The sequence below is a fragment of the Desulfovibrio sp. genome (assembly GCA_016208105.1).
In the GTDB taxonomy this organism is placed as follows: Bacteria; Desulfobacterota; Desulfovibrionia; order Desulfovibrionales; family Desulfovibrionaceae; genus Fundidesulfovibrio.
In genome coordinates, this window is sequence record JACQYS010000027.1 from 113,922 (window position 1) to 154,504 (window position 40,583).

General features: G+C 55.1%; 43 protein-coding genes and 2 tRNA genes (1 of these 45 only partly in view). 26 read left to right on the forward strand and 19 right to left on the reverse strand.

Features of this window, described 5'->3' with window-relative positions:
- From gyrB to HY795_17100, 4 genes are all read left to right on the forward strand, one after another.
- A protein-coding gene (gene gyrB, locus HY795_17085) for a DNA topoisomerase (ATP-hydrolyzing) subunit B (GenBank protein MBI4806934.1) crosses the window boundary here: on the forward strand, positions 1–758 show its end. Its footprint begins 1,636 nt before the window's first position; the window shows 758 of its 2,394 coding nt (coding positions 1,637–2,394); its start codon lies off the left edge, out of view; its stop codon occupies positions 756–758.
- Positions 759–953: 195 nt separating this feature from the next.
- Positions 954–3,392 carry a DNA gyrase subunit A gene (gene gyrA, locus HY795_17090; GenBank protein MBI4806935.1) on the forward strand — a complete coding sequence of 813 codons (2,439 nt, stop codon included), beginning with the start codon at positions 954–956 and terminating at the stop codon, positions 3,390–3,392.
- Between the two features lie 40 nt (positions 3,393–3,432).
- Complete coding sequence (locus HY795_17095) at positions 3,433–3,810, forward strand: CrcB family protein (GenBank protein MBI4806936.1); 378 nt, start codon at positions 3,433–3,435, stop codon at positions 3,808–3,810.
- 1 nt (position 3,811) lies between these two features.
- On the forward strand, positions 3,812–4,138 hold the full coding sequence (locus tag HY795_17100) for a DUF190 domain-containing protein (protein ID MBI4806937.1): 327 nt from the start codon (positions 3,812–3,814) through the stop codon (positions 4,136–4,138).
- A 22-nt stretch (positions 4,139–4,160) separates the two neighbouring features.
- Here HY795_17100 and HY795_17105 read toward each other — a convergent pair whose 3' ends face one another.
- Positions 4,161–4,439 carry a SemiSWEET transporter gene (locus tag HY795_17105; protein MBI4806938.1) on the reverse strand — a complete coding sequence of 93 codons (279 nt, stop codon included), beginning with the start codon at positions 4,437–4,439 and terminating at the stop codon, positions 4,161–4,163.
- Between the two features lie 53 nt (positions 4,440–4,492).
- On the opposite strand from HY795_17105, the gene coaBC reads away from it, so the two are divergent.
- From coaBC to HY795_17130, 5 genes are all read left to right on the forward strand, one after another.
- Positions 4,493–5,719, forward strand: coding sequence for a bifunctional phosphopantothenoylcysteine decarboxylase/phosphopantothenate--cysteine ligase CoaBC (coaBC, locus tag HY795_17110; GenBank protein ID MBI4806939.1), 1,227 nt, complete (start codon positions 4,493–4,495; stop codon positions 5,717–5,719).
- On the forward strand, positions 5,695–6,246 hold the full coding sequence (locus tag HY795_17115) for a hypothetical protein (protein ID MBI4806940.1): 552 nt from the start codon (positions 5,695–5,697) through the stop codon (positions 6,244–6,246). Before coaBC ends, HY795_17115 begins: the two co-directional genes overlap by 25 nt.
- Positions 6,247–6,352: 106 nt before the next feature.
- Positions 6,353–7,360: an NAD-dependent epimerase gene (locus HY795_17120; protein ID MBI4806941.1), complete on the forward strand. Its 1,008-nt coding sequence runs from the start codon at positions 6,353–6,355 to the stop codon at positions 7,358–7,360.
- Positions 7,361–7,440: 80 nt separating this feature from the next.
- A complete protein-coding gene (locus HY795_17125) occupies positions 7,441–7,731 on the forward strand; it encodes a GAK system XXXCH domain-containing protein (GenBank protein ID MBI4806942.1) in 291 nt (96 codons plus the stop codon).
- A gap of 46 nt (positions 7,732–7,777) precedes the next feature.
- Positions 7,778–8,545, forward strand: a complete 768-nt coding sequence (locus HY795_17130; GenBank protein MBI4806943.1) for a ParA family protein — start codon at positions 7,778–7,780, stop codon at positions 8,543–8,545.
- Positions 8,546–8,596: 51 nt separating this feature from the next.
- On the opposite strand, the gene HY795_17135 is transcribed toward HY795_17130, so the two are convergent.
- Positions 8,597–9,010, reverse strand: a complete 414-nt coding sequence (locus HY795_17135) for a hypothetical protein (protein ID MBI4806944.1) — start codon at positions 9,008–9,010, stop codon at positions 8,597–8,599.
- 125 nt (positions 9,011–9,135) lie between these two features.
- Here HY795_17135 and HY795_17140 point away from each other — a divergent pair, with 125 nt between their 5' ends.
- From HY795_17140 to HY795_17185, 10 genes are all read left to right on the forward strand, one after another.
- Positions 9,136–10,038 (forward strand): ParB/RepB/Spo0J family partition protein, encoded by a 903-nt coding sequence (locus HY795_17140; protein ID MBI4806945.1) that lies wholly within the window; start codon positions 9,136–9,138, stop codon positions 10,036–10,038.
- Positions 10,028–11,062, forward strand: a complete 1,035-nt coding sequence (gene rfaE1, locus HY795_17145; GenBank protein MBI4806946.1) for a D-glycero-beta-D-manno-heptose-7-phosphate kinase — start codon at positions 10,028–10,030, stop codon at positions 11,060–11,062. Before HY795_17140 ends, rfaE1 begins: the two co-directional genes overlap by 11 nt.
- A gap of 11 nt (positions 11,063–11,073) precedes the next feature.
- The gene (locus HY795_17150; protein MBI4806947.1) at positions 11,074–11,391 is read left to right on the forward strand and encodes an STAS domain-containing protein; all 318 of its coding nucleotides are present in this window, start codon (positions 11,074–11,076) and stop codon (positions 11,389–11,391) included.
- A gap of 93 nt (positions 11,392–11,484) precedes the next feature.
- A complete protein-coding gene (locus HY795_17155) occupies positions 11,485–12,150 on the forward strand; it encodes an ABC transporter permease (protein ID MBI4806948.1) in 666 nt (221 codons plus the stop codon).
- A gap of 4 nt (positions 12,151–12,154) precedes the next feature.
- Complete coding sequence (locus HY795_17160; protein MBI4806949.1) at positions 12,155–12,934, forward strand: ABC transporter ATP-binding protein; 780 nt, start codon at positions 12,155–12,157, stop codon at positions 12,932–12,934.
- A 33-nt stretch (positions 12,935–12,967) separates the two neighbouring features.
- On the forward strand, positions 12,968–13,879 hold the full coding sequence (locus HY795_17165; GenBank protein ID MBI4806950.1) for an MCE family protein: 912 nt from the start codon (positions 12,968–12,970) through the stop codon (positions 13,877–13,879).
- Positions 13,876–14,490, forward strand: coding sequence for a membrane integrity-associated transporter subunit PqiC (locus tag HY795_17170; GenBank protein ID MBI4806951.1), 615 nt, complete (start codon positions 13,876–13,878; stop codon positions 14,488–14,490). The genes HY795_17165 and HY795_17170 overlap by 4 nt, the downstream gene beginning before the upstream one ends.
- Positions 14,487–14,882: a DUF1992 domain-containing protein gene (locus tag HY795_17175; GenBank protein MBI4806952.1), complete on the forward strand. Its 396-nt coding sequence runs from the start codon at positions 14,487–14,489 to the stop codon at positions 14,880–14,882. The genes HY795_17170 and HY795_17175 overlap by 4 nt, the downstream gene beginning before the upstream one ends.
- Positions 14,879–15,109 (forward strand): hypothetical protein, encoded by a 231-nt coding sequence (locus tag HY795_17180; protein ID MBI4806953.1) that lies wholly within the window; start codon positions 14,879–14,881, stop codon positions 15,107–15,109. Before HY795_17175 ends, HY795_17180 begins: the two co-directional genes overlap by 4 nt.
- The gene (locus HY795_17185) at positions 15,102–15,467 is read left to right on the forward strand and encodes a DUF1311 domain-containing protein (protein MBI4806954.1); all 366 of its coding nucleotides are present in this window, start codon (positions 15,102–15,104) and stop codon (positions 15,465–15,467) included. Before HY795_17180 ends, HY795_17185 begins: the two co-directional genes overlap by 8 nt.
- A 32-nt stretch (positions 15,468–15,499) precedes the next feature.
- Here HY795_17185 and HY795_17190 read toward each other — a convergent pair whose 3' ends face one another.
- From HY795_17190 to HY795_17230, 9 genes are all read right to left on the reverse strand, one after another.
- Positions 15,500–16,744 (reverse strand): Fmu (Sun) domain-containing protein, encoded by a 1,245-nt coding sequence (locus HY795_17190; GenBank protein MBI4806955.1) that lies wholly within the window; start codon positions 16,742–16,744, stop codon positions 15,500–15,502.
- A 68-nt stretch (positions 16,745–16,812) separates the two neighbouring features.
- Positions 16,813–17,631: a DUF116 domain-containing protein gene (locus HY795_17195; protein MBI4806956.1), complete on the reverse strand. Its 819-nt coding sequence runs from the start codon at positions 17,629–17,631 to the stop codon at positions 16,813–16,815.
- Between the two features lie 59 nt (positions 17,632–17,690).
- Positions 17,691–18,665, reverse strand: coding sequence for a methionyl-tRNA formyltransferase (locus HY795_17200; GenBank protein ID MBI4806957.1), 975 nt, complete (start codon positions 18,663–18,665; stop codon positions 17,691–17,693).
- Positions 18,666–18,676: 11 nt separating this feature from the next.
- Positions 18,677–19,192 carry a peptide deformylase gene (def, locus tag HY795_17205; GenBank protein ID MBI4806958.1) on the reverse strand — a complete coding sequence of 172 codons (516 nt, stop codon included), beginning with the start codon at positions 19,190–19,192 and terminating at the stop codon, positions 18,677–18,679.
- Between the two features lie 3 nt (positions 19,193–19,195).
- Positions 19,196–21,019, reverse strand: coding sequence for an aspartate--tRNA ligase (gene aspS / locus HY795_17210; protein ID MBI4806959.1), 1,824 nt, complete (start codon positions 21,017–21,019; stop codon positions 19,196–19,198).
- Between the two features lie 19 nt (positions 21,020–21,038).
- The gene (locus HY795_17215) at positions 21,039–22,283 is read right to left on the reverse strand and encodes a histidine--tRNA ligase (protein MBI4806960.1); all 1,245 of its coding nucleotides are present in this window, start codon (positions 22,281–22,283) and stop codon (positions 21,039–21,041) included.
- A 63-nt stretch (positions 22,284–22,346) separates the two neighbouring features.
- Complete coding sequence (locus HY795_17220; GenBank protein ID MBI4806961.1) at positions 22,347–23,072, reverse strand: methyltransferase domain-containing protein; 726 nt, start codon at positions 23,070–23,072, stop codon at positions 22,347–22,349.
- Positions 23,073–23,193: 121 nt separating this feature from the next.
- Positions 23,194–24,882 carry a glutamine--tRNA ligase/YqeY domain fusion protein gene (locus tag HY795_17225; GenBank protein MBI4806962.1) on the reverse strand — a complete coding sequence of 563 codons (1,689 nt, stop codon included), beginning with the start codon at positions 24,880–24,882 and terminating at the stop codon, positions 23,194–23,196.
- Positions 24,883–25,024: 142 nt separating this feature from the next.
- On the reverse strand, positions 25,025–25,231 hold the full coding sequence (locus tag HY795_17230; protein MBI4806963.1) for a Nif11-like leader peptide family natural product precursor: 207 nt from the start codon (positions 25,229–25,231) through the stop codon (positions 25,025–25,027).
- 122 nt (positions 25,232–25,353) lie between these two features.
- On the opposite strand from HY795_17230, the gene HY795_17235 reads away from it, so the two are divergent.
- Positions 25,354–25,956 (forward strand): methyltransferase domain-containing protein, encoded by a 603-nt coding sequence (locus tag HY795_17235; GenBank protein MBI4806964.1) that lies wholly within the window; start codon positions 25,354–25,356, stop codon positions 25,954–25,956.
- Between the two features lie 216 nt (positions 25,957–26,172).
- Here HY795_17235 and rlmN read toward each other — a convergent pair whose 3' ends face one another.
- From rlmN to HY795_17265, 6 genes are all read right to left on the reverse strand, one after another.
- The gene (gene rlmN / locus HY795_17240) at positions 26,173–27,285 is read right to left on the reverse strand and encodes a 23S rRNA (adenine(2503)-C(2))-methyltransferase RlmN (protein MBI4806965.1); all 1,113 of its coding nucleotides are present in this window, start codon (positions 27,283–27,285) and stop codon (positions 26,173–26,175) included.
- A complete protein-coding gene (locus tag HY795_17245) occupies positions 27,282–28,607 on the reverse strand; it encodes an HD domain-containing protein (GenBank protein MBI4806966.1) in 1,326 nt (441 codons plus the stop codon). The genes rlmN and HY795_17245 overlap by 4 nt, the downstream gene beginning before the upstream one ends.
- Positions 28,604–29,902, reverse strand: coding sequence for a dihydroorotase (locus HY795_17250; protein ID MBI4806967.1), 1,299 nt, complete (start codon positions 29,900–29,902; stop codon positions 28,604–28,606). Before HY795_17250 ends, HY795_17245 begins: the two co-directional genes overlap by 4 nt.
- A 3-nt stretch (positions 29,903–29,905) precedes the next feature.
- On the reverse strand, positions 29,906–30,838 hold the full coding sequence (locus HY795_17255) for an aspartate carbamoyltransferase catalytic subunit (protein ID MBI4806968.1): 933 nt from the start codon (positions 30,836–30,838) through the stop codon (positions 29,906–29,908).
- A 69-nt stretch (positions 30,839–30,907) separates the two neighbouring features.
- Positions 30,908–32,032, reverse strand: coding sequence for an amidohydrolase family protein (locus HY795_17260; protein MBI4806969.1), 1,125 nt, complete (start codon positions 32,030–32,032; stop codon positions 30,908–30,910).
- The gene (locus HY795_17265; protein ID MBI4806970.1) at positions 32,025–33,044 is read right to left on the reverse strand and encodes a radical SAM protein; all 1,020 of its coding nucleotides are present in this window, start codon (positions 33,042–33,044) and stop codon (positions 32,025–32,027) included. Before HY795_17265 ends, HY795_17260 begins: the two co-directional genes overlap by 8 nt.
- Positions 33,045–33,158: 114 nt before the next feature.
- Here HY795_17265 and HY795_17270 point away from each other — a divergent pair, with 114 nt between their 5' ends.
- Positions 33,159–33,578, forward strand: a complete 420-nt coding sequence (locus HY795_17270; GenBank protein ID MBI4806971.1) for an HIT family protein — start codon at positions 33,159–33,161, stop codon at positions 33,576–33,578.
- A 25-nt stretch (positions 33,579–33,603) separates the two neighbouring features.
- Positions 33,604–33,906, forward strand: coding sequence for an integration host factor subunit alpha (locus HY795_17275; protein MBI4806972.1), 303 nt, complete (start codon positions 33,604–33,606; stop codon positions 33,904–33,906).
- Between the two features lie 78 nt (positions 33,907–33,984).
- Here HY795_17275 and HY795_17280 read toward each other — a convergent pair whose 3' ends face one another.
- Positions 33,985–34,686, reverse strand: a complete 702-nt coding sequence (locus HY795_17280; protein MBI4806973.1) for a septal ring lytic transglycosylase RlpA family protein — start codon at positions 34,684–34,686, stop codon at positions 33,985–33,987.
- An 85-nt stretch (positions 34,687–34,771) separates the two neighbouring features.
- Between HY795_17280 and HY795_17285 the strand changes: the two genes are divergently transcribed.
- Positions 34,772–34,845 (forward strand) — tRNA-Gln (locus HY795_17285).
- A gap of 19 nt (positions 34,846–34,864) precedes the next feature.
- A tRNA-Glu gene (locus HY795_17290) sits at positions 34,865–34,942 on the forward strand.
- Between the two features lie 107 nt (positions 34,943–35,049).
- Here the strand turns inward: HY795_17290 and HY795_17295 are convergent.
- Positions 35,050–36,168 (reverse strand): site-specific integrase, encoded by a 1,119-nt coding sequence (locus tag HY795_17295; protein ID MBI4806974.1) that lies wholly within the window; start codon positions 36,166–36,168, stop codon positions 35,050–35,052.
- 273 nt (positions 36,169–36,441) lie between these two features.
- Between HY795_17295 and HY795_17300 the strand changes: the two genes are divergently transcribed.
- Together HY795_17300 and HY795_17305 are read left to right on the forward strand one after the other, a co-directional pair.
- Positions 36,442–37,266, forward strand: a complete 825-nt coding sequence (locus HY795_17300) for a hypothetical protein (protein MBI4806975.1) — start codon at positions 36,442–36,444, stop codon at positions 37,264–37,266.
- 119 nt (positions 37,267–37,385) lie between these two features.
- On the forward strand, positions 37,386–40,508 hold the full coding sequence (locus tag HY795_17305) for a hypothetical protein (GenBank protein ID MBI4806976.1): 3,123 nt from the start codon (positions 37,386–37,388) through the stop codon (positions 40,506–40,508).
- Positions 40,509–40,583: the final 75 nt, after the last annotated feature.

Genomic DNA, 40,583 nt, shown 5'->3' on the forward strand with positions numbered 1-40,583 from the left:
GTTTCATCAAGGACGAAAAGGAACTTTCCGAATTTCTACTCTCTCGGGTGACGGAAGATCTTTCGGCCACAGGCGAAAACGGCGTTACGTTCGACAACGGCCCGCTGCGCGAGATGCTCACCAAAATTCAAACTCTTCAGGGGCGGTTCATCGATGCCCAGGGCTATGGCATACCCGAGCCCTTGCTCTGGTGCTTCCTCAATGCGCCGACGCGCATCACTCCGGCTGATTTCCAGGACGACGGCCTTGCCGGCGTTCAGGAAGTGCTAAAGGCCAACGAGTACACTTTCATCCTGGATCAGGAAGAGGATGAGACCGAAAGCCGCGTGTACTGCGTGTTCATCAACAAGAACGGGGTGAAAACCCGGCTTGGTCTCGAATTCTTCACCTCCCGGGTGTACCGTCAGTGCTGGACCGCTTTGGACGAACTGCGCAAGGCATTTGGCGGTGATCGCATTAATTTGGTTCGCAAGGACGTTCAGACCGAGGTCACTGGTTTCTTCGAGCTGCTGAAATCCGTCCTGGAAGAAGCCCACAAAGGAATCAACATCCAGCGCTACAAGGGTTTGGGCGAGATGAACCCCGTTCAGCTCTGGGAGACCACCATGAACCCGGAGAAACGCACGTTTCTCAAGGTGTCCATCGAGGACGTGAGCGCTGCCGACGTTCATTTTTCCGATCTCATGGGTGACAACGTCATAAAACGGCGCGAATTCATTGAACGCAATGCTCTGACCGTAAAAGAGCTCGACATTTAAGGTGAACACATACTCGGCCTTACGCGCGGCCATGAGGAGAGAACTCTCTTCCTGTTTCTAGTGTGGCTCAAACGCGCATTGAGTCGAATTTGTTCAAGGCATTGTTTTGATTCAATACTGCCGGAAACCAGAGCTTGCTCCTGGTACCGTGACGGGTAAACCGGCGCATAGTAACGCTGAACTGCGAGGCATCACGTGCTCGACCAGATAACCATCGAAGAAGAACTTCAAAAGTCTTACCTGGAATATTCTCTTTCCGTCATCGTGGGCCGGGCCATACCCGACGTTCGCGATGGTTTGAAACCAGTGCACAGGCGCGTTCTCTTCGCCATGCACGAGCTCTCCAACTCGTTCAACAGGCCCTATAAGAAGTCCGCTCGCATCGTCGGTGACGTCATCGGTAAATACCACCCCCATGGTGACCAGTCCGTGTACGATGCCCTGGTTCGCATGGCCCAGGAATTTTCCATGCGCGACCCTCTGGTTGATGGCCAGGGCAACTTCGGTTCTATCGACGGCGATGCTGCTGCAGCCATGCGTTACACCGAAGTTCGCATGTCGCGTCTTACCAGCGAGTTTCTGGCTGATATCGACAAGGAGACAGTCGATTTTCGGGCGAACTACGACAACTCCCTGGAAGAACCCTCTGTACTCCCGACCAAGGTTCCCAACCTCTTGCTTAACGGCAGCTCAGGCATTGCGGTTGGCATGGCCACCAACATTCCTCCACATAATCTTGGGGAACTGTGCGACGCCCTGCTGACCATACTTGATAATCACGAGTGCTCAATTGATGAGGTTATCGCTTGTGTTCCTGGTCCAGACTTTCCGACTTACGGCGCGATCTTTGGCGGTCAGGGCCTCATCGACGCCTACCGGACCGGCCGTGGCTCTATCAAGATGCGCGGCAGAGTGGAAATCGAGGAACACAAGAAGAACCAGGAATTGGTCGTCATCCGCGAGATTCCCTACGCGGTGAACAAATCCACCCTGGTGGAGAAAATCGCCCAGCTTATAATTGAAAAGAAAATCGACGGTGTATCCGATCTTCGTGACGAATCCGACCGCAAGGGCATCCGCATCGTGCTTGAACTCAAGCGCGGCACTATTCCGGATATTGTCATCAACAGCCTGTATAAATTCACTCCTCTCGAGACCTCTTTTGGCATCAACATGCTCGTTGTTGCCGGAAACAGGCCAGCGCTTCTCAACCTGAAGCAGATACTCGAATTCTTCTTGGACCACCGCAAAGAAGTGATTCTTAGGCGCTCCCGCTTTGATCTACGCAAATCCGAGGAACGTGCGCATATTCTTGAAGGGCTGCGAATTGCCCTGGACAACATCGACGAAGTGGTCAGTTTGATTCGCGCATCCAAGAATGCCCTCGAGGCCAAGGAACGGCTCATGGAGCGTTTCAGCCTTTCCGAGCGTCAATCCCAAGCTATCTTGGATATGCGGCTCCAGCGCCTGACCAATCTGGAACGGGAGAAGCTGCTTGAAGAATATGCCGAGCTTATTAAATTCATCGAGTACCTCCGCTCCATTTTGGAAAACGACGAGGTCTTGCGTGGCGTCATCCGCGACGAACTCAAGGAACTGAAAGAGAAGTTCGCCACTCCCAGGCGTACGCAGATTCTTGAGAGTCTAGAAGGCATAGACATCGAGGATCTTATTCCTGACGAGAACGTTGTCATCACGCTTTCCCGTCGCGGTTACATCAAGCGCACTCCTCTTGATACCTACCAGCAACAGCGGCGCGGCGGAAAAGGCATAGCTGGCGTTCACACCTCAGCGGAAGACTTTATCCAGAGCTTCTGCACTACCACCAACCACCAGCATCTGTTGCTCTTCACGAACCTCGGCAAGATGCACCAGCTCAAGGTTCATCAGATCCCAGAAGGGTCTCGAACAGCCAAGGGCATGCATATCGCCAACCTCCTGCCCATGGACAAGGAGGAGTTCATCGCTACTGCCCTTACCATCCGAGAGTTCACTCCCGACAGGTATTTCCTGTTCGTCACCCGTAAGGGCATGGTGAAGCGCACTGCCATCGACCTTTATAAAAATGTCCGCGTGGGCGGCATTCGGGCTGTGAACTTAAATGACGGTGACGAACTCCTGGACGTGAAGGAAGTTCCCATTAATGCCGAGATCCTCCTTGCCACTGAATACGGACAGAGCATTCGCTTCAGTGTGAGCGATGTCCGCCCCATGGGTCGCAGCGCGGCTGGGGTGAAAGGCATCGCCCTTGTTGGCAAAGATCGTGTTTCGTCTGGTGTCGTTTTTGGCGATCCTGAACGGACTCAGGTGCTGACCGTGTCCGCCAATGGATTTGGCAAGCGTACCGATGTAGACCACTACCGGTTGCAAACCCGTGGTGGAAAAGGCGTCATCAACATGAAGGTGACCCAAAAGACCGGTCACGTTATTGGGGCCACTTCAGTTTGCGAAACAGACGACATTTTGCTTCTCACCTCTGCCAACAAGATTATCCGAACCCCTGTTGCCCAAGTCAGAAATGTCGGTCGTGCAGCCCAGGGTGTAACGTTGGTCGACATGGCGGACGGGGTGTTGGTCATGGGCTTCGATGTTGTGGAAAGCGGTCTTTCAGAACCATCTGGAGACGAGTCTTAAAAACGTCCGTTCTGCGCTCTTCTGATAAGGAAGACGGCCCATGGCATGGAAAATCCTTCTTCTTTCTTTAGCAGGCGCGCTAGGCACTTTGGCGCGGTACTGGCTTTCTGGAGCGGTACAGAGGACGTTAGGAATCGATTTTCCCTGGGGTACCTGGGCGGTTAACGTCTTCGGTTGTCTTCTCTTTGGTCTTGTCTGGGTTTTTAGTGAAGAACGGTTTCTCTTATCAGGTCAAACCCGGCTCATAATCCTAGTTGGTTTCATGGGCGCCTTTACTACTTTCTCCACGTACATTTTCGAGTCGTCCCAATTGGCTCTTGATGGTCAGTGGCTTTATGTTGCTGCGAATCTCATTGGTCAAAACATTGCCGGGTTTGCTGCCCTTTTCTTAGGCATTCTCATTGGGAGGACTATTTGACATGAATTGGTGCACTTTAGACCGATTACGTATTTATACCGGCGAGTTTGATCGCTTTGAGCGATCACCTGTTTTTGAGCACATAGTCAAGGCCGCCCATGATCATGGCCTAGCCGGGGCTACGGTTTTACGGGGCATGATGGGGTTTGGCGGGCACAGCGAAATCCATACTGCTAAAATTCTCCGACTTTCCGAAGACTTACCCATAATCATTGAAATCATTGATACCGCAGCAAAGATTGATCTTTTCATTCCAGCAATACAGCACGTACTTTCCCAAGGCCTTATGACTCGCGAATCCGTTTCAGCTTTGTCTTTCAACAAGTAAGTTAGAATTCTTTTTAGCTTTGTTATCCCCTTGGTGAATGATTATGGAAAACGATCTTCATGCCAAGAATAGAGGCCGTCAGGGTTAGGCTTGCGATGTTTGCAGCTATTACTGCGATTGATCCGATTAAGAAACCATACACGATCCAAAGCGTTATTCCAGTGCACAAGAAAACGTACATCCGCAGTGAAATGTCTTTCACGGATCTGGTTCTATACGTTTTAACCACTTGAGGGATGAAAGCGCTGGTGGTCATGCATCCAGCGATCAGGCCGAGGCTCTCGATGCTTAACCAATTCATTTTATATTTTCCCACCCTTTGACAGCAGCGCTTACCTCGCGCATGATTGACCCATGCTGCCATCACATTTGAAGTTTCCCATACACCACGGCTCCCGCGTTCAATTGGGAGTAACCGGGAGCATTGCGGCTTACAAGGCTCTTGAGCTCTTACGGATTTTTCATGAGCTTGAGTTGGTTGTTGGAGTCACCCTAACCAAAGCCGCTACCCAGTTTGTTACCCCCCTTTCGTTCGAAGCTCTCGGGGCTGAACACGTGTATGCAAACATGTGGGGCGGTGCGGACAGTGCTTTTGGACATCTCGAACCTGCTCAGGAAGCCCGATGTCTGGTTATTGCTCCTGCAACGGCCAACATTATGGCTAAATTAGCCCATGGTATCGCTGATGAGATTCTGTCTACTCAAGCCTTGGCTTTTTCTGGGCCAGTGCTTTTAGCGCCTGCCATGAACCCGCGCTTATGGGACGCAAAAGCGACCCAATCCAATGTAGATACTCTTCGCTCACATGACTTGACCGTGCTCGAACCTGCCAGCGGCATGATGGCTTGTGGCGAAATAGGGAAGGGGAGGCTGGCTTCGCTTCCTGATATAACTGCCCACGTTTTGCGGTTGCTTACTGCACAGGATATGGCTGGCACCAAAGTCTTGGTTAGTCTTGGCCCTACTCGTGAATATTTCGACCCTGCGCGGTATTGGTCCAACCCATCCACCGGCATCATGGGAGCTGCCTTGGCAATTGCCGCCTGGCTTCGAGGCGCCAATGTCACAGTTGTTCACGGCCCGGTGAATCTCTGGTTTCCTGATTCTATTCGTTTGATACCTGTTCAGACTGCTCGGGAGATGTTTAGCGCCTGTGTCGACCTCTGGAGCTCCCAAGACATCGCTCTTATGACCGCCGCAGTATCTGATTTTTCTCCGGTGTATCAAGGCAATGAAAAGTTTAAAAAATCTTCTCTTAAACAAAATAACTTTCAGATAGATTTCACAGCAAATCCCGACATCCTTCGCACTCTTGGTGAATCCAAGACAGTTCATCAAAAACTTTTAGGCTTTTGTGCTGAAACTTCTGATCTCGCTTCCTATGCCGCGCAGAAGCTTAAAGATAAAAATTGCGATGTCATGGTTGCTAACTCTATTGTTTCAAGCGGTAGCGGTTTCGGATCGCACACAAATCAAGTTTTTGTTGTCGACTCTTTTGGCCGTTCTGAACAATGGCCCACATTATCAAAATGCGAAGTGGCTTGGAGACTTCTTGAGTGGATGACCCATCTTTTGGTCTGAGCGAACATCTGCGTGTTCTTTATCACGCCGGTATCAGATCTGTACTTTCATCTGTTCCAGAACTTCCTCGTGATACTCTTCTTTCTGTATCTCCGTGGTTCGATTTTCTTTCTAAACTTCCTATTACAGCTCGATCCATTTGGTCCTACAGTGATCTAATTTTTGATCTTACAGGTAATGCCAGCCGTGCCCGCGGCGATCTTTGGCGTTCCATGATCCGCTATATGGATCTCCCCAAAGGTTTTATCGGTTTTTTCCCTTATACCTTGCCTGCTGAAAACAATCTAACTACCCATGTCGAACATTTTTTTGAGCTTATATTATCGCATGTTCCCACCTCCCTTATTATTTTCGGAGACGATTGTTTTGCTGAAAAGATACGTGCTTTAGTCCACTCTTCAGCAAAGGATCTTTCCCATGTTCGCGTTGTAGCTGCTCCATCACCCGAAACATTATGCAGTTTTTCTTCAGACGACCTGGAATCATTTTCTCTCAATCTGCGGCCTTCCTTACTAAACGCAACGTGATCTACCTCAGCTTGACAAAGACTATGGACTCTACTTATTTTTTATCCACATTCTTCAGGTTTTCCTTCTTTTTAATCTCGCATAAGGCTCATTTCAGAGGCGCTTCATGAAATTTCTTGTAACCGGTGCTGCCGGTTTTATTGGGTTTCACCTGTGCAAAAAACTTCTTGAGAAGGGATACACAGTAATCGGCATCGACAATTTAAACGATTATTACTCTGTAGCCTTAAAAAAAGACCGTCTTCGCCTTCTCCAGAAATTTGATCATTTTACTTTTGTAAAAATTGATCTTTCTGATCGTGATTCTCTGGAATCTCTTTTCGCAAACAACGACTTCACTCATGTTATAAACATGGCTGCTCAGGCTGGAGTACGCTACAGTCTCGAAAACCCGAATGCGTATATTCAGTCCAACATCGTAGGGTTTGCTAATCTTCTTGAATGCTGCAGGCAGAATAAAATCCAGCATTTGGTCTATGCCTCTTCAAGTTCCGTTTATGGTTTAAACACTGACATGCCTTTCTCTATTCATTCGAATGTCGATCATCCCATCAGCCTTTATGCCGCTTCAAAAAAGTCTAACGAACTGATGGCGCATGCCTATAGCCATTTATATGCTCTTCCTACCACCGGGCTACGTTTTTTTACCGTGTATGGACCATGGGGACGGCCTGACATGGCTTTATTTTTGTTCACTAAGGCTATACTTGAAAACCGCCCCATCCAGGTTTTCAACCATGGGAAAATGCGCCGAGACTTCACGTATATTGATGATATTGCTGAAGGCGTTTTTCGCGCCTCTCTCAAGATTCCTGAGCCCAACCATGACTGGTCAGGCCATTCTCCTGATCCAGGCACCAGCCTCTGCCCGTACCGGTTGTATAATATTGGGAACAATAAGTCGGTAGAACTGACCACGTATATCGAAGCGTTAGAAAATGCTTTAGGAAAGAAAGCGCACAAGATTATGTTGCCCATGCAACCAGGTGACGTGCCAGCTACTTATGCAGACATTGATGACCTTGTACGTGATGTTGGTTTTCAGCCATCAATGCCTATTGAAATTGGCATCAAGAACTTTGTTTCCTGGTATAAAGAATATTACAATGCCTGATACCCTTGACACCAGGTCGAGGCTTCCTTACTAAAGCCAGTAAATTTCTCACATCATTAATCCCACGTAGGTACCTGGAGATGGATTTCCTCGCCTTAAAACGCGCTCTTGATGATTCTTTCAAGGTGATTCTTGAAGCTGCTCAAGACGGACAAATTCCTGATGAGAAACTTGTTAATCAATTTGCCCGCCTTTCTACACAGCTCCACGTTCAGGCCGATGATGTCTGGGCTGGCGAGGCCGAAGACTTCGCTCATTTGGCAAATCAGCTTTTGCAAACCGTTAAAAAGGGCAAGCTCGAGGATGCCATTCGCCTGATCGACTCTTTGCAAGACGCCCAGGACTATTGCCATCGCACCTACAAATCTTAAGATTGTTTCACGTGAAACAATCCCGAAACCCGGAGGGTCTGCTTCTATGGCCCGATGCATCGTTATTGCCAACCAGAAAGGGGGGGTGGGTAAAACCACAACGGCAGTGAATCTGGCCGCCTCCTTGGCTGTGATGGAAAAAAAAACTCTTCTGATTGATTGCGATCCGCAAGCCAATGCTTCAAGCGGCGTTGGCATCTACCCCGAAAAGGTCCTGGAAAATCTCTACTCCGTTTTGTATGAGCCGCAGAAAGCATGGGATGCGGTGTATGAGACGTCTTTTCCGTATCTACACGTATTGCCCTCTACGTCAGATCTGGTGGCGGCGGACATCGAGCTTGTTGATAAGCAGGGGCGGGAGAGCTTTTTAAAAGACGTAGTTGGTGTGCTTGGTGAAAAATATGATTTTATTCTCTTGGATTGCCCCCCATCTCTCGGCCTAGTTACTCTCAATGCCCTGTGCGCAGCTACCGAGCTGTTGGTGCCTCTCCAGTGCGAGTATTATGCCCTTGAAGGTGTCGCACAGCTTCTCAAGACGTTTGAGCTGGTCCGGCGGCGGTTCAATGGGCGGCTGCATCTTTTGGGTGTCGTCATGACCATGTACGATGGGCGGAACAAGCTGAACAGGCATGTGAAGCGTGAGATTCGAAAGTGTTTCCCTAAGCATCACTTCGAGACCATCATCCCGAGAAATGTGAGGGTCTCTGAAGCTCCGAGCCACGGGTTGTCTGTGATAGCCTATGATGTAAAGTCGAAGGGGGCAGAGGCATATCTCGGATTGGCCAGAGAGGTCGTTTGCCGCGTGCCAGCTTAGTTAGGGTTATGATTCATTAATTGGAAGGCAGGAGCTGTTGGCTCCTGCCTTTTATTTTTTGATGAAAGGACGACACTCAACATCAACATGTTTCTTAAAGTGCTTTTTCAATATTCGGGCGTTGCAGGTTTGGCATTCAAAGTTCACCAAACCTCCGATAGTAGCCGAGCGAAGTTTGAATTTTCTGGGTGTGTCCTGCATCCAGTCTGGTGTTTCGTTTCCGCACTGGTCGCAAGAGACATCTTTGGGCAAGGGATATTGAAAGTCCCAGAATTGAGCGAGAGCTTCCCAATCATTCATTGGTTCTGCGGATTCTTTCTTAAGTGAAGGATCGAGCTCCTCAAGCGCTCTGTCAATTGCTGGAGAAATGATTGGTTCGGCCTTTGCCCACAGGGCAGGGCTTAGGAAAACGCCAATGAATCTTTTTTCCTGGTCGTACAAGGGAAGAAAATGATCGGTAAACACGGTGGCTAAAACCTCCTAATGAACAGGTGAGCCAAATGCTGGCGGTTGCTTTCTTGCGGTGCTAGAGGGTAAGGAGTTCAAGACTGATGTCAAGCTGCGACTGGAGCGGCCAGGAGGATTTAGGTATGGCTGGAGCGAAAGGTTTAGGGCGAGGGCTGGATGTCCTGCTCAAAGGCATATCTGTTGGCAGTGAAAACCCTGAGGTTCTCCTCGTGCAACTGGAGAATGTTCACCCGAATCCTAGGCAGCCACGTCTCGAATTCGATCCGCAGGCATTGGCAGACCTTGCCAGCTCAATCAAAGAGCAGGGCGTGCTGCAGCCAATTCTGGTGCGGGAGAGTTCGACTGGACGTGGACAGTATGAGCTCGTAGCAGGAGAAAGGCGGCTTCGGGCGAGCAAATTGGCTGGCTTGAGCGAAATTCCAGCGATTTTACGCGATGTTACCGACGAACAAAGCCTTGCGCTCGCTCTCATTGAAAATTTGCAAAGAGAGAATTTGAATGCGTTGGAAGAGGCCAAGGGTCTTGATCAACTGTCCAATGTGTTTGGCATGAATCAGGAAGCCCTCGCACAAAAAGTTGGGAAAAGCAGATCATCTGTGGCGAATAGTCTGCGCCTCCTACAGTTACCTGAGCACATCCAGCAGAGCCTCTTTAAGGACGAAATCTCGGCTGGCCATGCCCGGGCTCTGCTTTCCATCGCGGATGAAGGTATCCAAGACAAATTGTGGAAGAGGGTGGTGGATTTGGGTCTGTCAGTACGAGAGGTCGAGGACATGGCCAGCCACTGGAAAGAGCATGGAGATCTCCCGCACGGAAATTTGCAGGCCCATAGCCCGAAACCTGGTAAGAGAACTAAAACTCCTCTGCCAACAGAAATGACTCATTTGATGAGTAAATTGCGTGAGAAATTCAAAACCAACGTCAAAATTGGCGGAGATGAGTCTCGCGGCAAGGTCACATTTTCATATGCAACCTCAGAGGAATTAAAGGCGCTTGTGGAGGCATGGGGCGTTGATGATGCCTAAGGCGCTGGATAAATCTCTTTTATCCGCGATGATAGATCGCCTCGCAAACGTTCCTGTTTTAGTGATCGGGGACGTAATGCTTGACCATTATCTTTCAGGGGATGCCGAACGAATCTCTCCTGAGGCTCCGGTTCCTGTAGTGCGCGTAGACAAGGAAAGGCACTTGCTTGGCGGTGCGGGTAACGTGGCCCGAAACATTGCGGCATTGGGTGGAGACCCGGAAATCATAAGCGTTATTGGTGCGGATGATCCAGGGAAGGTTTTGCAGGATCTTTTGGCCAAGGAGGGGTTGCGCGGTAATCTCGTAGTCGAAAAGAGCAGGATGACTACCATCAAAACCAGGATTATCGCACGCAATCAACAGATGATCAGGGTTGATCGGGAAGAGGTCCGGCAACTGCAGGGGCAAAGCCTCGAAGCTCTTGAAAGCATCGTTCGAAAAGTGTCACGCCAGCACACCGTCATAGTATTGTCTGATTACGGCAAAGGTGTTGTCTGCAAGGCTTTGCTGGATACAATCCACGAATTGAAAACCTCTTCAGACAAGCCCATAGTAGTTCTTGTGGACCCAAAGGTAATCAATGCCGGTTTGTACGCCGGAATGGACGTCCTCACGCCCAATGCCAAGGAGGCGGGCGAAATTACCGGAATTCAAGCCAAGGGGAAGGATGCGGTAATCAAGGCGGGCCATGCCCTGTTCAAGCAGCTGCGTTGCAGCCATGTGTGCATTACCTTGGGAGCAGATGGGATGGCGGTCTTCGAAAAACCTGGAAAAGTGTATCACGTGCCGACTGTGGCCCAGAGCGTGTTTGATGTTACAGGAGCTGGAGATACGGTTATTTCAGTTCTTGCACTCGCTCTGGGAGCAGGGCTCAGCTTGGTGGAAGCGAGTGTTCTGGCAAACTATGCCGCTGGAATTGTAGTTGGTCAGGTAGGTACAGCCGCAGCTACGCCGGAAAGTCTTCAAGAAGCTGTTCGAAAAATCTCGCTCCCGAAAATTGAAAGTTGGCTCAACATTGAATGAGGTAACTGTATATGGCGGATGAGCAAAGCACAGCCTGGACAGCAAAAGGCAGCCCGGAAACAGGCTTGGCAACTCTCCAGGGTGAAGTCGATTTTACCAACTCCCAGGATGTTCGTCAGTGGCTTAGAGAGTTTTCAAGTTCGTTCGCAGGCGATATGCAGCTCGATCTTTCAAATCTATCCTACATAGACAGCTCAGGTCTTGCCGTGCTCATCGAAGTTCGTAAATATCTGAAAAATTTCAATAGAAACATACGCATAGTGGCTGTGTCAGCACAAGTGAACAAGCTTTTCACCTTGACTCAGATCGGCGAATTATTCGGGATTTAAGGATTCACAGTGGCCAGCGAATTCGATCAATTCATCTGGCTGGTCAACCGTCTTCTCGGCTGTTTACGCCGACCATTTTCCAAAAAACCATACATGAGCTGGCAAACCTGGCGGCATTTCGCCTGGGTAGGCGCAGATTCACTGCCCATAGTCAGCACCATTGCAGCCTGCACAGGGGTGATTCTGGCACTCCAGGCCGCAGCGCAACTCGAGAAAGTTGGCGCGCTTTCATATGTTGCCAATCTTGTTGGAATCAGTATCGTCGCTGAACTGGGCCCTTTGCTTACAGCATTGATTCTCTCCGGTAGAGCAGGCGCTGCCTTCACTGCTGAAATTGCGACTATGAAAATTTCAGAAGAGATTGACGCGTTGGAGGTCATGGGGCTTGACTCGGTTCGTTATCTTGTCTGGCCCAAATGTCTGGCCATGGTTCTTATGGCACCCATGCTTACTCTTTGGGCAGATTTCACCGGGGTGTTGTCTGGAGGGATATTTTCAGTAATGGCGCTCGGGATAACGGCCCAAACCTATTACGAACAAACCGCAAGTTTCATAACGTTGCGTATTCTCTTTTCAGGATTGATAAAGAGCCTGGCCTTCGGCTTGGCCATAACCCTCATAGGGTGCTGGCAGGGATATCTGGCGCGGGAGGGAGCGTTGGACGTTGGACATAGAACGACCCGGTCTGTGGTTCAATCCATCTTCCTCATCGTGCTTCTCGATCTTTTTTTCACTGCACTGACCTACATTTCCAGATAATACGATGACTCTTAGCTGGACCAAAACACACCAGGCTCCAGATATACGCCTTGAGAACATATCGCTTGGGTATGCCACCTTGGCCGTATTGCAAAATATAACAGCCACGCTGCCTGCAGGAAAAATCAGCGTTATTTTGGGGGGGTCAGGGGGGGGGAAGTCAACTTTACTGAAGACCATCCTCGGGCTTCTCACTCCAACTTCGGGTAGAATTTGGCTTGGTGATTCAGATCTGTATGCCCTTAAAGGTGATGACTTAAGGGAAATCCGAAAGCGAATGGGCGTTCTGTTCCAGGATGGTGCGCTGTTGGGTTCATTACCCCTGTGTGAGAACATCGCTCTGCCGCTTCGAGAGCATACGAGCTTGGATGAGGAAATAATTGAGACGGTTGTGCGGCTGAAGTTGTCTCTGGTTGGGCTTGAACCATTCATGGATTTCTTCCCAAATCAACTGTCGGGGGGGATGCGTAAGAGAGCGGGGTTGGCCCGAGCTCTGGCTCTTGATCCGAGAATTCTTCTCTGTGACGAACCGACATCTGGACTAGACCCGATAACGGCCGCAGATCTCGATCAGTTAATCCTCGAGCTAAAAGAAGCGTTTGAAATGACGATAATTGTTGTATCGCACGATCTTCAAAGTGTATTCACGATAGCTGATCATGTGGTGGTTTTGAATAAGGGAAAGGCGGTTTTTCAAGGAAAGCCTGAAGATTTGAAAGAGACCGAGGATGACTTTCTGAAGCAATTCCTCAATCGTCGTCCTTCACGGGCAATACACATATAAAACGTATTACATATCGTAATTAATGAGGTCCAGGTGTTCTCCAAAAACGCACACGTAAAAGACACGATCAAAGCCAGTGTTGCTCTGGCTGTCTGTCTGGCCGTACTGGGGACGTTTGTGGTTGTCCTGGGGGGGTATCGCTTCTGGGAAAACCTGACCTATTACAATATTCGCTTTAAAAGCGTGAAGGATCTGTCTGCTGGCCGCCCGGTGAAATACGGCGGACTGGATGTCGGGCGGATAATCTCCATCGGAGTAGATGAGGATGATCCAAGAATGATCAGAGTGGTGGTTGGCCTGAACAACACAGTTGAAATCCGCCAAGGAGTTATGGCCCGGATTGCCCAGAAGGGGCTCGTGGGTGATTATTACGTTTTTCTCGACCCGCAGGGTGATTTGGGCGATCCGTTGCCTCCTAATAGTTACATTGCGTCCATTGAGACAGTGGACATTTCTCAATTAGCAGGACTCGCCGGAGAGATCCTTGTGGACTTGAGGCCCAGGTTGGAGCGTATTGCGGCAAGCCTGGAGCAGGTGCTGACCGGTGAGAATTCAGCGAAAATTGGAGAACTCCTTTCGAAAGCTCCAGCAATGGTGGAAGATTTAAGAAAAACCGCTAGCCAAATCAGAGCGGATTTTACCGGTCTAGCAATAAGTGGCAAGGAGGCTGCGGAAACCGCCTCGCGCACTTTGAGAGGAATGGAGCAAGCGGTTGATGTTGTTAAAAAGGAGCTGGAGACGACTTTGAGCGATATACGCAGTGAGGTGAAGCAGGTGGGAGTCCTGACAGATACGGTCCACAAGGCCGTCAGGTATGACCAAGCCCAGTTGGAGGACATTCTAGCCAATGTGGAACATCTGAGTTCGGATCTGAAACATCTGGCCGCAAGGCTTCGAGAACGGCCCTGGGAAGTTATCAGCCAACCGCGGGAGCGCAAGCCATGAAGTTAATACTGGCCCTGGGTCTTTCTTTAGTCGCGCTAGGGGGGTGCCTGGGCAAACCGGGCCCGGTTGAAGAATATCTCAAAGTGAGCAGCGGAGGAGACTGCGGGGGAGTGATCAGTCCGAGCAAGACCGCCACCGTCGTGGCGGTACGGCCGTTCAAATCCGCAGACGCATTGGACAGGCAGGCGGTGATGCTGGCGAGGGGGCGGGTGTCAAACCCGAGCCTGCGTTGGTATTGGGAGGCAACACCCGCAAAGATGTTCGAGCAATCGATGGCGAGTGCCCTTAATTGCACGCCTATGCTGGCTGCGGCGTGGCCAACTCGTTCCACCACCGAGGCGGCATACAGTTTGACAGGAACGGTATCTGCTTTTGAAGTGCAAGAACAGAATTTGACGATGAACGTCTCAATAAATTGCCAGCTCTGGGATGGAAAAAATGTGAGCTTGGTAGGAGCAAGAGAGTTTGCCAGCAAGCAGCAGATAAATAAATTGGACGCACAGTCCATTGCCGAAGCATGCGCCAATGCCCTCTCGGGTATTAGCGCGGAAGTGGGTGCGTGGGTTATGGCGGTGGCAGGCGAAGCAGGTCAGGCGAGAAATTTAAAGTGATAGAAGCCATTACCCTGATAGCGGAACAACGAATCCGCGAAGCCATGAAACAAGGGGTTTTTGACGACCTTCCATGCAAAGGGAAACCGCTTGATGTGTATGCAGAAGCGAACATCCCGCCGGACCTCAGAATGGCATATACGCTTCTGAAAAATGGAGGGTACCTGGACGATGGGTCTAATGCCATCGATCCGGAAAAAATCACGTCATTGGAAAACATGCTGGCGCACAACCCGGAAGAACGTAAAAATGTGAGGAAGATGCTCAAACTCACAGTAATCGAGTTCAGAATGAGTCGCAATGGGAAAAGGCAATTGGAACTAGAACAAAAAGGCTATTATGAGAAAGTAGTCGAGAAGATAAGAATTAAAAAGCAGGAGGACATAATATGAGCCCGTGCAGGACGAAAGGAAAGGGCTGCTGCTCGGACGACAGTATATCAGAACAATTTCAGTACGTGCGCAGGGGGCCAAACGGCGAATATATCATCCCTGAAGAGAAAATTGAGGATTTCGTTCGAAGGTACATGGAGTTGGCTGATAACAACGACCACCTTGAGAGGCTCAGGGCATATCTGAATACTGGAATGCGAAACAAGCCAGGTGAGCTTGATGATTAGAATGGTGTTTGCGGCAGCGGTTCTGAACCTCATGATGCTCAGCAGTCCCGCAACCGCACAAAATTGCGATCGTCCGGGAACGGTGCAGGAAATGAACGAGTGCGCTACGTTACGATTGCGCGCAGCTGAGCGTGAGATTGCCGAGGTATATGGAGCGTTGCTTGATTCCGAGGACAAAGAATTCGTAAAGATATTAAAGGAAGCGCAGGACGCCTGGATGCGCTGGCGGGAAGCTGAAGGCAAGCTGGCCATGAAGACCGTTACGGATCAGACGCTTGCACCGTATGCGCTAAAGGTCCAGGAAGCTCAGATGACGGAAGACAGGATCAAAGACTTGCGAAGTATCTCAGGACATTGATTTCAAAAGAGACATCAAACCGTATTACGAACCTATTTAGCCCAAACACCTCCCCAGAAAAACTCTCGCAGCCTCACTCCTGATTGAGGTTTGGCGATCTCTACGCATGTAAGACCCAAAGATTGAAGAAAAGCGTCCTGCTGTTCATTCTCCTGTGGGGTCATGGTGCACGTCATGTAGACGAGACGACCACCAGGTCTGAGAAGGGCGGCGCAAGAGGAGAGCAGGCCTCTTTGAATCACTACCAAATTCTCGATATCTTTCCTGGTACGTTTCCATTTGGCGTCGGGTCGGCGTGAAAGGACGCCGAGTCCTGAGCAAGGAGCATCTAAGAGAATAGTGCCCTGATATGAGCTCAATGGAGGGCGAGAGGCATCAGCAGCAAAAAAGGAAGGTCGAGTTAACCCAAGCCGAGCCGATTCCGTTGCAAGCCCTTTCAGGCGACGCCTGTTGGGATCAGAAGCAAGCACACGTGAAGCATTGCGTTCCAACAAGGCCATAGTTTTGCCACCCCTGCCGCAGCAGGCATCCCAGATGGGACCAGGCCAGGTCTGATAGCCAAGGTGATGAAGGATGTCGCCTACTGCAGGGGATTGGCGACTGAGCACTCCTTCACTTTCCAGCCTGACTACGTCGACCAGCAGAGGGTTCGTGTCTCCTGGGGCAAAACCAGCCCAGGGATACTGATCAAAGATGGTATTCCTGCCAAATGTGAAGGTCTCAAAAAAGGTTTGGGACTCAGGGTGAGCCGAATTGAACCGGACGCCGTTGATGGGGGGCAAGAGCTGGGTCCCCATGAGTTCTATTGCTTCCTGCTCTCCATATTCGTTTGCCCAGAGTTCATACAGCCACACTGGGCATGAATACCAGGCGCAAATTGCCTGCAATTTGGAGTGTGAGGAGGACTCGAAAAATGACTGCTGCGAAGCTTCTACACCAAGTGCCTGAATACGGCGAAGAACGGCGTTCGCCACATTAGCCTGCGTCTGCCCGAAGCGGCTTTTTACCGCATCAACAGCCCAAGAAAGACTGGCGAAAGAAGGAATGCCGGTAAGAACGGTAAGTTCATAAGCAGCAAGTGCGAGAATACGAACGATGAGAGGGTTGGTCTTTTCAGGCTTATCCAGATGAGCACGAACAAGGTGCTCCATTCGACCCTTAAGACGAAAATAACCGTAGGCAAGCTCGGTCGCGAGTCCTTTGTCGCGAGGATCAGCAAGAGAGCGAAGAGCGTTGTCCAAAGCCCCCTGTAGATCCTGACCAGGCTTACCGTTCACAGGAAGAGTGTTTTCGATCGCCGTCAGGGCTGCCGCGCGCGAGGGCGGTATGGGAAAGGGTGAAGAGGTCACTTAAGGAGTTGGACTGTAGAGTTCAGCCGGGGAAGAATTACCACAGGTGCGGCTTCAACCTGCAAAAAATGGCGCAAGGCATGCTCAAGCTGTTCAAGAGGAACATGTGTGTCCAGGCATGGGCCATGCGGCCGGTCGTTCAGAACACCGAAGACGGGAAGAGGATAGGTGTCCTGGATGCCGCTGGAGAGGTCTCTTTCGCAGGCAACCGCGAGTATGAGTTTAGGCCGCTTCTGGACCACGATTCTGCGGGCAATGGTACCGCCAGTGGCGATTGCCATATGAACGCCATAGGCTTCGGACAGTGCCAGCAACCCGGTTACCGGGCAGAGGCCGCATCGCTTGCAGTTATTGATATCGTACGTGAGTCGAACGGAGCATCTGCTGGACTGCAGGCAGTGAGGCAAGAGCAAAAGGATTTCGTGCGGCCTGAAATTCTGACCTTCGCCAAGCACGAGTTCATTGTTCACCTTGATGAAGGAGTTGCGAACCCGTTCCTTGGAAATACCGAAGATGCGGGCAAGTATGATCATCAGGGGAAGGAAGAGCTTGATGGTAACGCCGCGCAGACGTTTGGTAAGAGGCAAAGTGCGCCCAGCTGCTACCGAAAGAGCAAGCCCAAGGCTGGCCCAGCCCACAAGAATCATGATGGCAGCGACAATTGCTCCCCAAAGGGTGGAGGCCAAGGGATGGATGTTCTCGAGGCCGATGGTCGGGACTACCCAAAGCAAAGTGAGAGCAGCGCAGACCACCAGCGAAGAGGCTGCGATGAGGCCTATAAATAGACGTTTTCTGGAGGACTCGACGATTTCCATTCTATGTTCAACCTAATCGGTTTGCGATGAAAAGCAACCTGAGGGCTTGGGACAAAAAATTATGAACTGATAAGATCATCAGGTGGCGGGCAGACGAGAGGTGCCCCAGGGTCGAGCTTGCTCAAATACCCGCAAGAGAATGCCGATGCATCCATGAAATTTTTACCGGACGGCTTTATCGAAGAGAGTCTATAGACCCCATCGACGCAGGCTATGCAAAGAGCCCCGCCAGAAAGCCCCAGGATTGTCCCTGGAGGCGTGTCAGAGGGAAGGCCATGCGAATAGACTCCAGGAAGCGTCTGGAGCCGAATATGGAGATTTCCGCCAGGAATGGACATGGTAAAGAAGGCGCCTGGTTTAGGGGACATGGCGCGTATCCGATTATGGACTTCCAAGACGGTCTGGTCCCATCGGATCAAGGTATCATCCTTTGTCAGTTTGGCGGCGTAAGTTGCCTGAGAGTCGACCTGAGGTTCAGGGGTAACCGGTCCATGCTCCAAAAGCGAGAGCGCCTCCAAGGCGAGTTGGCCGCCAAGTTCTGATAGGCGGTCGTGAACAGACCCAGCGGTTTCATCAGGACCGATGGAAATGGAACGCTTAAGAAGCATCGGCCCTGTATCCAGGCCGGTTTCCATGCGCATAATGGTGATGCCGGTTTCTAAAGCACCGTCGAGTATTGCCCTCTGTATGGGCGCAGCACCCCGATATTTGGGAAGAAGAGAAGCATGCACGTTCCAGGGGCCAAGCTTCGGAATATCGAGAACAGAGCTGGGCAGAATGAGCCCATAAGCAGCAACGAGAAGAACGTCGGGCTTAAGATCCTCTAGTTCGGCAACAGCGGCCGGATCCTTGAAGTTGAGCGGTTGGAACACCGACAGCCCGTGTTCCAAGGCAAGAACCTTAACCGGCGACGGGGTGCACTTGTGGCCGCGCCCGCAAGGCCGGTCCGGCTGGGAGTATACCCCCACGATTTCGTGGGACTTGGAAGCCAGAACTCTCGCCAGCGTGGTTGCGGCGAAGTCCGGGGTACCCATGAAGACGATTCTCAACCGTCAGCCTTCCTGGCCTTGAGCCATTTCTTGACCTTGTTGTCGTAGAGGGCGCGCTTCAAGCGGCTGATCCGGTCGATAAAGAGAACGCCATCCAGGTGGTCGATCTCGTGCTGAAGGCATACAGCCATGACATCGTCAGCGGCGATCTCGACCGGATTGCCGTCAAGATCCTTGGCCTTGACAACGACCTTCTCTGAGCGCTTCACCTTGGCCCGGAACTGAGCCACGGAAAGGCAGCCTTCTTCATCCTCGACTTCTCCCTCGCGGGAAACAATGACGGGATTGACCAGAAACCTGAGGTCTGTGCGCTCGTCAGGTCCGGACACATCCACAGCGATCAGGCGGCAACATTCACCGACCTGGGGCGCTGCCAAACCAATGCCGCGTTTCTCATACATGGCCTCGGCCATATCAAGGGCAAGCTGCTTGATCTCTGGGGTGATCTCCCCAATCTCAAGAGCCTTTTGGGAAAGAATGGGGTTAGGGTATTTAAGTATTTCGCGAGGCATAGACTAAGATTCATCCTTGACCGCGTTTTCCCTGAGCTTGATGCTCAGTTCGCGCAGCTGCTTGGTGGCCACGAAGCTGGGGGCTTCGGTCATAAGGCATGTGGCCTTCTGGGTTTTGGGGAATGCGATAACGTCGCGAATGGACTTGGCTCCTGCCATAAGCATGACCAGGCGGTCCAATCCGAAGGCGATGCCGCCATGCGGCGGGGCGCCAAACTGGAGGGCATTCAGGAGGAAGCTGAACTTGTCCTCGGCCTCTTTGGCGTCGATGCCAAGAGCCTCAAACATGGCGGACTGCTTGTCCAGGGTATGGTTCCTGATGGAGCCGCCCCCGATCTCGCTACCGTTGAGAACAAGGTCATAGGCGCGGGCCAAGGCTTTGGCGGGATCTGATTTAAGAACCTCCAGGTGGCCGTCCTTGGGCGAGGTGAAGGGGTGGTGCTTGGCAACCCAGCGCTTCTCTTCTGGATCGTATTCGAGCAAGGGAAAATCAGTGACCCAAAGGGGCTTGAAGACCTTGTCGTCAATGAGGCCAAGGCGTTCGCCCAGCTGAACGCGCAGGTTGCCCAGCGCGGCATTGACCATATCCGCGGCACCGGCCTGGAAGAAAACTATGTCGCCCACCTTGAGACCAAGGCGCTCTGCCAGGGCATTACGCTCTTCATCGGAGAAAAACTTGGCGATGGGGGACTGCCACTCGTTCTCGCGGATTTTAATCCAGGCCAAGCCCTGAGCTCCGTAAATCTTCACGAACTCGGTAAGATCGTCGATCTCCTTGCGAGACATGCTCTCGCCGCCTTCAACCTTGAGCCCTTTTACGAGCTCGGCCTTGGCGAACACCCTGAGCTCGCAGCCCCGGACGATGTCGGTCACGTCGGTGAGTTTCAAGCCGAAGCGGAGGTCAGGCTTGTCCAAGCCATAGTCACGTATTGCTTCGTCATACGTTATTCGCGGGAACGGGTTGGGAAGGGCGATGTCCAGGCATTCCTGGAACAAGGTGCGGACCATACCCTCGGCCATGTCCATGACCTGTTCCTCGTCCACGAAGCTCATTTCGATGTCGATCTGGGTGAATTCAGGCTGACGGTCAGCGCGAAGGTCCTCGTCGCGGAAACACTTGACGATCTGGTAGTAGCGCTCCATCCCGGCCACCATGAGCAGCTGCTTGAAAAGCTGCGGGGACTGGGGCAGGGCGAAGAACTGCCCCTGGTTCACCCGGCTTGGAACCAGGAAGTCGCGCGCCCCCTCTGGCGTGGACTTGGTGAGCATGGGGGTTTCCACTTCCAGAAAGCCGAGGCGGTCCAGATAGCGGCGCACGCTTTGGGCTGCCTTGGAGCGCAAGATGAAATTCTGGGCCAGCTTGGGGCGGCGAAGGTCCAGATAGCGGTATTTCAGGCGAAGGGCTTCGCCCGCGTCGATGCGGTCTTCTATTGTGAAGGGCGGAGTCTTGGAGGTGTTCAAAAGCTTCCAGTCGTTTACAACAACCTCAATTTCCCCGGTAACCATGTTGGGGTTGGCCATCCCCTCGGGACGCGGGCGTACGGTGCCCTTGATTGCCAGCACATACTCGGAGCGCACCACGTGGGCACGCTCGTGGGCTTCAGGTGCGTGGTCCGGGCTGAATACCACCTGGGTCAAGCCCTCCCGGTCGCGAAGGTCCACGAAGATGAGCCCTCCATGGTCGCGGCGAAATTGCACCCAGCCCATGAGGCAAATGTCTGCGCCTATGTCCTTGGCCGTCAGCTGGCAGCAATTGTGGGTCCGGCGCCAATCTCCAAGAGGGTCTGTGGCGCGGGAGGTCTCGTCGGGGGTCATAGTCTGGTCCATGAGGCGTGTGCTCCGATGGTTACTTGCGAAGATGTTCGATCAATGATGCCTGGGAAACAGTATCCTGGCTCCCGGCGCTCATGTTTTTGGCAACAACTGTTCCGGCTTCAAGCTCGGACTCACCGAGAATGAGGCAATAGCGGGCTCCGCTTTTTCCTGCCTGGCGCATCTGGCTTTTGGCGGACTTGGCAGCAAGAGCGCACTCTCCGGTATACCCAGCTGCGCGCAGGGTCTGGGCCAGAAGAAGTCCGGCATCAAGGGCCTTTTCACCGAGAACAGCCAGGTAAAAATCCAGAGGCACTGGGGCCTGTTCACCCAAGAGCAAAGCCAGGCGCTCCATGCCGCAGGCAAAGCCAACTCCAGGAAGGTCAGGGCCCCCCAAGTTGCGCACCAGGCCGTCATATCGCCCGCCCCCGGCCACGGCGGACTGCGAGCCGATCTTTCCGGAAGTCACCTCGAAGGTGGTGCGCACGTAGTAATCCAGGCCGCGTACAAGGCGGGGATTCAGAGTGTAGCCAAGTCCGCCGGCATCGAGTAGCCCGGTCACCGTAGCAAAATGATCCTTGCAGTCAGCGCATTGGAAATCCGAAATGAGCGGAGCGGAGCGGGTCAGCTCCTTGCATGCGGGCACCTTGCAGTCCAGCACGCGCAGGGGGTTGGTCAGCTTGCGGCGCATGCAGTCTTCACAGAGCTGGCCCGCGTCGAATCCCCGGAAGTAATCGTTGAGCGCCGCGTGATATGCCGGGCGGCACTCCGGACACCCCAGTGAGTTAAGTTCGAAATTGAGATCGGCAATGCCCAGGTCCGTAAGGAAATGGGCCAGCATAAAGAGCATTTCAGCATCAAGGTGGGCTGAAGCCGACCCCAGTGCCTCAACGTCGATCTGGTGGAACTGGCGCATCCGTCCCTTCTGGGGCCGCTCGTAGCGGAACATCGGCCCGGCGCACCAGAGCTTGGTCATCTCCTCCTGGGCATGCAGGCCGTTCTCCACATAGGCGCGAACCATCCCGGCCGTGGCCTCGGGACGCATGGTCAGCGAACGCCCCTTGCGGTCCGGGAAGGTGTACATTTCCTTGGAAACCACGTCGGTTTCCTCGCCGATGGAGCGTGAGAACAGTTCCGTACGTTCGAGCACAGGAAGGCGGGCCTCCCTGTAGCCATAGCGAGTGAAAACAGACCTGGCGGTGCGTTCAAGGTGTTCGAACGCCAGGGCCTGAGCGGGCAGAAGGTCCGCGAATCCTTTGATTTTCTGGATTTTTTCCATGAGAGATCCTTGGGCCGCAAGCGCCCGGCAAAAGAGGCCTGTTAGTCTCAACACCTTGACTTGTCAAAAGCTCTTTGTGGGCTGGGCTCCGGCGAAGGCCGCAATGGGGGTGAGCGGCGGTTCGGCGGTAAGATCAGCAGTAAAAGCGCAATAGGCCCCGATGGGTACGGGTAGCACCAGGCGCCCCAAACCCCAGAGAGGAAATCCTGTTCTCCAAGTCCAGTATGGACCGGGCAGGACGGAGCCTTCATGGATGGGGAGCAGACCCATGGCCGACCTGGCAAGGGAGCGCATGGACCAGGGCATGAACCAACGGGCTTGGCTCAGGAGTTTGTGATGCTTGGCCGAGAGACGGTAGAGGGAAAACCGGTTCACATAGCCTACGAGGATCCCTTTCCGGGCTACCCGGGCCGCTTCCATGAGCACTTGCCGAGGGTTCTCGACGAATTCGAGCAAGGTGAGCAGGGTGACGTAGTCGTAGCTGTCTGTATCGTAGGGCAGATGGTGGGCGTCGCCGAGGTTGAAATCCGCCTTGCCGCCAAGCCTTTCCCGAGCCGCTTCGAGCATCACAGGAGACTTGTCGAAGCCGGTGACGTCGAAACCGCCTCGGTGGAAGAATTCAAGGAAAAACCCCGGCCCGCAGCCGATCTCCAAAAGTGTACGCCCGCGTCTGGGCCAAGCCGATGTGAGCCATTCAAAGAGCCGGCACTCCTGCGCAAGAGCGTAAGCCCCAGGCGGCGAAGCCAGCCAGCGCTCGTAACGGTCCAGGTCGTGGCGGTCCCAAAGCATGATGCCTCCAGGGAGGATCGGTTGGAACGGTTTGGGCGTATGTTTATCCGGGGATCGCCTCCGGCGGCCAAAGGGCTTTGCCCTCTGGACACCCTCTACCGCTTCGCGTCCGTGCCAGGATCTAGGCCTTCTTCTCCTGCTTGGCCCAGGAATCCCGCAGACCAACGCTTCTATTGAACACCAGCCGATCCGGCCCGTGGTCGCGCCGGTCAGCCACGAAGTATCCCAGCCGTTCAAACTGGATGAACTGCTCGGGCTTGGCGGCCGTTAGGCTCGGTTCCACCGGGCAATTACGGATCACCTCCAGAGAGTGGGGATTGACGTAGTCCTTGAAATCCTTGCCGTCTTCCACGTCCATGGGGTCGGGCTTGGTGAAGAGCCGGTCGTAGAGGCGCACCTCGGCCCAGGCCGCGTGCATAGCGCTCACCCAGTGGATGGTTCCCTTGATCTTGCGCCCGTCCTGGGACCAGCCTCCCTTAGTGGCCGGGTCGTAGGTGCAGCGGATCTCCGTCACCTCACCCGTGGCCGGGTCCTTCACCACGTCCGTGCAGGTGATGTAATAGGCGTGGCGCAGCCGAACCTCTTTGCCGGGCGAAAGCCTGTGGTAGCCCTTGGGGGGCACTTCGCGGAAGTCGTCCTGCTCTATGTAGAGTTCGCGGCTGAAGGGGATGCGGCGTGTGCCCAATTCAGGCTTTTCGGGATGGTTGGGGCACTCGAAGATTTCCTCCTGGCCCTCGGGATAGTTGGTTATGACCACCTTAACCGGGCGCAGAACAGCCAGTGCTCTCGGGGCGCGATCGTTCAAATCCTCGCGCAGGCAGGCCTCCAGCATTTCGATTTCCACGGTGTTGGCCGCGCGGGCAACGCCAATGCGATCGGCAAACATGCGGATGGATTCCGGAGTGAACCCCCTTCGGCGCAATCCCTGGATGGTGGGCATGCGCGGGTCGTCCCAGCCAGTCACGTGGCCTTCGCTCACCAGTTGAATCAAGCGGCGTTTGCTGACTACCACGTAGGTCAGGTTCAAGCGGGCGAACTCGTACTGGCGCGGGCGGCTGGGTACGGGGAGGTTGTCCAGCACCCAGTCGTAGAGTTCCCGATTGTTCTCGAACTCCAGGGTGCAGATGGAGTGCGTGATGTGCTCCAGGGAGTCCGAAATGCAGTGGGTGAAGTCGTACATGGGGTAGATGCACCACTCGTCACCGGTGCGGTGGTGGTGGGCGTGGCGGATGCGGTAAAGGGTCGGGTCGCGCATGACCATGTTGGGCGAGGCCATGTCGATCTTGGCTCTCAGAACGCGCGAGCCGTCGGGAAATTCACCAGCTTTCATGCGCCGGAAGAGGTGCAGATTCTCATCAACCGTGCGGTCGCGGTAAGGGCTGTTGCTGCCCGGTTCGGTAAGGGTGCCACGGGTCTCGCGGATCTGCTCGGCGGTCTGGTCGTCCACGTAGGCCAGACCCTTCTGGATCAGCACCTCGGCGAATTCATAAAGTTTCCCGAAATAGTCCGAAGCGAAGTACATGCCGTCGCCCCACGAGAATCCAAGCCAAGTGACGTCGGCCTGGATGGAGTCCACGTACTCCTGTTCCTCTCTGGTGGGGTTCGTGTCGTCGAAACGGAGGTTGCAGGAACCGCCGAATTCCCCCGCGATGCCGAAATTAAGACAAATGGACTTGGCATGGCCCACATGGAGATAGCCATTTGGCTCGGGGGGGAAGCGGGTGTGCGGAACAGCGTGTTTCCCGCTTTGGATGTCCTCGGCCACGATGCTGCGTATGAAGTCCAGGTGTTCCTTGCCGGTATCACTCATGGCGGGGTCCTTTTTCACGTATTGGTCAAGCACCTAAAAATAGGGAAAAAGGAGAGCCCGGTCAAACCGGGGCGGTTTGACCTCCTGGTCATGATTCGCGCTGCCAGGCAGAACAAGACTTAAGCTGACCGGCAGGCAGGCTTCACTCCTTCTTGGGGAGTTGGTCGGTTCCGTGTTCTTCGTAAACCTCCTTCTGCGCCTCTTTGAATTCCTGTACGGTAAATTCGAATCCCATTTCCTTCAGATAGGCCCAGTTGGCGGCCGGATCGTCGCATTCATTCACGCGGCGGCGAAACTCGGGATCTTCTCGCATCCGCTTCATATATGCCTTGGCTGAGTCAATACTCATGTTTCACCTCTGTGTTCCGTGTCGGTAAGGCTAAGGTGTTTCGGAAAAAAGGCAACCTGGTCAGGCTATTTTGTCATATCAAGAAACTTGATTGGTCGATGCCTATACGATAGAGCACCCCTATGGATATAACACGTGAGCAGCGGGCGCAAATCACAGGCGCAATACGCGAAAAATACGAGAAAGTGGCGGCAGGCCTACCTGGGCAGTTCAACTACCCGACCGGTGTGAGCGGGTTGGCAGGATTAGGGTATGACAACTCCTGGTATGCCCACCTGCCGAAGCAGGTGCAGGAGTGTTTCTGCGGAGTGGGCAATCCCTTCGCCATGGGGATTCCCGGCCCTGGTTTCCGGGTGATAGATGTCGGGTGCGGGTGCGGGGTGGACACACTTATTGCCGCGAGCTTGGTTGGCCCCGGGGGGCAGGCTGTGGGGGTGGAGAGTTCCTCGGCCATGCTGGCCAAAGCCCAGGACAATGCCCGCTTGGCGGGAGTCGACAATGCGATTTTCCTGGATGGAAACGCGGAAACCCTGCCCCTCGAAGATTCCTCGTACGATCTGGTCATCTCAAGTGGCGTCTACAATCTGGTGATCGATAAGGCCAAGGCTCTGGCTGAAGCCCTCCGGGTGCTCAGACCCGGCGGGCGACTCCAGATAGCTGATCAGATGCTCATTGGGGCGGCGCCCATGTCAGCCGAAGACATGGTGGCCTCCTGGTTCACCTGAAAGGGCGGAGCCATTCCGGGAACGGCGTTCCTGGACATGCTTGGAAAGGCTGGGTTTTCCCAATCCAAGTGCCACGGAGAAAGCGGGTTCAAGAGTTCCCCCGTGACCATGGGAATGCTTTTTAGTGCTGTAAAACCTCTCTGATACGATTGCTGCCTACGGGGCGCAAAGAGGATCGAGAGTTGCCTTCCCGTCTCTCTTTGCGGGTACGGGGAATCAGCCTAAAGCCGGGCCCAGGGGAGAGCCTTGGCCGCCTGAGCCTCGATTCTCTCCATCAAGCTCATGTGCTGCCAGCAATTGGCCGCAGGCAGCGTAAATGTCTCGTCCCTTGCTCTTGCGCAGGGTGACGGTGATCCCCTTGTCCCACAGAATTTTCTGAAACGCTTCCACGTCGGCAGGGGCTGGTGTTTTGTACGGCAGTCCAGGCGACTCGTTGTAGGCTATCAGGTTGACCTTGCCCTTGATGTGAGAGAGCAGTCGGACAAGTTCCCTGGCCTGCTGGGGTGAGTCGTTCACACCTCCCAGCAACACGTATTCAAAGGTGATGGTCTCCCGGGGCTTGAGAGGAATCCGCTTGAGCAGTTCCAAAAGCTTGGGAAGTGGGAGGGCCTTGGCGGCCTTGGGCATGATCATTTCGCGCAGCTCCTGGGTGGGGGCGTGTAGGGACACGGCCAGCGCGGCTAGTCCTGAACGCCCGAATTCCAGTATCCCTGGGGATATGCCCACAGTGGACACGGTTATGCGGCGCGAAGAGAAATCCAGGCCTTGGGGATGGAGCAGAGATTCGATGGCCTGCAGAAGATTGTTGTAGTTTAGCAGGGGTTCGCCCATGCCCATGAACACGAGGTTGCGCAGGGAAAGCTTCGCCCCGGCCTCTGCCAGGTATGCCTTGGCCACCAGCACCTGGCTCAGAATCTCACCAGGGGTGAGGTTGCGCTGAAGGCCCATCTGCCCGGTGCGGCAGAAAGTGCATGCCATGGCGCATCCGGCCTGGGTGGACAGGCATTGGGTGAAGTGGGTCTTTTCGGGAATGAGAACCGTCTCGATGCTGGCCCCGCCTGGGAGATCGAGAAGAAATTTTACCGTGCCGTCCGAACTCACCAGCCGGGTGGATACCTGGGGCAGGTTGATGGAAGACGCCTCGGCCAGCCGGGCGCGGAGCGTCTTGGACAGGTTGGTCATCTCTGAAGGAGAGGCCGCCCCCTTCTGCCAAATCCATTGCCAGACCTGGCGAGCCCTGAAAGGGGGCTCGCCAAGGCCGACAACCAAATCTTCCAACTGATGAAAACTGAGATCAAGCAGGTTGGGCTTTGGACCGCCCTGGTTCATCCGGACAGCTGCTCCCTGGCGGAGTACTTTTTGACAAAATCAACAGCCTGCTCGACTCCCTGGACGTCGCCAGCGATCTGGGCCTGAAGCAGGGCGTCGCGAATAACACCCACGGCCGGACCGGGAGGAATGCCCAGGATGGTCATGATCTCCTTGCCGTTAAGAAGGGGTTCGAGCTCTTCCTCACGCACCTCGGTGCGGTCGAGCATCTTCATGTTGTGGTTGAATTCCTTGTAGTTGCCTCCGCGCGCCTTGATGTCCGCCCGGGCGTGTTCGATAAGCCTTGGGTATTCGTCCAAACTCTTGAAGCGGCGGATGCCCTTGTCCGTGAGCATGAAGTGGAAGCGCATATGGTGGCGCACCAGGTGACAGACTAGATCTATTTCGTCGTGGGCCATGCGCAATCCGCCCAGGAGACGGCGGGTCACCTTGGCACCTACCCGGTGGTGCTGGTGGAAGTTCCACTGCCCGTTGACAATCTCGGCGGTGTGCAGCTTTCCCACATCGTGGAAAAGGCAGGAGAGGGTTCCAAACCAGTCGTACGGCAGCTCTTCAGGGTAGTGCCGCATGACTGCCAGTGTGTGCTGGAAAACGGATTCCTCTTCAACATCATTCTTCTTCTGCTTTATGCGGGCCAGGGCCGCGATCTCAGGCAAGAGCCCGTGCAGGATCATGGCTTCATAGAGAAGCCGGACGAACACATGCATGTTCTCAGCTTCCACCTTGCGCCATTCGTCCATGATGTCCGAGACCGGAACATAGTCCAGCACCCGTTGCCCGGCGCGCAGGATGGCCATCCAGGAGTTCGGGCCGATGGGCAGGCCGAAGTTTGCGGAGAAGCGCATGGCTCGGATGGCCCGGAGATAGTCCTGGCGCAGGGTCTGGTCCTGGATGCCCTTGAAGCGGATGACACCTGAGGAGAAATCCGCGAAGCCGTCCTGAGGGTCCTCGGTGCGAGGCAGATAAGGGCAAGCCAGGTTGGGAGGCAGCTCTTCCGTTTCGGTGAGCTTCTTGGCCAGGCGAGTGGTCAGGCGGACAAGACATTCTTCAGGGTGGGAGGCCTCGGCGGTATCGGTGTGGTAGAAGTGCAGAAGAGATTCGCCTTCCTTCAATTGGGCGAAGGCTTCGCCACGTTCCGGGCCCACGGTGGGGAAAAGCTTCTGAAGCTCTTCGAAATCGGCATCCGTGCAGATATCGACTTCCTGGAGGGTGCCTCTTTCCATGAAGGTCTGCTGGAGCCTGGCGTTTATCACATAGGCGTCGTAGCCGTTGCGTATGATGGCCTTGCAAATGCCAACCGCGTCTTTGAAAGACTGGTTCATGAACTCTCCCGAGTAAGCAGCGTGTTTTTCCCGGCCACGTAGACGGATTTGACCAGACCGGTCAGCTCCCGTCCGAGAAGGGGGGTATTCTTGCCCTTGGATACCAGCGACTGGGCGGTGACGGTCCACCTGGCCGCAGGGTCGAAAAGGATGAAATCAGCAGGGTCGCCTTCCTGGAAACGGTTGAGGGGCAGGGCGAATATCTCGGCCGGGCGCACGCACCAGGCCGAAACCAGTGCTTTGGCTGAAAGCTCACCGCGAGCCACCAGTCCCCAGGTCACTGACAGGGCTGTTTCCAGGCCTGAAATGCCGTTTGGCGCCTCATCGAAAGGAGTCTCCTTCTCGTGGGCGGCATGGGGAGCGTGGTCTGTGGCCAGGGCGTCGATGGTTCCATCCTCCAGCGCGGCCAGCAGGGCTCGCTGGTCTTCGCGCGTGCGCAACGGAGGGTTGACCTTGGCGTTGGTGTCGTAGGTCTCGCAGGCTTCGTCCGTTAATATCAGGTAATGAGGGCAGGTTTCAGCTGTAACTGGGGCACCCTTGGCCTTGGCCTGGCGGATAACGTCCACGCTCATTTTGCTGGAGATATGCGCAAGATGGATGGGCACGCCCAAGTATTCGGCCAGGAGGCAGTCCCGGGCAACCTGTATGGCCTCGCCAGCGCAAGGATGACCGCGGAGTCCCAGGCGGGCGCTGACTACGCCTTCGTTTATTCCGGAGGCAGGGGCCAGGTGAGGGTCCTCACAATGGTCGATGACCGGTATGCCCAGGTCAGATGCGTACTCAAGCGCGCGCCGGAAAAGCTCGGTGTCCGCAACGGGCCTGCCGTCGTTGGAAAAGGCCTTGCATCCGGCAGCCTTGAGCTCCTCCATGGGGGCCAGGGTTTTGCCTTCAAGCCCCACAGTCAAGGCTCCCACCGGAAACAGGCGGGGTCCCTTGGGATGAGACCGCGCGGCCTTGTCCAGCATTGTCTCGGTTATGCTAGCCTGGTCGTTGACCGGGTCGGTGTTGGCCATGCACATCACGTTGACGAAACCGCCCTTGGCCGCTGCGGCCAGACCGGTGGCGATGGTTTCCTTCCATTCCTGGCCAGGTTCGCGAAGATGCACATGCACGTCGGTGAGGCCTGGCAAAAGGAGCAAGCCTGATGCGTCAACACTCTTGGCGCTTTCAGGCAATGGTCTGGACCCGGTGGGTACCAGGGCCAGGACACGCCCCTTGGCCACGAAAAGGTCCACGCTTGCCTGGGGATTGTCGGCCAGGGCCGCGGAGCGCACCACGAGATCAGCTTGGGACATGGGCTACTCCTTGCGTTCCTTGCGGGTGAGATAGAGGTGCAGAAGGGCCATGCGCACATCAACGCCCGAAGCGACCTGATCGAGGATGAGGCTTTCGTGCGCGTCGGCCAGGTCGGAAGCGATTTCCCAGCCGCGGTTTATGGGGCCCGGATGCAGCACCACGGCGTGCTTGGCCGCCTTGGAGAGCCGGGGGATGGTCATGCAGAAGCGCCGGGAATACTCCCGGACGTCGGGGAGAAGCCCGGCCTGCTGGCGTTCAAGCTGCAGGCGCAAGCACATTATGGCGTCCACGCCGCGAACGGCTTCGTCCAGGTCGGAAAAGACAGGAACATTCCAGTTTGAAACAGCGTAGGGGAGCAATGTCTTCGGAGCGCACAGGCGAACCTTGGCGCCGAGCAGGGTGAGCAGACGCACGTTGGAACGCGCCACCCGGCTGTGGGCTATATCGCCCAGGATAAGGACTGTTTTACCCTGAACGTCGCCCCAGCGTTCGGTGAGGGTGAAGGCGTCCAGCAGGGCCTGGGTGGGGTGGGCGTGCCATCCGTCTCCAGCGTTGATCACGGCGCACTCCAGACGTTCGGCGATGAACTGGGCCGCGCCGCTCATGTTGTGGCGCATGACGATGGCGTCAGGCTTCATTGCCTGGAGCGTGAGCACCGTATCCTTGAGGGATTCGCCTTTGACCAGGGAACTGCCGCTTTTTTGCAAAGAAAAAGTGTCCGCGGAGAGACGCTTGCCCGCGACATCAAAACTGGTTTTGGTGCGGGTTGAGGGTTCGGCGAAAAAGAGGATGACGGATTTGCCCTTGAGGATGGGCACTTTTTTCACGGGCCTGGAATTGATCTCCTGAAACGACTTGGCCGCCCGGAGAATTTCCACGGCATCGGCCCTGGAGAGCTGGGAGACATCCAGAAGATCCTTGTGTGGCCAGGTCATATGGCTCCTTGGGATGGGTGATGGCCGGTGTATACGCGCGCGGTATTTTCCATACCTTTCCTTGCCGCGTCAATCGCGCAGTGCGGCTTCGAGGTCGGCCGGCAGGATTGCAAATCGTGGAGCCGCTCCGGGGAACAATCCTCCCAGATGATCAAACCCGAGGACCCGGGCCGGCGCTGAAGTCACCAGAGTCAGGGCTTCAACTTCGGTGAGCGAAATAAATGCCAGCAACGCCCGGAGTTCTTCCCAGAGATCAAGGTCAGGGGCCGAAGCCAGGGAGTCCGTTCCCAGGCAGCAGGGCACTCCAGCGTCCAGAAACATTCTTGCCTTGGCGCGGCCGGAGCCGATTATTTCGTTGGAGCGCGGGCAAAGACAGACGGTCACCCCCCGCCTGGCCAGGAGTTCCGCTTCTCGGCTGGTTACATGCACCGCATGAACAGCAAGGGTCCGGTTGTCCAGAAGGCCCAACGCGTCTGCCCAGGCCACGGGCGAAAGCCCTGGGTGGATGAATTCTTGCGGGAGTATCCGCTGGCGCATGAAGTCGGCAAAGTCGCCGGTTCCGGTAGCCAGGAGATCAATTTCGCCGGCATGTTCCGCCAGGTGGATCGAGAAAGCTTTGCCGTGGGCCGTGTCCCACTGTTTGGCCGCTTGGAGCGAATCCGGTCGCGTGGAGTAAAGGGAGTGTCCTGCCAGACTCAACTTCCCGGTAACGACTACGGGCAGAGCATTGTCTTCGTGGTAGCCGAAGCGTTCATGCTGAATGATATAATCGATTCCCCTGGCGTCCAGGCCTGCGGCAACGAGGCCAGGGTTGCGGCTGGTGATGTCCGCCACGGCGGCGGTACCGCAGGCGGCGAGTTGATCGGCCGCAGAGGCAATTGATGCGGAGTCAGCTGCGGCAACAGGCTGCGCGATGAGCCAGCGCACCCACGGCAGGAATCCTTCACCGCGCATAGGCGGCAGGCCTATATGGGAAAGCTCCAGGTGGGTGTGGGCGTTTACGAGCCCGGGCAAGAGGGTCACTTCGCCCAGGTCTCGGACATCGGCCGGAGAGAGGTTCTTCATCTCGTTCCACGTGCCGACCGCCGCAATCCGGCCCTGGTGAACGGCCACGGCTCCGTTTGGGACAATCTCCTTGCCGGGAACCATGGTGGCCACCCTGCGGGCCCTTAGCGTATACGATTCGTCATTCATGATGGCGTACGAAAAGTAAAAGGTCTTCCCTGTTCTCGAAGAGAACGCAATCTCTGCTCAGTCCGAGAGTCTCATACACGGATTCCAGTTCTTTGGCATGCCCCCAGAATTCGCCGCTCAAACGCTCTGGAAGGGCCAGGGACTTGGCTTGCCGGCCTTTCAGCCGGGAGGTTATCTCCATGAGTAGGGCTTGAGCTCGAACCATGGAACCCAAAGCAGGGTGCCGTGGCCCAGCCAGCACGGCTTCCTCAAGAGCGGGCTCGAACGCGAGCCCTATTCGGGCAACCGAAATTCCAGCCCTCCACAAGCAGAGCACTGCCTCGGCCAGCTCCTTAACGGTGGTTTCCAAGGACCAGGGAGCGAAGACTCCTACACGATAGAGCGGTTCAAGGCCCGTACCGGCCAGCACGAGGCAGGGGTGCAGACGGACCATGTCCGGCTTGATGGCCACACACTCGGCGATGTCTTTGCCGAAGGCCTCAGTGCTGTGCCCGGGCAGACTCGGCAGCAGCTGCAGCCCAAGGCGCAGCCCAGCAGCTCTGATCCGCTCACAGGCCTCGCGGGTGTCCTGGCCGGTGTGCCCGCGGCACGCGGTTTTGAGAACCGCCTCGTCAAAGGTTTGCACTCCCAGTTCAACCATGTCCAGGCCCATGGAAACCAGACGCTTTAAGAGCGCCTCATCCGTGGCGTCCGGCCTGGTGGAACAGCGTATCGCACTGACGACGTCAAGATGTTTGTACCTTGCTGCGACTTCAAGGAAGGCTAGGATCCATTTTTCTGGAAGAGCGGTAAATGTGCCGCCATAGAAAGCGAGTTCAACCGGGGGACCCTCCTGGGCTTTTGCCAAGTCGCGGACCATGGAGTCGAAGGCCTGCTGGATATTTGCCTGGGGACGGCCCGTCTGCAGATGTTGGGCGCAAAAAATACAATGTCCCTCGCATCCGGCCTGAGGTGTGAAAACCGGCAGTATCCGGTGCTTGACGACCTTTGGCGCCGGGTGAAGGAACCTCATTGGTGCCAAAGGTGCGGAAACTTTTTCACTTCCCTCTTGCAAAAAAAATTCTCCCGCGCTACCAGCTGGTTATATGGGCTAGGCCGTCAAGCGTAACCCGGTTCTGAGGATACAATGAAAGAGAGCGACTGCCTATTCTGTAAAATCGTCAGGGGAGAGATCCCCTGTGCCAAGGTTTTTGAAACAAACACGGTGCTTGCCTTCCTGGATATCGCCCCCATCAACAAGGGCCATACCCTGGTTATCCCGAAGGCGCACCACGAGAACATTTGGGACCTGCCTTCCTCGCTCGCGCCTGACCTTACGGACGTGATAAAAAAAGTCGGACAGGCGCTCAAGGATGGTCTCGGCGCACAGGGCATGAACCTGGGAATGAACAACGGTGCCGCTGCGGGACAATTGGTGCTTCATGCCCATTGGCATCTGATCCCAAGGTTCGGGGACGACGGACTCAGCCTGTGGCCCCAGAAAAGCTACTCGGACCAGGAAGAGATGAACCGGACGGCGCGTTCCATCTCTGATTCAATTCGCTAACCCCTCGACGCTCTCGGAGGACGCCATGAGTGGGAAGACGCTCACGAAAGCTGACATAGTCGACTACATCTACGAGAAAACCGAGAAAAACAGGGCCGAAGTCAAAGTCCTGGTAGACAACCTGCTCGACATCATGAAGCAGGCTGTCAAAAAAGACAATTCGCTGCTTATCTCGGGTTTCGGCAAGTTTGACGCCTACGACAAACGGGCTCGCAAGGGTCGCAACCCGCAGACCAGCGACTCCATTGTCCTTCCTCCCCGCAAGGTTGTGGTTTTCCGCCTGTCCCGCAAGTTCAGGGCGGAATTAAACCCCGACGAGGTGCTGTAAGCCCGTCTCTCCCGGCTGTTGGGATGGCGCCCCTCGGGACGCCTCCCACTTGCCATGGAACGCCAGACATCTCGTAGGTTATTGGGCCAACACGAACGCATCGGGAAATTCGACGGAAAGAACCTCCTGGACGGCCTTGGCTTCGTCCAGCGTTGCGAATGTACCTGCCTGGACCCTCCAGAGGTTCTGCCCGCTCTGGGGGCCTTCCTGTGTGCGCGTCTGAGAGTAGCCGCGAAGAAACATCCGGGCTGCAAGACGTTCTGCGTTATCGCGTACGGCAAACGCTCCCACTTGTACGAAGAAGGGGCCGGGCAACTGTCCATCGGTCATGCCGGGAACATCCCCTTCCGTGGCGAGCCGGACCCTGGCGCTCCCCTTCCCGTAAAAGCCCAATGCTTTGGCTCCTTCCGGAGTGAGGTCGATGCAGCGCCCGGAAACGAACGGGCCCCGGTCGTTCACCCGAACGGTAACTTCCTTGCCGTTCTCGATGTTCGTCACCCGCAGCATGCTGTTCATGGGGAGCACCTTGTGGGCGCAGGTGAGATCTCCGGAGCGAAGACGTTCCCCATTTGCCGTGATTTTTCCAGAGAACCACCCAGGTTCGTACCAGGAGGCGTACCCTTCCTCCCTGAAGCCTGCGGCACTGGGCAGGGGATGGTAAGTCTTACCCTTGATGGTGTAGGGGCGCTGAGTGCCTTTTCCGGCACCACGTGGCGTGTGGGACGCGCAGGACGCGGCCAAGAGGACCGCAAGAAGTACTGAAAGAACCCGAATCCACATGGATCATGACTAGGGCAAAGAAAAAATACGCGCAAGTTGGTTGACAACTACGCCGTAACTGGCCTAACACCTCTGCTCCGCGAGCTGGGGGATCGTCTAGCGGCAGGACTATGGACTCTGACTCCATCAACCTAGGTTCGAATCCTAGTCCCCCAGCCAAATAGTTTTTTTGTATTGCGTCCCCATCGTCTAGCCTGGTCCAGGACACCGGCCTTTCACGCCGATAACAGGGGTTCAAATCCCCTTGGGGACGCCAAATGATTCTAAGAGGTTACTGAGAGAGTGGCCTCATTTGCTAGAGGTGGATATCCCCGCTGGATATCCCCAGACCCCCGGTGCGGCTACACCGGGGGTTTTTTAGTTTTAAGCTTCAGCACTCTTACGCGGGAGCACCATAACTTTTGCGGGGCCGCGATTCCCAAGAGCGTCTTCCAATGCTTCCTTGGCGGCATCCAGCCCAAGGTCGCGGAGGTATATCTCCGTTGTCCTGGGACTCTTGTGCCTGAGGATGCGCTGAATGACGCTAACGGGGTAGCCACGGTGATAGAGGATCGTTGCTGTCAGGTGTCTAATAGCGTGGAATCCAAACCTAGGTATCCCGGCTCGCTCGCAGAGACGGCGCATGAACTGAAGGCGTTTCCTGAAGGGGTTGCCGTAGTGCTCCACACAGAAGGGGGTTCTTTCCAGGCAGACGAAAACGTACGGCGTATCTTTTATTGGCCGATCTTCCCACCAGTGAAGCAACTCGGCCTTCAGTTCCGCAGCGAGTGGAACCCAGTCCTGCTCGAGGTTCCCGCCTTGGCGCTTTCTGGTCCAGAGCCTGACGCGGTTGTTGGGGAAATCCACATCGGACCACTTCAGCTTGAAGACTTCCCCCCTACGAGCCGCCAGAAAGAGAAAGGTCATAAGCATCAGTCGATCCTGGCCATCTACCGAGTCCAGAACCTTGTCGAAGTTCTCAACAGGAGGAACATATCTGGGTTTTTGCACCTCCGGGAATTTTTCCACCGTTAGGATGGGGTTCCCGTCCGGAAATCCGGCGAGGTACTTCCTACCCCAGTTCCAGGCGGTGGCAAGGTTCTTACGGTCCTTGTTGGCCGCGCTGCCTGATCTCTGCTTGGCCTGCACCATCAGGTGCTGGAAGACCTTGGGTACCGTAAGCGTCTCTACGGCGCTTGCCGATGGAGCGGTCCGCATGAGTTCCTGGAAGGCCTTCACCTTTTCCTTGTACGTGATTGGGGCGTGACGGTCTTTGGCGTAGTCCAGGTATCGGTTGGCCCAGTTGAGTAGGGTCAAGGAGGTTGTGGCGGTTGGCATCGTCGCCATCCGTCTTTTTTTCTCCTCTTCCCAGGCCACCGCTTTGCGGTACTCTGGACCGCCTTGTGGTCCGGTTCCGAACCACTTGCTGGCTACCACTTTCTTGTCCAACTTCACCTGGCCGCGCCAACGAAGTTCGCCCCGGCGCTTGCATAATGCTGGCATCGAGTATCTCCTTGATTCTGCTTTCAAAGAACCACAGGTGTCCCGGGATGACCTCGACACCGCCAAGACGATCAGCGTATTTTCTGACCGTCCTGGGGTCAATGCCGAGCATCTCGGCAACTTGTTTCGGTGTCATCGGGCGTTCGGTCATACCTGAGGTCTTCCAAGCTTGTTCTCGCGGGGCTTCCCCCACGGTGCTTAAGCGTATTAGAAGAAGGCACGGCGGCTGTTCATGAGGGTTTAGTCAGTTGTTAATCTCCAGGAGGGCAGACAGTGACGGATGAGGAGAGAAATTTCAGGCACAGGGAGTTTTGGCTCTGGGAGTTTGTCCGCCGGAACGTGGGATATCGGCGTGACTACGACGCTTTCGTCCAAATCTGGGAGCAGTTCACTCCCATCAAAAACTACCGCAGGGGAGATATCTTCGCCACTTTGGTGACACTTCAGGGTCTCGCGAACCTGGATTTAGTGGAGCCAACCAAGCGGGACAAGATTCACGCCCACTTCCCGAGCATCACCACGGCAATAAGCGGGTTTGCTGAAAAATATGGCCGTAGCCCGAAGGATTATACTGAGGGTCACGAGGCGGAGGAGATTCTTGTGGCACTCCTTGCGGGTGACGAGTCCATTCTCGACAATTACACAGATTATGAACAACGCCCCGTGGCAACCGAGCATGAGGAACTCGGCAGCGGCAAGGTACAGTTGGTGATAGACCTCGGTAGGAACCTGGACATGATCTTAAAGGAGGTTACGGCCATCTACTATGACTGCAAATATCAGGACCCAGAGGCAAAACTACGCCGGGAGATAGGCCAAGCACGGGAAGAATGTGTTCGGCAAGCGATCAAAGAGCAAGGCGGCCGACTGCGGGCGGCCAACCTCCCGAGGGCCTGCGGACTATGTATATACGACCAGCAAGTGGCCAATCCAGGAGAATCACTTCATGCCATCACGAAGCAGTTTCTCGACAAATTCGAGGCTCAGTTGGGGCTGATCCCTGGGCAGCGCTCGTTGTTCGATGTCAAACGCCTATCCGATCTGTACAAGGTGATCCAATCTTCGGTGGACCAGATTCAGTTCAAGCCGTTGACCTAAAGAAACATTCCTCCTCCGGAGATTATCGTCTCAACTAACCTCCCGTTATTTTCACGCACGCTCCTGAGAAGAGAAGCGTCACGCTCCCTAGGGAGCGAATAACTTCTCCGGAGGAAGCAATGAAGCTTCATCAATTTCTTACGGCGCTTTGGGGATCACCGCCCCCTCAAGGAGCGCTCAACATCTGGCGCAAGGCGGACAAATCAACCCAGAGCTTTGCCCTGCCAGACGAATTCGCGCAGATTGGCTCGCTTATTCAACAAACAGGCACAAGCCCCAACGATTTGTATCATCAGGTAGGGCTCCAAGCGCAAAAGACAGGCGCAGCCAGTCGCGGCACCGCCGATACCTGCGTAGCTATCCCCGGTTTCTGGATGGACATAGACATCCTGGGCTCTGGGCATAAGGCAACAGAACTCCCACCCGACCAAGACGCGGCCATGGCTCTTCTTGATGAGTTCCCTCTGCCCCCGTCGCTGATCATCCACAGTGGGGGTGGGCTCCAGGTGTATTGGCTCTTCTCCTCTCCGTGGGTATTCGCGTCCCAAGCGGACCGCGATGAGGCTCAGTCGCTCTCCAAGAACACGCAGGCGGCCCTGCTGAAATTAGCACAAGGCCATGGATGGAAGCTGGATAACACCAGCGATCTAGTTCGCTTGCTCCGCATCCCTGGCACCTTCAACGCGAAGGACCCGTCTAACCTGCGTGAAGTACGTGTCCTTTGCTACGAACCAGAGCGTCGTTACACTCCAGAGGACTTCGAGCAGTTCGTTCCGGTAGCTAGTCCAGTGTGTGCCGCAACAACACAAGTCCCCACGGTAGTTGTGCCGCGCCCGGCATCACTGCTTTCCCCGTCTGCGGATGGCAAGTTGATCCTTGAGCATTGTGCCTGGATGGCCCACTGTCGCGATGACGCAGCTTCCCTCCCTGAACCTGAGTGGTATGCCATGCTCTCCGTTGTAGCGGCTTGCGAGAATGGCCGCGAATTCGCTCATGCGCTCAGCAGCCCTCACTCGGGATACAGCCAGTCTGAGACCGACAGGAAGTTCGAGCACGCAAGGATCACCGCTGGCCCTCGCACCTGCGACAATATTCGCACCCAACTCAATGGCGCGGCCTACTGTGATGCCTGCGTCTTCTCGGATTTCGTGAAAAGCCCCGTCGTGTTGGGGAGCAATCCGGATAGGACCAAAGCCCTTCTTGACGTCGCGAGCGGGCTCACGGCTGTCCATGTCAACCCGGCGAGCGCCTTCAACGAGGATTTTGTGGCGGCCATGGCCATGATGTCTAGGCAGGACCCGGCGCTTTTCAGCAAAGTCCGGGCGGTTCTTGCGAAAATGGGCGTGGCAGTTCGTAGGCTGGACCAGATGATTCAGGCTCATGCGGCCCACGCTTCTCACTACCTGATCCAGGGGGGCGAACTATACTTTGACCGTGGTAGCGGGATCACCACCAAAATCGCTAATTTCGTGGCAGAGATCACTGAGGAAGAAGCTCATGATGACGGCCTGACCGTAAACCGCAGCTACCGAATTCGAGGCACGGCAGCTGACGGCTCCCTGCTAGGTGACATCTCCATCCCTTGCGCCGATTATCCGGCTATGACCTGGGTGGATGAGCAGTTCGGGCATCGCGCCATCATCACTCCGAACTGCCAGGCGCATATGGTGGCTGCAATCAAGTACCTCAGCCTCAACAAGTGCGTCCCGTCCAAGACAGTGTTTAAGCACACGGGTTGGCGCAACGACAAGGGCGTGTGGCGTTTTTTAACAGGTTCCGGAGCCCTCGGTGTCCATGGCCTTGATACCTCCGTGGTGGTCGATGTTGGATCGTGGGCGTCTGCCTACGCCCTGCCAGATGTTCCAGCTAACCAGCCGCAACTCCACGATGCCATGGCAAAGGCTGAAGGCCTGCTTGGCTTTCTCCCTGCCCCACTGGCCTACGCCCTGTTCAGCGCCGTGTTTCGTGCTCCTCTCGCGGAGGTCTCTCCAGTGGACTTCTCGCTTTACCTTGAGGGTAAAACCGGGAGCTTCAAATCCGAGTGCGCCGCAGTCATGCTCGGCTTCTTTGGACCGCAGTTCCATGGCAAGAGTCTGCCGGGGAGTTGGTCCAGTACGGACAACGCCCTCGTTCTCCAGGCCTTCACCTTGAAGGACATCCCTTTTGTGGTTGATGACTTCAACCCTGTGGGAACCCTGCAGGATGTAAACGCATGGCATAGGAAAGCGGACAGAGTGTTCCGTGCTCAAGGAAACCTAGCTCCCAGGGGCCGCATGAATCAAGGTGGTTCCATGAGACCTATGACTCCCCCGCGCGGCATGATCGTCTCCACCGGTGAGGACCTGCCTAACGGTCATAGCCTCCAGGCTCGCTTGGTTATCCTACACCTCAAGCCCGGCGATGTGGATAAGACGGCTTTGAGCGCCCTCCAGGTTCATCGTGGCAATGGGCTGCTGGCCAGTGTCATGGCTGCTTTCATCCAGCACCTCGCGGGCCAGATGGGTACGCTCCCTGGTCAATTGAAGACTCTCTTCGCGCAGCTACGCGCGGAGGCGGCAAGTAAGATCAACGCGCACACCCGTACCCCGGACAACATTGCCAGCCTGGCGATTGGATACCAGATGTACCTTGAGTTCGCCGTGCAGGTGGGCTTCATCCAGGCGCACGAGAAGCAAGTCCGTTGGGAAAAGGGCTGGCAGGCGCTGATTGATCTTGGCGCGAGCCAGGGTGGCAACCTCCAGGATGAGGACCCCATTGAACGCTTCGGCGATCTCCTGGCGTCTGCTATTCTAGGCGGCCACGGACATCTTCAGGACAAGCAAGGCAATCAGCCGTCTTCACCCCAGACCCAAGGTTGGCGAAATCATGGTGACCAGACATCTCCCTCCTGGATTCCCCAAGGTCCTCTGGTGGGCTACATCGACGGTAACGATCTGTATCTACTGGCTGACAACGCATTTGCTGCCGTCCAGCAGCTCGCCAGGACGCAGGGAGGAGCATACCCGCTCAGCAAAGCAGGATTGATCCGCCGCCTCAAGGACGCGGGAAAAATCGTGAGCCATGACTCCAATCTGAACACCGTCCGCCTGTCTATGGGCACGGGCCGTGTACGTGTCCTCCACGTACACGCCGCTATGATCGGTGTAGGTACGCTCCAGACGCAGCCCGTAGCTCAGGTTAACAGCCCGTTGATTTTTACGGATTTCCTGGGGCAACTCCGAACATCACAGCTCCGGGGATGATTTCTCCCTCGGCATCTTGAACAATTACCACCAGAGCCAGCCAGTAGCAGCCGCCGAATTGTGTGGTGAGGAGCC

Coding starts and splice junctions, on each gene's coding strand:
- rlmN (MBI4806965.1), bottom strand. CDS start 27,285: ATGAACCAGGGCGGTCCAAAGCCCAACCTGCTTGATCTCAGTTTTCAT.
- HY795_17225 (MBI4806962.1), bottom strand. CDS start 24,882: ATGAGTGATACCGGCAAGGAACACCTGGACTTCATACGCAGCATCGTG.
- HY795_17150 (MBI4806947.1), top strand. CDS start 11,074: ATGGCGGATGAGCAAAGCACAGCCTGGACAGCAAAAGGCAGCCCGGAA.
- HY795_17235 (MBI4806964.1), top strand. CDS start 25,354: ATGGATATAACACGTGAGCAGCGGGCGCAAATCACAGGCGCAATACGC.
- rfaE1 (MBI4806946.1), top strand. CDS start 10,028: ATGATGCCTAAGGCGCTGGATAAATCTCTTTTATCCGCGATGATAGAT.
- HY795_17095 (MBI4806936.1), top strand. CDS start 3,433: ATGGCATGGAAAATCCTTCTTCTTTCTTTAGCAGGCGCGCTAGGCACT.
- HY795_17185 (MBI4806954.1), top strand. CDS start 15,102: ATGATTAGAATGGTGTTTGCGGCAGCGGTTCTGAACCTCATGATGCTC.
- HY795_17255 (MBI4806968.1), bottom strand. CDS start 30,838: ATGACCTGGCCACACAAGGATCTTCTGGATGTCTCCCAGCTCTCCAGG.
- HY795_17275 (MBI4806972.1), top strand. CDS start 33,604: ATGAGTGGGAAGACGCTCACGAAAGCTGACATAGTCGACTACATCTAC.
- coaBC (MBI4806939.1), top strand. CDS start 4,493: ATGCTGCCATCACATTTGAAGTTTCCCATACACCACGGCTCCCGCGTT.
- HY795_17245 (MBI4806966.1), bottom strand. CDS start 28,607: ATGAACCAGTCTTTCAAAGACGCGGTTGGCATTTGCAAGGCCATCATA.
- HY795_17260 (MBI4806969.1), bottom strand. CDS start 32,032: ATGAATGACGAATCGTATACGCTAAGGGCCCGCAGGGTGGCCACCATG.
- HY795_17170 (MBI4806951.1), top strand. CDS start 13,876: ATGAAGTTAATACTGGCCCTGGGTCTTTCTTTAGTCGCGCTAGGGGGG.
- HY795_17200 (MBI4806957.1), bottom strand. CDS start 18,665: ATGGGTACCCCGGACTTCGCCGCAACCACGCTGGCGAGAGTTCTGGCT.
- HY795_17130 (MBI4806943.1), top strand. CDS start 7,778: ATGGCCCGATGCATCGTTATTGCCAACCAGAAAGGGGGGGTGGGTAAA.
- HY795_17195 (MBI4806956.1), bottom strand. CDS start 17,631: ATGGAAATCGTCGAGTCCTCCAGAAAACGTCTATTTATAGGCCTCATC.
- HY795_17180 (MBI4806953.1), top strand. CDS start 14,879: ATGAGCCCGTGCAGGACGAAAGGAAAGGGCTGCTGCTCGGACGACAGT.
- HY795_17125 (MBI4806942.1), top strand. CDS start 7,441: ATGGATTTCCTCGCCTTAAAACGCGCTCTTGATGATTCTTTCAAGGTG.
- HY795_17215 (MBI4806960.1), bottom strand. CDS start 22,283: ATGGAAAAAATCCAGAAAATCAAAGGATTCGCGGACCTTCTGCCCGCT.
- HY795_17230 (MBI4806963.1), bottom strand. CDS start 25,231: ATGAGTATTGACTCAGCCAAGGCATATATGAAGCGGATGCGAGAAGAT.
- HY795_17105 (MBI4806938.1), bottom strand. CDS start 4,439: ATGAATTGGTTAAGCATCGAGAGCCTCGGCCTGATCGCTGGATGCATG.
- HY795_17270 (MBI4806971.1), top strand. CDS start 33,159: ATGAAAGAGAGCGACTGCCTATTCTGTAAAATCGTCAGGGGAGAGATC.
- HY795_17160 (MBI4806949.1), top strand. CDS start 12,155: ATGACTCTTAGCTGGACCAAAACACACCAGGCTCCAGATATACGCCTT.
- HY795_17120 (MBI4806941.1), top strand. CDS start 6,353: ATGAAATTTCTTGTAACCGGTGCTGCCGGTTTTATTGGGTTTCACCTG.
- HY795_17250 (MBI4806967.1), bottom strand. CDS start 29,902: ATGTCCCAAGCTGATCTCGTGGTGCGCTCCGCGGCCCTGGCCGACAAT.
- def (MBI4806958.1), bottom strand. CDS start 19,192: ATGCCTCGCGAAATACTTAAATACCCTAACCCCATTCTTTCCCAAAAG.
- HY795_17280 (MBI4806973.1), bottom strand. CDS start 34,686: ATGTGGATTCGGGTTCTTTCAGTACTTCTTGCGGTCCTCTTGGCCGCG.
- HY795_17265 (MBI4806970.1), bottom strand. CDS start 33,044: ATGAGGTTCCTTCACCCGGCGCCAAAGGTCGTCAAGCACCGGATACTG.
- aspS (MBI4806959.1), bottom strand. CDS start 21,019: ATGGACCAGACTATGACCCCCGACGAGACCTCCCGCGCCACAGACCCT.
- HY795_17140 (MBI4806945.1), top strand. CDS start 9,136: ATGGCTGGAGCGAAAGGTTTAGGGCGAGGGCTGGATGTCCTGCTCAAA.
- HY795_17295 (MBI4806974.1), bottom strand. CDS start 36,168: ATGCCAGCATTATGCAAGCGCCGGGGCGAACTTCGTTGGCGCGGCCAG.
- HY795_17220 (MBI4806961.1), bottom strand. CDS start 23,072: ATGCTTTGGGACCGCCACGACCTGGACCGTTACGAGCGCTGGCTGGCT.
- HY795_17305 (MBI4806976.1), top strand. CDS start 37,386: ATGAAGCTTCATCAATTTCTTACGGCGCTTTGGGGATCACCGCCCCCT.
- HY795_17155 (MBI4806948.1), top strand. CDS start 11,485: ATGAGCTGGCAAACCTGGCGGCATTTCGCCTGGGTAGGCGCAGATTCA.
- HY795_17100 (MBI4806937.1), top strand. CDS start 3,812: ATGAATTGGTGCACTTTAGACCGATTACGTATTTATACCGGCGAGTTT.